This window comes from Candidatus Dormiibacter sp., from assembly GCF_050999135.1.
Lineage (GTDB): Bacteria > Chloroflexota > Dormibacteria > Dormibacterales > Dormibacteraceae > Dormiibacter > Dormiibacter spiritus.
The window spans coordinates 1-54,948 of the sequence record NZ_JBPCPN010000005.1 but is presented as its reverse complement, the minus strand read 5'-3'; the positions used below and the strand labels follow the sequence as shown (position 1 = coordinate 54,948).

Annotated in this window: 61 protein-coding genes, 1 tRNA gene and 1 pseudogene; 42 read left to right on the top strand and 21 right to left on the bottom strand. The window is 65.7% G+C overall.

The features are described from left to right. The first annotated feature begins 200 nt into the window (after nt 1-200). The 11 genes from ACR2MZ_RS01535 (at nt 201) to ACR2MZ_RS01485 (ending at nt 14,260) form a co-directional block, all read left to right on the top strand. The gene (locus ACR2MZ_RS01535; RefSeq protein ID WP_434003315.1) at nt 201-887 is read left to right on the top strand and encodes a sigma-70 family RNA polymerase sigma factor; all 687 of its coding nucleotides are present in this window, start codon (nt 201-203) and stop codon (nt 885-887) included. A 2-nt stretch (nt 888-889) separates the two neighbouring features. Continuing rightward, complete coding sequence (gene gcvT, locus ACR2MZ_RS01530; protein WP_434003314.1) at nt 890-2,020, top strand: glycine cleavage system aminomethyltransferase GcvT; 1,131 nt, start codon at nt 890-892, stop codon at nt 2,018-2,020. Nucleotides 2,021-2,033: 13 nt separating this feature from the next. After that, nucleotides 2,034-2,408 carry a glycine cleavage system protein GcvH gene (gene gcvH, locus ACR2MZ_RS01525; RefSeq protein ID WP_434003313.1) on the top strand — a complete coding sequence of 125 codons (375 nt, stop codon included), beginning with the start codon at nt 2,034-2,036 and terminating at the stop codon, nt 2,406-2,408. After that, nucleotides 2,408-3,709: an aminomethyl-transferring glycine dehydrogenase subunit GcvPA gene (gene gcvPA / locus ACR2MZ_RS01520; protein WP_434003312.1), complete on the top strand. Its 1,302-nt coding sequence runs from the start codon at nt 2,408-2,410 to the stop codon at nt 3,707-3,709. The genes gcvH and gcvPA overlap by 1 nt, the downstream gene beginning before the upstream one ends. Next, entirely contained in the window at nt 3,706-5,241 is a 1,536-nt protein-coding gene (gcvPB, locus tag ACR2MZ_RS01515) for an aminomethyl-transferring glycine dehydrogenase subunit GcvPB (protein ID WP_434003311.1), read from the top strand. Before gcvPA ends, gcvPB begins: the two co-directional genes overlap by 4 nt. 270 nt (nt 5,242-5,511) lie before the next feature. Next, nucleotides 5,512-7,626: a DNA topoisomerase (ATP-hydrolyzing) subunit B gene (gyrB, locus tag ACR2MZ_RS01510; RefSeq protein ID WP_434003310.1), complete on the top strand. Its 2,115-nt coding sequence runs from the start codon at nt 5,512-5,514 to the stop codon at nt 7,624-7,626. Nucleotides 7,627-7,725: 99 nt separating this feature from the next. Further along, the gene (gene plsX / locus ACR2MZ_RS01505; RefSeq protein WP_434003309.1) at nt 7,726-8,727 is read left to right on the top strand and encodes a phosphate acyltransferase PlsX; all 1,002 of its coding nucleotides are present in this window, start codon (nt 7,726-7,728) and stop codon (nt 8,725-8,727) included. Continuing rightward, nucleotides 8,720-9,970 carry a beta-ketoacyl-ACP synthase II gene (fabF, locus tag ACR2MZ_RS01500; RefSeq protein WP_434003308.1) on the top strand — a complete coding sequence of 417 codons (1,251 nt, stop codon included), beginning with the start codon at nt 8,720-8,722 and terminating at the stop codon, nt 9,968-9,970. The genes plsX and fabF overlap by 8 nt, the downstream gene beginning before the upstream one ends. Before the next feature lie 4 nt (nt 9,971-9,974). After that, entirely contained in the window at nt 9,975-12,512 is a 2,538-nt protein-coding gene (gene gyrA / locus ACR2MZ_RS01495; RefSeq protein ID WP_434003307.1) for a DNA gyrase subunit A, read from the top strand. A 17-nt stretch (nt 12,513-12,529) separates the two neighbouring features. Further along, a complete protein-coding gene (locus tag ACR2MZ_RS01490) occupies nt 12,530-12,838 on the top strand; it encodes a hypothetical protein (protein ID WP_434003306.1) in 309 nt (102 codons plus the stop codon). 813 nt (nt 12,839-13,651) lie between these two features. Further along, a complete protein-coding gene (locus ACR2MZ_RS01485; RefSeq protein ID WP_434003305.1) occupies nt 13,652-14,260 on the top strand; it encodes a DedA family protein in 609 nt (202 codons plus the stop codon). Nucleotides 14,261-14,295: 35 nt separating this feature from the next. Here ACR2MZ_RS01485 and ACR2MZ_RS01480 read toward each other — a convergent pair whose 3' ends face one another. Further along, nucleotides 14,296-14,760 carry a universal stress protein gene (locus tag ACR2MZ_RS01480; RefSeq protein WP_434003304.1) on the bottom strand — a complete coding sequence of 155 codons (465 nt, stop codon included), beginning with the start codon at nt 14,758-14,760 and terminating at the stop codon, nt 14,296-14,298. Then, entirely contained in the window at nt 14,750-14,956 is a 207-nt protein-coding gene (locus ACR2MZ_RS01475) for a hypothetical protein (RefSeq protein WP_434003303.1), read from the bottom strand. The genes ACR2MZ_RS01480 and ACR2MZ_RS01475 overlap by 11 nt, the downstream gene beginning before the upstream one ends. A 213-nt stretch (nt 14,957-15,169) precedes the next feature. Between ACR2MZ_RS01475 and ACR2MZ_RS01470 the strand changes: the two genes are divergently transcribed. Both ACR2MZ_RS01470 and ACR2MZ_RS01465 read left to right on the top strand, forming a co-directional pair. After that, nucleotides 15,170-15,595 carry a potassium channel family protein gene (locus tag ACR2MZ_RS01470; RefSeq protein WP_434003302.1) on the top strand — a complete coding sequence of 142 codons (426 nt, stop codon included), beginning with the start codon at nt 15,170-15,172 and terminating at the stop codon, nt 15,593-15,595. 73 nt (nt 15,596-15,668) lie between these two features. Beyond that, a complete protein-coding gene (locus tag ACR2MZ_RS01465) occupies nt 15,669-16,109 on the top strand; it encodes a potassium channel family protein (protein WP_434003301.1) in 441 nt (146 codons plus the stop codon). A gap of 74 nt (nt 16,110-16,183) precedes the next feature. Here ACR2MZ_RS01465 and ACR2MZ_RS01460 read toward each other — a convergent pair whose 3' ends face one another. The 4 genes from ACR2MZ_RS01460 to ACR2MZ_RS01445 all read right to left on the bottom strand — a co-directional run bounded on the left by ACR2MZ_RS01460 (nt 16,184) and on the right by ACR2MZ_RS01445 (nt 18,340). Further along, nucleotides 16,184-16,327 carry a DUF5679 domain-containing protein gene (locus ACR2MZ_RS01460; RefSeq protein WP_338177423.1) on the bottom strand — a complete coding sequence of 48 codons (144 nt, stop codon included), beginning with the start codon at nt 16,325-16,327 and terminating at the stop codon, nt 16,184-16,186. 200 nt (nt 16,328-16,527) lie between these two features. Continuing rightward, nucleotides 16,528-17,322 (bottom strand): carbohydrate kinase family protein, encoded by a 795-nt coding sequence (locus tag ACR2MZ_RS01455; protein WP_434003300.1) that lies wholly within the window; start codon nt 17,320-17,322, stop codon nt 16,528-16,530. Between the two features lie 50 nt (nt 17,323-17,372). Next, nucleotides 17,373-17,960, bottom strand: coding sequence for a PHP-associated domain-containing protein (locus tag ACR2MZ_RS01450; protein ID WP_434003322.1), 588 nt, complete (start codon nt 17,958-17,960; stop codon nt 17,373-17,375). A gap of 44 nt (nt 17,961-18,004) precedes the next feature. Next, entirely contained in the window at nt 18,005-18,340 is a 336-nt protein-coding gene (locus ACR2MZ_RS01445; protein WP_434003299.1) for a hypothetical protein, read from the bottom strand. Nucleotides 18,341-18,966: 626 nt separating this feature from the next. Between ACR2MZ_RS01445 and ACR2MZ_RS01440 the strand changes: the two genes are divergently transcribed. Genes ACR2MZ_RS01440 through ACR2MZ_RS01430 form a run of 3 tightly spaced genes read left to right on the top strand, consistent with a single transcriptional unit; the run spans nt 18,967 to nt 20,786 of the window. Further along, nucleotides 18,967-19,191, top strand: a complete 225-nt coding sequence (locus tag ACR2MZ_RS01440) for a hypothetical protein (RefSeq protein ID WP_434003298.1) — start codon at nt 18,967-18,969, stop codon at nt 19,189-19,191. A 37-nt stretch (nt 19,192-19,228) separates the two neighbouring features. Beyond that, nucleotides 19,229-19,600 carry an HTH domain-containing protein gene (locus ACR2MZ_RS01435; protein ID WP_434003297.1) on the top strand — a complete coding sequence of 124 codons (372 nt, stop codon included), beginning with the start codon at nt 19,229-19,231 and terminating at the stop codon, nt 19,598-19,600. Between the two features lie 4 nt (nt 19,601-19,604). Then, entirely contained in the window at nt 19,605-20,786 is a 1,182-nt protein-coding gene (locus tag ACR2MZ_RS01430; RefSeq protein ID WP_434003296.1) for a M24 family metallopeptidase, read from the top strand. Between the two features lie 40 nt (nt 20,787-20,826). On the opposite strand, the gene ACR2MZ_RS01425 is transcribed toward ACR2MZ_RS01430, so the two are convergent. Beyond that, complete coding sequence (locus ACR2MZ_RS01425) at nt 20,827-21,477, bottom strand: hypothetical protein (RefSeq protein WP_434003295.1); 651 nt, start codon at nt 21,475-21,477, stop codon at nt 20,827-20,829. A gap of 125 nt (nt 21,478-21,602) precedes the next feature. Between ACR2MZ_RS01425 and rpsF the strand changes: the two genes are divergently transcribed. From rpsF to trxA, 8 genes are all read left to right on the top strand, one after another. After that, entirely contained in the window at nt 21,603-22,082 is a 480-nt protein-coding gene (gene rpsF / locus ACR2MZ_RS01420) for a 30S ribosomal protein S6 (RefSeq protein ID WP_434003294.1), read from the top strand. 4 nt (nt 22,083-22,086) lie between these two features. Beyond that, a complete protein-coding gene (locus ACR2MZ_RS01415) occupies nt 22,087-22,533 on the top strand; it encodes a single-stranded DNA-binding protein (protein ID WP_434003293.1) in 447 nt (148 codons plus the stop codon). Next, the gene (rpsR, locus tag ACR2MZ_RS01410; protein ID WP_434003292.1) at nt 22,533-22,781 is read left to right on the top strand and encodes a 30S ribosomal protein S18; all 249 of its coding nucleotides are present in this window, start codon (nt 22,533-22,535) and stop codon (nt 22,779-22,781) included. Before ACR2MZ_RS01415 ends, rpsR begins: the two co-directional genes overlap by 1 nt. 31 nt (nt 22,782-22,812) lie before the next feature. Next, the gene (locus tag ACR2MZ_RS01405) at nt 22,813-23,976 is read left to right on the top strand and encodes a pyridoxal-phosphate-dependent aminotransferase family protein (protein WP_434003291.1); all 1,164 of its coding nucleotides are present in this window, start codon (nt 22,813-22,815) and stop codon (nt 23,974-23,976) included. A gap of 248 nt (nt 23,977-24,224) precedes the next feature. Continuing rightward, nucleotides 24,225-25,811 (top strand): phosphoglycerate dehydrogenase, encoded by a 1,587-nt coding sequence (gene serA / locus ACR2MZ_RS01400; RefSeq protein ID WP_434003290.1) that lies wholly within the window; start codon nt 24,225-24,227, stop codon nt 25,809-25,811. Further along, nucleotides 25,804-26,925, top strand: coding sequence for a DUF1015 family protein (locus tag ACR2MZ_RS01395; protein WP_434003289.1), 1,122 nt, complete (start codon nt 25,804-25,806; stop codon nt 26,923-26,925). Before serA ends, ACR2MZ_RS01395 begins: the two co-directional genes overlap by 8 nt. A 16-nt stretch (nt 26,926-26,941) precedes the next feature. Further along, nucleotides 26,942-27,301, top strand: a complete 360-nt coding sequence (locus ACR2MZ_RS01390) for an FmdB family zinc ribbon protein (RefSeq protein ID WP_434003288.1) — start codon at nt 26,942-26,944, stop codon at nt 27,299-27,301. 1 nt (nt 27,302) lies between these two features. Next, entirely contained in the window at nt 27,303-27,629 is a 327-nt protein-coding gene (gene trxA, locus ACR2MZ_RS01385) for a thioredoxin (protein ID WP_434003287.1), read from the top strand. 32 nt (nt 27,630-27,661) lie between these two features. Here the strand turns inward: trxA and ACR2MZ_RS01380 are convergent, their stop codons facing one another. Next, nucleotides 27,662-28,669: an AfsR/SARP family transcriptional regulator gene (locus tag ACR2MZ_RS01380; RefSeq protein ID WP_434003286.1), complete on the bottom strand. Its 1,008-nt coding sequence runs from the start codon at nt 28,667-28,669 to the stop codon at nt 27,662-27,664. A 139-nt stretch (nt 28,670-28,808) separates the two neighbouring features. Here ACR2MZ_RS01380 and ACR2MZ_RS01375 point away from each other — a divergent pair, with 139 nt between their 5' ends. The 4 genes from ACR2MZ_RS01375 (at nt 28,809) to ACR2MZ_RS01360 (ending at nt 30,698) form a co-directional block, all read left to right on the top strand. Beyond that, nucleotides 28,809-29,501, top strand: coding sequence for a ferritin-like domain-containing protein (locus ACR2MZ_RS01375; protein WP_434003285.1), 693 nt, complete (start codon nt 28,809-28,811; stop codon nt 29,499-29,501). Nucleotides 29,502-29,598: 97 nt separating this feature from the next. Continuing rightward, complete coding sequence (locus ACR2MZ_RS01370; RefSeq protein WP_434003284.1) at nt 29,599-30,132, top strand: ferritin-like domain-containing protein; 534 nt, start codon at nt 29,599-29,601, stop codon at nt 30,130-30,132. A gap of 185 nt (nt 30,133-30,317) precedes the next feature. Then, nucleotides 30,318-30,593: a DUF6457 domain-containing protein gene (locus ACR2MZ_RS01365; RefSeq protein ID WP_434003283.1), complete on the top strand. Its 276-nt coding sequence runs from the start codon at nt 30,318-30,320 to the stop codon at nt 30,591-30,593. Between the two features lie 6 nt (nt 30,594-30,599). Beyond that, nucleotides 30,600-30,698: transfer RNA gene (locus ACR2MZ_RS01360), tRNA-Sec, on the top strand. Between the two features lie 306 nt (nt 30,699-31,004). On the opposite strand, the gene ACR2MZ_RS01355 is transcribed toward ACR2MZ_RS01360, so the two are convergent. Further along, nucleotides 31,005-31,217, bottom strand: a complete 213-nt coding sequence (locus tag ACR2MZ_RS01355; protein WP_434003282.1) for a hypothetical protein — start codon at nt 31,215-31,217, stop codon at nt 31,005-31,007. A 254-nt stretch (nt 31,218-31,471) separates the two neighbouring features. On the opposite strand from ACR2MZ_RS01355, the gene ACR2MZ_RS01350 reads away from it, so the two are divergent. From ACR2MZ_RS01350 to ACR2MZ_RS01330, 5 genes and pseudogenes are all read left to right on the top strand, one after another. After that, entirely contained in the window at nt 31,472-32,128 is a 657-nt protein-coding gene (locus ACR2MZ_RS01350) for a GYD domain-containing protein (protein ID WP_434003281.1), read from the top strand. A gap of 42 nt (nt 32,129-32,170) precedes the next feature. After that, on the top strand, nt 32,171-33,388 hold the full coding sequence (fdhA, locus tag ACR2MZ_RS01345; RefSeq protein ID WP_434003280.1) for a formaldehyde dehydrogenase, glutathione-independent: 1,218 nt from the start codon (nt 32,171-32,173) through the stop codon (nt 33,386-33,388). Between the two features lie 117 nt (nt 33,389-33,505). Then, complete coding sequence (locus tag ACR2MZ_RS01340) at nt 33,506-33,796, top strand: hypothetical protein (RefSeq protein ID WP_434003279.1); 291 nt, start codon at nt 33,506-33,508, stop codon at nt 33,794-33,796. 1,196 nt (nt 33,797-34,992) lie between these two features. After that, nucleotides 34,993-35,328 (top strand): YggT family protein, encoded by a 336-nt coding sequence (locus tag ACR2MZ_RS01335; protein ID WP_434003278.1) that lies wholly within the window; start codon nt 34,993-34,995, stop codon nt 35,326-35,328. Nucleotides 35,329-35,570: 242 nt separating this feature from the next. Further along, nucleotides 35,571-36,295: pseudogene (locus ACR2MZ_RS01330) on the top strand (haloacid dehalogenase type II). Nucleotides 36,296-36,757: 462 nt separating this feature from the next. Here ACR2MZ_RS01330 and ACR2MZ_RS01325 read toward each other — a convergent pair. The 10 genes from ACR2MZ_RS01325 to ACR2MZ_RS01280 all read right to left on the bottom strand — a co-directional run bounded on the left by ACR2MZ_RS01325 (nt 36,758) and on the right by ACR2MZ_RS01280 (nt 46,518). Continuing rightward, nucleotides 36,758-36,889, bottom strand: coding sequence for a hypothetical protein (locus tag ACR2MZ_RS01325; RefSeq protein ID WP_434003277.1), 132 nt, complete (start codon nt 36,887-36,889; stop codon nt 36,758-36,760). A gap of 837 nt (nt 36,890-37,726) precedes the next feature. Beyond that, nucleotides 37,727-38,242, bottom strand: a complete 516-nt coding sequence (locus ACR2MZ_RS01320; RefSeq protein ID WP_434003276.1) for a transposase — start codon at nt 38,240-38,242, stop codon at nt 37,727-37,729. Between the two features lies 1 nt (nt 38,243). Then, entirely contained in the window at nt 38,244-38,561 is a 318-nt protein-coding gene (locus ACR2MZ_RS01315; protein WP_434003275.1) for a hypothetical protein, read from the bottom strand. 169 nt (nt 38,562-38,730) lie between these two features. Then, nucleotides 38,731-41,802 (bottom strand): ABC transporter permease, encoded by a 3,072-nt coding sequence (locus ACR2MZ_RS01310; RefSeq protein WP_434003274.1) that lies wholly within the window; start codon nt 41,800-41,802, stop codon nt 38,731-38,733. Next, nucleotides 41,795-42,508, bottom strand: a complete 714-nt coding sequence (locus tag ACR2MZ_RS01305; RefSeq protein ID WP_434003273.1) for an ABC transporter ATP-binding protein — start codon at nt 42,506-42,508, stop codon at nt 41,795-41,797. Before ACR2MZ_RS01305 ends, ACR2MZ_RS01310 begins: the two co-directional genes overlap by 8 nt. After that, nucleotides 42,505-43,218, bottom strand: coding sequence for an ABC transporter ATP-binding protein (locus ACR2MZ_RS01300; protein WP_434003272.1), 714 nt, complete (start codon nt 43,216-43,218; stop codon nt 42,505-42,507). The genes ACR2MZ_RS01305 and ACR2MZ_RS01300 overlap by 4 nt, the downstream gene beginning before the upstream one ends. Beyond that, entirely contained in the window at nt 43,209-43,634 is a 426-nt protein-coding gene (locus ACR2MZ_RS01295) for a hypothetical protein (protein WP_434003271.1), read from the bottom strand. Before ACR2MZ_RS01295 ends, ACR2MZ_RS01300 begins: the two co-directional genes overlap by 10 nt. Nucleotides 43,635-44,046: 412 nt before the next feature. Beyond that, nucleotides 44,047-45,531: an ATP-binding protein gene (locus tag ACR2MZ_RS01290; protein WP_434003270.1), complete on the bottom strand. Its 1,485-nt coding sequence runs from the start codon at nt 45,529-45,531 to the stop codon at nt 44,047-44,049. Then, the gene (locus ACR2MZ_RS01285) at nt 45,528-46,190 is read right to left on the bottom strand and encodes a response regulator transcription factor (protein ID WP_434003321.1); all 663 of its coding nucleotides are present in this window, start codon (nt 46,188-46,190) and stop codon (nt 45,528-45,530) included. Before ACR2MZ_RS01285 ends, ACR2MZ_RS01290 begins: the two co-directional genes overlap by 4 nt. Nucleotides 46,191-46,239: 49 nt before the next feature. After that, nucleotides 46,240-46,518: a hypothetical protein gene (locus ACR2MZ_RS01280; RefSeq protein ID WP_434003269.1), complete on the bottom strand. Its 279-nt coding sequence runs from the start codon at nt 46,516-46,518 to the stop codon at nt 46,240-46,242. A 507-nt stretch (nt 46,519-47,025) separates the two neighbouring features. On the opposite strand from ACR2MZ_RS01280, the gene ACR2MZ_RS01275 reads away from it, so the two are divergent. Further along, nucleotides 47,026-47,478 carry a hypothetical protein gene (locus ACR2MZ_RS01275; protein ID WP_434003268.1) on the top strand — a complete coding sequence of 151 codons (453 nt, stop codon included), beginning with the start codon at nt 47,026-47,028 and terminating at the stop codon, nt 47,476-47,478. A gap of 219 nt (nt 47,479-47,697) precedes the next feature. Here the strand turns inward: ACR2MZ_RS01275 and ACR2MZ_RS01270 are convergent, their stop codons facing one another. Beyond that, entirely contained in the window at nt 47,698-48,033 is a 336-nt protein-coding gene (locus ACR2MZ_RS01270) for an ArsR/SmtB family transcription factor (RefSeq protein ID WP_434003267.1), read from the bottom strand. A 195-nt stretch (nt 48,034-48,228) separates the two neighbouring features. On the opposite strand from ACR2MZ_RS01270, the gene ACR2MZ_RS01265 reads away from it, so the two are divergent. From ACR2MZ_RS01265 to ACR2MZ_RS01250, 4 genes are all read left to right on the top strand, one after another. Continuing rightward, on the top strand, nt 48,229-48,612 hold the full coding sequence (locus ACR2MZ_RS01265) for a DUF7712 family protein (RefSeq protein ID WP_434003266.1): 384 nt from the start codon (nt 48,229-48,231) through the stop codon (nt 48,610-48,612). Between the two features lie 12 nt (nt 48,613-48,624). After that, on the top strand, nt 48,625-49,020 hold the full coding sequence (locus ACR2MZ_RS01260) for a DUF302 domain-containing protein (protein ID WP_434003265.1): 396 nt from the start codon (nt 48,625-48,627) through the stop codon (nt 49,018-49,020). A gap of 264 nt (nt 49,021-49,284) precedes the next feature. Beyond that, a complete protein-coding gene (locus ACR2MZ_RS01255) occupies nt 49,285-49,890 on the top strand; it encodes a phosphatase PAP2 family protein (RefSeq protein ID WP_434003264.1) in 606 nt (201 codons plus the stop codon). Between the two features lie 67 nt (nt 49,891-49,957). After that, nucleotides 49,958-50,293 (top strand): YidH family protein, encoded by a 336-nt coding sequence (locus tag ACR2MZ_RS01250; RefSeq protein WP_434003263.1) that lies wholly within the window; start codon nt 49,958-49,960, stop codon nt 50,291-50,293. Between the two features lie 924 nt (nt 50,294-51,217). Here the strand turns inward: ACR2MZ_RS01250 and ACR2MZ_RS01245 are convergent. Further along, nucleotides 51,218-51,868: a winged helix-turn-helix transcriptional regulator gene (locus ACR2MZ_RS01245; RefSeq protein ID WP_434003262.1), complete on the bottom strand. Its 651-nt coding sequence runs from the start codon at nt 51,866-51,868 to the stop codon at nt 51,218-51,220. A gap of 122 nt (nt 51,869-51,990) precedes the next feature. Here ACR2MZ_RS01245 and ACR2MZ_RS01240 point away from each other — a divergent pair, with 122 nt between their 5' ends. The 4 genes from ACR2MZ_RS01240 to ACR2MZ_RS01225 form a co-directional block, all read left to right on the top strand. Further along, complete coding sequence (locus tag ACR2MZ_RS01240) at nt 51,991-52,359, top strand: VOC family protein (protein ID WP_434003261.1); 369 nt, start codon at nt 51,991-51,993, stop codon at nt 52,357-52,359. 1,037 nt (nt 52,360-53,396) lie between these two features. Next, nucleotides 53,397-54,029, top strand: coding sequence for a TetR/AcrR family transcriptional regulator (locus ACR2MZ_RS01235; RefSeq protein ID WP_434003260.1), 633 nt, complete (start codon nt 53,397-53,399; stop codon nt 54,027-54,029). Between the two features lie 302 nt (nt 54,030-54,331). Further along, nucleotides 54,332-54,547 carry a hypothetical protein gene (locus tag ACR2MZ_RS01230; protein ID WP_434003259.1) on the top strand — a complete coding sequence of 72 codons (216 nt, stop codon included), beginning with the start codon at nt 54,332-54,334 and terminating at the stop codon, nt 54,545-54,547. 4 nt (nt 54,548-54,551) lie between these two features. Next, the coding region (locus ACR2MZ_RS01225; RefSeq protein WP_434003258.1) for an anthrone oxygenase family protein at nt 54,552-54,948 on the top strand (397 nt) is incomplete at its 3' end.

Sequence of the window (54,948 nt, the reverse complement as noted above, 5' to 3'; positions counted from 1 at the left end):
AGACGGCGCCTTCGCAGTCTCGCCTGCGATCATCGGCGGGTAGGCAGCGTTCCACGTTTTACATGGCTCATCGCCGTCGGCCGGCGGCGACACCCCTGACATGACCGACCGCTCCCCCAGTTCCCACACCTGCTGAGCGTCGTCCCAAGGGACGGCCTGGCAGAGTGGGGAGCTGAGCTTAGCTGCCTAGAATCAGTCAGATGGAACGCCCCCAAGAGTCGACGCGCGCGACTTTGAATGTCGTTGCGTTCGGCCGGCCCAGGGTCAGCGGACCGGGCAAGAGTTCGGCGGTCTCGCAGTCCCCACACTCTCCGAACGCCCCCGCGTTCGCGTCGCTGAGCCCAACCGAACAAGCCGAGATCATCGCCGCGGCGGCCGAAGGCAATCCGAATGCACGCAGTCGGCTGGTTACCGCCCACCTGAGTTGGGTCAGCGCCGCGGTCGGCGAGCAGCCCGAGGACACCCTGGCTCCTGATGATCTCTACCAGGAGGGCCTGCTCGGTCTGGTGGAGGCGATCGCCGCCTTTCCAGGGGGTACCGCCCAGGAGCTGGAAGCCTTCTGCCGCCTCCATATCGCCGCCAGCATCGACCGGGCGCGGAACGCTGAAGCCGCTGCTCGTCAGGAGGCCCGGGAGGCGGTCGAGTCCGCTGAGCAGTACGAGCGAGCAGAGATTTTCTTGGCCCGCGAGCTGGGCCGCATGCCCACGGACCGAGAGCTGGCCGCCAAGTTGGAGTGGACCGAGCACCGCACAGGCGAGATGAGGCAGATGGTGCATGAAGCCCGGCGCCGTCACGACGAGGAGATGGTCGAGCTCTTGGAGGTTGACTACCCCGAAGGCGACGCCGGCCCGGGTCGGGCAACCGCTGCCGACCTGGAGCTGAGCTGAGCTTGGCGCCACGCCGGACAGCGCTCTTCGAGCAGCACGGCGCCGCCGGCGGCCGGTTGGTCGACTTTGCCGGCTGGGAGATGCCGCAGCAGTACTCCAGCGTCAAAGCTGAGCAGCGGGCGGTGCGGGAGGGAGCCGGTCTCTTCGACGTGAGCCACATGGGTCGCTTCGAGGTGGCGGGAGAAGGCGCCGCGAGTTTTCTGCAGACAGTCGTCACCAACGATGTGAGTCGGCTCGAGCCGAACCGAAGCCAGTACAACCTGCTTTGCCAAGAGGACGGCGGCATCCTGGACGACCTGGTCGTCTACCGGACGCAGCGGCGCTGGCTGGTAGTCGTCAACGCCTCCAACCGAGAGCAGGACGCCAACTGGTTGAAGGAGCGCGCGCCAGCAGCCGTGCACTTGGTTGACAGGAGTGAGGAGCTGGCACTGCTGGCACTTCAGGGTCCGCTGGCCCAGGAGAAGCTTCCGGCGGAAGGGGTCGATCTGGACGCCATCCCCTATTTCGGCTCGGCTGAGGGCATGGTGGCAGGAATCAGGATGCTCATCTCTCGCACCGGCTACACAGGTGAGGACGGCTTCGAGCTGTTCGCGCCGGCGGAATCGGTGGCAGAGGTCTGGAATGCCCTTCTTGAGCGTGGTGCTCAGCCCTGTGGCCTGGCCTGTCGCGACGTCTGCCGGCTCGAAGCCGGCCTGCGCCTCTACGGCAACGACATGGATCGCACTGTGAACCCCTACGAGGCGGGCTTGGGCTGGACAGTCAAGCTGGAGAAGGGCGAGTTCATAGGGCGCTCGGCACTGGCTGCGGTGAAGACGCGGGGTCCCAAGCGGCGGACTGTCGGCCTCCGCGCTGGGCCCCGCACGATCCCCCGCCACGGCGCCCAACTAACCCGCGCCCAAGAACCCATCGGCGAGGTGACGAGTGGCACCCACAGCTTCTGGCTTGACGCCGGCATCGGGCTCGGGCTCGTCCGCCCCGACTGCGCACAGCCGGGCAGCCGGCTGAATTTCCAGAGCCGCGGCGCAGAGGCGTCGGCAGAGGTCACCCCCCTGCCCTTCTATCGCGGCTCGGCGGGCAAACCGCCCCGCAACCGCGCGGCCGAGACCGTCACGAGCGACTCCACAAGCAAGTAAGGGAGGAACCAGCTTGGCCCAGCGCTACTACACCGAAACGCATGAGTGGATCGACCTGGAGGGTGACATCGCGACCATCGGCATCACCGACTTTGCCCAGGCTCAGCTCGGGGATGTGGTCTTCCTGGAGCTGCCGCCGACCGGAAAGGCACTGGCCAAGGGCGATGCCTTCGGCGTGGTGGAGTCGGTGAAGGCGGCGTCCGACCTTTACGCTCCTGTGGCCGGCACTGTGGTCGAGGTCAATGAGGCATTGACAGACTCTCCGGAAAGCGTGAACCAGGATCCTTACGGCGCCGGCTGGCTGATGAGGGTCCGGGTCGAGGGCGATGTGGGCTCGGGTCTCCTGGACGAGGCCGGCTACAAAGCGGTGAGCGAGCAGGCCCGCTGATGCCCTACCTCGTCCACTCGGAGGCCGAGAGGCAGGAGATGCTGGCCGCCGTGGGGGCTAACTCGATGGCCGAGCTCCTGGCCGATGTCCCGACCGAGCTGCGACTGTCCGAACTTGAGCTGCCAGCAGGTCTCTCTGAGCTGGACACCATGGCGGAGATCCGCCGGCTCGCTGCCAAGAACCAGGTGTTCTCCGACCGTCTCTGCTTTCGCGGCGGGGGCGTCTACCAGCGCTTCATCCCCGCGGCGGTGGCTGCGGTTCTCGCCAAGCCGGAGTTCTACACGGCTTACACGCCCTACCAGCCCGAGGCCAGCCAGGGCACGCTACAGGCCACCTTCGAGTTTCAGACGCTGATCGCCGAGCTGACGGGACTGGCGGTGGCCAACGCCTCCCTCTACGACGGAGCCACGGCAGTAGCTGAGGCGGCGGTGATGGCGGTGGTGCAGACGGGCAGGCACGAGGTGGTGGTGGCGCCCTTCCTGCATCCGGAATACCTCGAGGTGCTGCGCTGCAACGCGCGTGGGCGAGGTTTCAGAGTCGTTCAAGATCTGAACGCCGTCGGCGACGCGACGGCAGCAGTCATCTTCCAGCAGCCTGACTTCCTCGGCCTGCTGGTGGAGGCGCCGGATCTGACCAAGCTGGCTCACCAGCACGGCGCTCTCGCAATCGCCTGCGTCGACCCCATCAGCCTCGCACTCCTGGCCCCACCGGGGGAGTACGGGGCGGACATCGCAGTCGGCGAAGGCCAGCAGCTGGGCCTGGCAGCCAGCCTTGGCGGCCCCCATCTGGGCTTCATCGCCTGCCGCCAGCAGCTGACCCGGCGGTTGCCAGGGCGTTTGGTGGGGCAGGCGCAGGATGGCAGCGGCAGGCGCGGCTTCGTGCTCACTCTCACCGCGCGCGAGCAGCACATCCGACGAGAGAAGGCGACTTCCAACATCTGCACCAACCACGCGCTCTGCGCCCTGGCGGCCAGCGTCTACCTCACCTATCTGGGACCCGACGGCCTTCGCCAGGTGGCCGAGGTCAGCTGCCAGCGAGCGCACTTCCTGGCGCAGCGGCTAAGTGAACTGCCGGGAGTCCGGCTGGCCTATCCTGAGCGGCCCTTCCTGAACGAGTTTCCAGTGCGCATGTCGCAGCTCGAGCGGCGGCTGGCGGGGCTCTCCCAGGCTGGCATCCTGGGCGGCCTGCAGCTGGGACGCTGGTGCCCCGACCTGGCTGACGCCGCCACCTTCTGCTGCACCGAAGTGAACGATCCTGACGCAATCGAGCAGCTGATCACGGCGCTGGCAGCGGCGGCATGAAGCACGCCCCAGAGCCGCTCAGCTTCGAGAAGAGCCGCGCTGGGCTGGCACCGCCCCGCCTCCCCAAAGCGGGAGTGCCCTCCTCAGCCGCGCTCCCCGACCACCTCCGCCGGCAGCGGGCCCCGGAGCTCCCCAGGCTAAGCGAGCCGGAGCTCCTCCGGCACTACAGCCGCTTGGCCTCGCTCAACTTCTCGATCAGCGAGCACTTCTATCCGCTGGGTAGCTGCACCATGAAATACAACCCCGTGGCCAATGAGGAGGCCGCCCGGCTCCCGGGCTTCGCGCAGCTGCACCCATACCAGGAGGAGGCGTCGATCCAGGGAGCGCTGGAGCTCATGTGGCGGCTGGAGCAGGCGCTCTGCGCCATAGTGGGGGTCGACCGGGTGACGCTGCAGCCCGCGGCCGGCGCCCACGGCGAGTGGACGGCGCTGCGCATGATCCAGGCCTTCTTTGAGTCACTCGGGGAGTCGCGGCCGGAGGTGATTGTCCCCGACTCCGCCCACGGCACCAATCCCGCCAGCGCAGCCATGTGCGGGTTCAAGGTCGTCCAGGTGCGCTCCGGCGCTGACGGCCGGGTGGACGTGGCCGACCTGCACTCGAAGCTCTCGACCAGGACCGCGGCGCTGATGCTCACCAACCCCAATACGCTCGGACTGTTCGAGAAGGAGATCCTGGCCATGGCGGCGGCAGTGCATGCCGTCGGCGCCAAGCTCTACTACGACGGTGCCAATCTGAATGCGCTGATGGGCATCTGCCGTCCTGGCGACATGGGCTTTGATGCTGTGCATCTGAACCTGCACAAGACCTTCACGACTCCCCACGGTGGCGGCGGCCCGGGCGCGGGCCCGGTCGGCGTCAAGGCCGACCTCGCGCCGTTTCTACCCCGACCCACTGTCGAGGCAGAGGGTGGCTGCTACCGTTTTGACTTTGACCGCCCTCAGTCCATCGGCCGGGTGCGGAGCTTCTATGGCAACTTCGGCATGCTGGTCCGCGCCTACGCCTACATCCTCGCCATGGGCTCAGACGGACTGGCGCAGGCCTCCGAGGACGCCGTGCTGGCTGCGAACTACGTCCGCAAGCGGGTGGAGCACCTTCTGCATCTGCCCTATGCGGGCTTCTGCATGCACGAGTTCGTGGCCTCGGCTGGACGGGTGGCGGACGGGCGCGTCCGGGCTCTCGACATTGCCAAGGGGTTGCTCGAGCGAGGCATCCACGCGCCGACTGTCTATTTCCCGCTCATCGTGCCCGAAGCGCTGATGATCGAGCCCACCGAGACCGAGAGCAAGGCCACCCTCGACGCCTTCGTCGAGGCGCTGGTTGAGATCGTGGAGCTGGCCAACAGCGATCCGGCGGCGCTCAGGGCTGAGCCCAGATCTCTACCGATCGGCCGCCTGGATGAAGTTGCCGCCGCCCGGCAGCCAGTCCTCCGCTGGTCGCGGACGTTGGACAGCGGCGAGAAGGCGCCCGCCGACGGCTCGTCGCCTCAGGGAGACCCGCGCCAACCCGCGGCGGTGCCGGTGCCGACGGCCTGACTCAAGCCAACTGAGCCGGCGGGTGAGCGATGAGTCTCGGTCGGCCGGGTTTGGGCCACCTCTGCTGCGGCCGCCCGAGGGCAGGGACCAATTCGGTGCTGACGCCTTATCCAGGCGTTATCCAAACCAAGCGTCCGCTGTCAAGAGCCTTCAACGAAGGTTCCTCGCGCGTGCGCGCGATCTAATTTCCGATTGCTCTCTCCGGTACAATTGGCTGATCACCTGCCCCAGTAGTCTCGCACTAGTCGCATCGCGCTGGGAGGCCGAAGCATGAACCAAACCCGTTCCTCGGGCGCCGCCGACGAGCCGTCAAAGAACAGCTCAGCGCCCTCCCCCGAAGAGAGCGAACAACTCTCCGTATTCGACGCTTCCGGCTTGCCGCGGCCGGCGACCCAGGGCGTCGAGCCGAACGCGCCCGCCACCGAGGCCAACGGACACAATGGGGTCCCGGAAGCGGCCCCCGGACGCAGAGTAGCGGCCAAGCCGCTGGGCGCAGACGTCGCCTATGGCGCCGATCAGATTCAGGTCCTGGAGGGGTTGGACCCCGTCCGCCGACGGCCGGGCATGTACATCGGATCAACCGATGTCAGGGGCCTTCACCACCTCGTCTGGGAGATCATTGACAACTCGGTCGACGAGGCCCTGGCCGGGCACTGCGACAGGGTGCTGGTCACTCTCCACGAGGACGGCAGCTGTTCGGTGACCGACAACGGCCGCGGCATCCCCACAGCCCTCCATCCCAAGCAGGGCCGCTCCACGCTGGAAGTCGTCCTGACAGTGCTCCACGCCGGCGGGAAGTTTGGCGGTGGCGGCTACAAGGTCTCGGGAGGTCTGCACGGGGTGGGCCTGTCGGTGGTGAACGCGCTGTCCAGCAAGCTCCAAGTCTGGGTCTGCCGCGACGGCAGGGAGCACTTCCAGGAGTACGAGCGCGGTGTGCCGTTGGCGCCAGTCAGGGAGCTCGGTAAGAGCGCCAACCGCGGTACGACCATCCGCTTCTGGCCCGATCCGCAGGTGTTTCCCGACACCGGCTTCGAGCGTGAGGCGATCCTGCACCGCATACGTGAGATGGCGTTCCTCAACAAGCGGCTGATGCTGATCCTGGATGACGAAAAGGTTGGCAGTCCCTACACCTTCTATTTCGAGGGCGGCATTCTCTCCTTCGTCAGGCATCTGAACCATGGCAAGGCGCTGGCCAACCAGGTTCCCTTCTACGTCGACCGGGAGGTGGACTCGACGCAGATCGAGATAGCCCTCCAGTACAACCAGACCTACGTGGAGACAGTGCTGCCCTTTGCCAACAACATCCACACGGCTGAGGGTGGCAGCCACGTGACGGGATTCAGGGCGGCGCTCACCAACGTGCTCAACCGCTACGCTCGCAAGGCGGGCTGGCTGAAGGACGCGGATCCGAACCTGAGCGGCGAGGACGTGCGGGAGGGGCTGGCGGCAGTCATCAGCGTGAAGCTGCTGGAGCCGCAGTTCGAGGGTCAGACCAAGACCAAGCTCGGCAATGCCGAAGTGCAGGGACAGGTCTCCACGGTGCTTATGGACGGCCTGGGCCAGTATCTCGATGAGAATCCGGCCGAGGGGCGCCGCATCATCGAGAAATCGCTGACCGCTGCCCGCGCTCGAGAAGCCGCGCGGAAGGCGCGAGACCTGGTTCAGCGCAAATCGCTGCTGGAGAGCTCCACCCTGCCGGGCAAGCTGGCGGACTGCTCCGAACGGGATCCCGCCAAGTGTGAGCTGTACATCGTTGAGGGAGACAGCGCCGGAGGCACCGCCAAGTCCGGCCGCGACCGCCGCACTCAGGCGATCCTGCCGCTGCGAGGCAAGATCCTCAACGTCGAGAAGGCACGCTTGGACAAGGTGCTGACCAGCGAGGAGATCCGGAACCTGATCACCGCGCTGGGCACCGGAATCGGTGAGCGGTTCGAATACGGCAAGCTGCGCTACCACCGCATCATCACCATGACCGACGCCGACGTCGACGGCAGCCACATCCGCACGCTGCTGCTCACCTTCTTCTACCGCTACTTTCCCGAGCTGATCACCAACGGCCACGTCTACATGGCCCAGCCGCCGCTTTACAAGGTCACGAAGGGTAAGCAGACGGTCTGGGTCTACAGCGATGTGGAGCGCGATCAGACTGTGAAGAAGATGGGCGGGAAGCCCGAGGTCAGCCGCTTCAAGGGGTTGGGCGAGATGAACGCCGATCAGCTCTGGGATACGACGATGAATCCTGAAAGTCGGACTCTGCTCAAGGTCGAGGTGGAGGATGCGGCCGCCGTCAACGACATCTTCGAACGGTTGATGGGCTCCGACGTGGAACCGCGTAAGAAGTTCATCCAGGCCCACGCCGCCAGCGTCCGCAACCTGGACATCTAGTGGACAGTAGAAACTGCCGGCTGCCCTCACTCCCGACGGCCCTCAGACCCTCACACAGCTCGCCGGTCCGGCGCTGCACCAACTAGGCCGGGAGCGGGAGTGCGCATAGCGCTGGATGGCATGGGCGGCGACCTGGCCCCGCAGGAGGCGGTGCTGGGAGGTGCGAACGCCGCTCGGGATCTGGGTGTCGAGGTAGTCCTGGTCGGTCTGCCCGAGCGCGTGCAGCCGCTGTTGGAAACCCATCCCGAGCTGCACTTCGTGCCGGCGAGCCAGGTGATCGAGATGGACGAGCATCCGGCCCAGGCCGTCCGACGCAAGCCCGACTCCTCAATGAGCGTCTGCGCCCGGCTGGCCAAGCAGGGCAAGGTCGACGGCTGGGTCTCGGCGGGCAACTCGGGCGGCATCATGGCCGCCGCGCTCTTCGGCCAGGGCCGTATCCGAGGCGTGGAGCGGCCGGCTCTGGGCACAGTCCTGCCGACCGCCGGCCAGCCGGCGTTTCTGCTCGATGTGGGGGCGAATGTGGATTCTCGGCCTGAGTACCTGGTGCAGTTCGCCCGCATGGGCTGTGCCTACGTCAAGCAGATCCTCGGCCGGCCGGAGCCGCGCGTCGGCCTCCTGAGCAATGGTGAGGAGGCGGGCAAAGGCGATCAGCTGGTGCGCGAAACGCAGCCACGTCTGGCCGCCTCGGGGCTCAACTTCTGCGGCAACGTTGAGCCCAAGGAAGTGCTGGCGGGTCGGGTCGACGTGGTTGTCGCCGACGGCTTTGCGGGCAGCCTGGTCATCAAGACCGCCGAGGCCACAGCTGAGCTGATCTTCCGCAGCCTTCGCGAGGAGATTCCCCGCAGTGTCGCCGGCAAGGCGGGCGGCCTGCTGATCCGGGGCGGCGTTCGGCGCCTCCGTAGGGACCTGGATTGGCGGGAATACGGCGGGGCGCCGCTGCTCGGCATCAATGGCGTAGCAGTCGTCGCCCATGGCCGATCTGACGCGCTGGCCATCAAGAATGCGATAAGAGTCGCCAAGCAGGCGGCCGAAACGGATCTCACAGGCCAGATTCAGAGCGCGGTCGGCGCGCCTGAAAAGGGGAGGCGGGCAAGTGAGTAAGAACGGCGAAAGACGCGTCGTGGTGACGGGTCTGGGCACCATCAACCCGCTGGGTCACAACGTCGCCGAGTACTGGTCGGGATTGATCGCCGGCCGCAGTGGCGTGGCACCCATGCAGGGCATCGACACCACGCGTCTGGCAACCAAGTTCGCGGCTCAAGTCAAGGACTTCGATCCTGTAACTGCGCTCGACCGCAAAGTCGCGCAGCGCACCGCCCGCTTTACGCAGTTCGCTCTGGTGGCCGCCGGCCAGGCCCTAGAAGATGCGGCGCTTCAGGTGCCCGAGGAGGAGAAGTCCTTCCGCACAGGCGTCGAGTTGGGCACCGGGATTGGCGGCTTCGAGGTCATGACTGCCGACGCTCATCGCTTTCTCGGCACAGGCCGCATGAACCCGCTCTACGCGACGATGGTGATCCCTAACATCGCCGCCGCCCAGGTGGCCATGCACTTCAAGCTGCGCGGGCCCAATGCGACAGTCGTGACAGCGTGCGCGGCCGCCACCCACGCGCTAGGCAATGCCTACCGGATCATCCAGCGCGGTGACGCCGATGTGATGGTGGCGGGCGGCACTGAAGCGTCGCTCTGCGAGGTGGGCATCGCCTCGTTCAATGCGATCAGGGCGCTCTCCACCCGCAACGACGATCCGGAGCGGGCGAGCCGTCCGTTCGACCGCGATCGCGACGGCTTCGTGCCCGCCGAAGGTGCAGGCGCACTGGTGCTCGAAGACTGGGAGCACGCTCGCGCCCGGGACGCCCGGATTTACGGCGAGGTCGCCGGCTTCGGGGTCACCAACGACGCCTTTCACCAGGTGGCGCCTGACGAAAGCGGAGCTGCCCCCGCCCACTGCATCAAGAACGCCTTGGCGGACGCCGATATCGCGCTGGAAGACGTGGACTATGTGAACGCACATGGCACCTCGACTTCCCTCAACGACGCTGCCGAAACGCGGGCTCTGAAGATGGCTCTGGGCGACCATGCGCGGCAGGTCCCCATCTCCAGCACCAAGTCCATGATCGGCCACCTCCTGGGAGCCGCCGGCGCAGTAGAGGCGATCGCCGTCCTGAAGACGATCAACGAAGGGGTCATCCACCCCACCATCAACCTGCACCAGCCCGACCCTGAGTGTGATCTCGACTACGTGCCCAACCAGGCCCGGTCCGCAGACGTCCGGATCGCTATTTCCAACAGCTTCGGTTTCGGCGGCCAGAACTGCACTCTGGTGCTGAAGCGGTACGAGGAGTGACTGCATGACTGACGACACGACTGGCACCAGCGGCGGCGTTACGCCGGCTGGGGGCGGCGACGGTGGTGGTGGTGACGGGGCGGGAACCATCGTCGGCAAGCAGCTGCTCGACGAGATGCAGACCTCCTACATGGAATACGCCATGTCGGTCATCATCAGCCGCGCCCTGCCGGATGCCCGCGACGGCCTGAAGCCAGTGCATCGCCGGACGCTCTACGCCATGAACGACGTGGGCGCCGTGCCCGGCTCGCGCTACAAGAAGTGCGCCGCCTTCGTCGGCGAGGTGCTGAAGGAGTATCACCCGCACTCGGACGTCGCGGTCTACGACGCCTTGGTCAGGATGGCCCAGCCCTTCTCGCTGCGCTATCCGCTGGTTGACGGTCAGGGCAACTTCGGCTCCATCGACGGCGATCGACCGGCCGCCATGCGTTACACAGAGGCGCGGCTGGCCCCGATTGCCGCCGAGCTCCTGGCGGACATCGAGAAGGACACAGTCGACTTCGTCCCCAACTACAACAACGAGGGCCGGGAGCCTGTCGTCATGCCCTCGCGGATTCCCAACCTGCTTCTGAACGGCGCCTCCGGCATAGCTGTCGGGATGACCACCAACATCCCGCCGCACAACCTCCGCGAGCTGGCGGCTGCAGTCTCGCACCTGCTCGAGCAGCCGGAGGCGACGACCGAGGATCTGCTCCAGTTCGTCAAGGGCCCTGACTTCCCGACGGGCGGCAAGATCATGGGCACCGCGGGCATCAAGGAGGCCTACGGCAAGGGCAGGGGGCGGCTGGTGGTGCTGGCTCGGCACACCTTCGAAGAAGCGCCCAACGGGCGCGAACGCATCATCATCGACGAGCTTCCCTACGGCGTGAACAAGGCCAACCTGGTGGCCAAGATCGCCGAGCTGGTGGGCGATCGGGAGCTGGAGGGCATCGCCGACCTGCGCGATGAATCCGACCGCTCGGGCATGCGGATAGTGATCGAGCTGAAGCGCGACGCGCGGCCCTATACGGTGTTGAACAATCTTTACAAGCGCACAGCGCTGCGTCAGACGTTCGGCGCCATCATGCTGGCGATCGTCGACCAGCGGCCTGTGGTCCTGAGCCTGAAGCAGGCGCTGGAGGTGTTCATCGAGCACCGGCGGGAGGTCATCCTTCGCCGAACCCGCTTTGAGCTGGCCAGAGCCCAGGATCGCGCCCACATCCTGGAAGGGCTCAAGATCTGCCTGGACCAACTGGATGATGTGATTCAGACGATCCGCGCGGCGGCCGACACCGACAGCGCCAGGAGCAGCCTGCAGGAGAGATTCGGCCTCAGCGAGCGGCAGGCGCAGGCAATCCTGGAGCTCACGCTGCGCCGGCTCACGGCGCTGGAGCGGCAGAGGATCGACGACGAGTACGAGGCGACCATCAAGGCGATCGCCTACCTGGAGTCAATCCTCGCCTCCGACCAGAAGGTGCGCAGCCTCATCGCCCAGGACATGGCCGAGCTGAGCAAGAAGTACGGCGACGAGCGCCGCACGGAAATCTCGCCTGACGAGTTCACCGAGCTCTCCGCCGAGGACCTGATCCCCAAGGAGGAGGTGGTGGTGACGCTGACCCACCGCGGCTATGCCAAGCGGCAGGTCTCCCGCACCTTTCGCGCTCAGCAGCGCGGCGGCGTCGGTCTGCGCGGAGCCAAGCCCACCTCCGGCCAGGACGCCCCGAGTGGCGTGCGGGAGGATGACTACGCCGAACATCTGGTCAGCACGCACACCCATGCGTCGCTGCTCTTCTTCACCCAGTGGGGTCGGGTTTTCCAGCTTCGTGTCCACGAGCTGCCCGAGCGAGATCGCACAGCCCGGGGGATCCCTATAAACAACCTGATCGAGATCAGCAAGGATGAGCGCATCACTGCTGTCTTCGTGCGGCCGGAGAGCGTCGACGGGACCGCTCGCTACATGCTGATGGTGACACGCAAAGGCGCGATCAAGAAGACGAGGACCCAGGAGTATGCGAGCGTGCGGCGCAACGGCCTGATCGCCATGAATCTGCAGGCGGGCGACGAGCTTCTCTGGGTGGCTCCGACCAGCGGTGAGGACGACATCATCCTCGCCTCTCAGCTGGGCAAGGCGATCCGTTTCCCGGAGAGCGAGGTGCGCAGCATGGGCAGGGACACGCAGGGCGTGAGAGGGATGCGGCTGGGCAAAGGCGACAACATCGCCGGCATGGCGGTGGCGCGTCCCGGAGCTGATTTGCTCGTCCTGACCGAGCGCGGTTTCGGCAAGCGCACGCCGGTGTCCGACTATCCCGTGCATCACCGGGGCGGTCAGGGTGTGTTCACGCTGAAGGTGACCGAGCGAGTTGGCAGGCTGGCCACCTTGCGCGTCACCGCCGATCCAGAGGAGGAGATACTGCTCATCTCCAGTCAGGGCATGGCGCTGCGAACCAAAACAGGCAGCATCTCGCTCATCGGTCGGCAGACGCAGGGCGTGATAGTCATGCGGATGGCAGCCGACGACCAGATAGCGGCGGTGGCCCCAGTCGGTGTGGACCTGGTCGACTAGCGAATCGGTATTTGCAATTGCTCGAACAGGCTGGCCTGGCGCTGGTCCTGCTCTCCGCCGGGCTTGTGCTGCTGGTCGGGCTGCTGACCTTGCGGCGGCTCCTGCGAGTGCGCCGCCGCTGGCAGCTTCTGGCGGCCCACGGCCGGGCGGCGGCCCAAGATCTGGAGCGGCTCAGGGGATTGCAGAGCCGGTTGAACTTGGACAATCAGCGGCAGCTGGCACCCTTACGAGCATGGCTCCGTTTTGCCCGCCGCCCCCTGGTTGTAGCGCTCTGGCAGTCGTATCGGCGCCGATCCGCCCGCCGCCGACAGGTCGGCGCAGACTAAGTGCGCGGTGGGAAAGCTCCACGCGGCGGAGCCGATCTGGCAGGTCAGGGCTGGGAGGCTCCTCAAGCCAGTCGGCGAGGAGGGTGGCTGCTCGACTTGGCGCCCGCCCCGCGAGCAGTTCGTGCAAGGCCGATTGAGAGCCGGCGGCGGAGGCTACCCAGCGGAGCAATCCATGCGCCAACAACGACACGTAGCGGACGTCGCAGGTGCCGTACGTGTGCGGCCGCAGATTGGCGAGGATCAGCAAACCCTCGGCTCGTTGTCCGGGAAGCCCCACCGGCGCGTAGAGAATCGCCGGCGAGTCGAGCTCCCACTCCCGGGGACCGGCCGAAGCCCCAGCTGACACACCGCACCTCGTGACGCAAGTCGCCTGGGCCGAGAGCAGGCAGCGCCAGGCCGGCGGCTGCAGCTCTCGCAGCTGCCGGTAAGGATTGTCTGGGTCGGGCTGCGACTGGGCCACCGTCCGCAGCCTCCGGTCACGTAGCGCGGCCACCAGCCAGCGGTCGTGCCGGATCGGACGAAGTGCCCAGCTGAGCAGACTCACGAGGTCGGTTCCCGAGCCCGGCGACGCCTGGGAAGTGACCTTGGTTTGCATGTTGTCAGTCTGCCCCTCGGGGACGGACAGGAGACGGATAAGGCGAGGGCTGACGCGATTGGTACACTGCTCCTCGGCCAGGTGAGGCCGGTCAGTGGCTTCCGCCCTCGCCTTTCGTCTGCCCATGCCACCGCGCGCCAGGCTCGGCTGCGCTGGGCGAACCGAACCATGAGCAGCACCTGTTCGCCCAGTCCTTCGCTTCACGCCGGAGCCGACGCATGACCGACTTTCTAACTCAGCTGATCTCCAAGGGTGGCCTCCTGGCCATCCTCATCACCATGTCGGCTGAGAGCGGCGGCATTCCACTTTCCAGCGAGATAGTGGTGCCGCTTGGCGGCTATCTGGCCGGCAAGGGCGTGCTCTCGTTCGCCGGGGTGGTGGTCGCCGCCACCTTGGGCAATCTCATCGGCTCGCTGGTCGCTTTCGGGCTGACCCGGCGCTATGGCACGATCGCCGTGCTGCGCTATGGTCGCCGCCTGGGTCTGCACCAAGGCCACCTCGAGGTGGCCGAGCGGTTCTTTGCCCGCTTCGGCCTGGCAGCCGTCTTCCTGGGCCGGCTGCTGCCTGTGGTCCGAACCTACATCTCGTTTCCGGCTGGCCTTTCCCGCATGGGCGTGGGTCCCTTCTCGCTGATGACGGTGCTGGGTGCCCTGCCCTGGAACCTTGCGCTAGCCTATGCCGGTCTCAAGCTGGGCCAGCACTATCAGTTGGTCGAGCAGTATCTGCGCCCGTTCGTCGTCCCGCTAGCGATCTTGGCATTAGCCCTGCTCGTCGGCTTTTACCTCTACGGGCGCCGGCGTGAGACACGCGCAGGGCCTCGACAGTAAGGCTCTAACTCAAGCCTTGAGCGACACCCCTGGGCCTAGCCGTCGTCGAGCCTCTCCCGATACAGGATGACTCGGCAGCGAGCGTTCTTCAGCACGTAGGGTGCCGTCTTCCCGAGATTGAACTCCCCGAACCGGCGCTTATAGGGCAGGCCCAAGACTATAAGGTCGGCGTTCCACTCGGTCGCCTCACCGACGATTGCGGGCCCGGTTTCCCGAGCCTGGACCATCTCCGTCTCGATCTCCACCTGCCACTCAGCCGCCAGGCGCTCGACCTGCTCCAGCACCTCCTCACCTCGCTGAACCGCGTTGTGGACGGGGGCCGAGAGCGGCAGGGAGCGGTTCACCTCGATGACATGGACTGCGTAGAGGAGGGCTGACTCCCTACCCTCGCTTCGACTGCGAGTGCCGAAGCGGCAGGCGAGCCTAACAGTTTCCTCATCCACCCGGTGCCCAGCCACCGCGACCAGGATCCGGATGCCACGCGGCTGATTAGCCGCCATCTGGACCGCCGCCGCTGCGCCGCGCCATGAATCGCTGCCAGACGACGTAGGAGCCAAAGGCCACCATCACGAAGGCCATTGGTAGCTCGATACCGCCGCTGACCGGCCCGTCAGGTCCGCGGAGGATGAAGAACAGGAAGGTGAAGACGCCGAGCGCCAGACACATCAGGCCGATGGCGAAGAAAGGAAATCGCACCGCAACTGATCCTATCGTCTAGGGCCACAACAGCCGGGGCAGCTGAGATTAGGCAGGAGACACCACCCTGCAGCTCATGCTGCACATGGAGGACATGAGAACCCCGCAGCGTTCGTAGCGGTAATCTCAACGACCTCCGATCCCCGGAGCGCGCTAGCACGGAGCCACCGACCCGCCGAGCATCCGACCATCTGAGACACCTAGAATCGAAGCGTGCGAGTGCTGATAGTGGGCTGCGGCCGGGTCGGCTCACGGTTGGCCAGCGAGCTGGACGGCGTCAGTAATGAGGTGACCATAGTCGACCGCGAGCCCAGTTCCTTCAACAAGTTCGCGGAGCGTGGGTTGTTCGGCGAGAATTCCGGGGTTCGCTTCGTGGTGGGTGACGGCACCGACGCCGAGCTCCTGCGCCGAGCCGGGATCGAGGAGGCCGATTGCCTGATCGCAGTCACCGAAGGCGACAACCGGAACATCATGGCAGCTCAGATCGCCAAGCACGTCTTCGGCGTGAAGCGCGTGGTGGCCCGGATCTACGATCCGATCCGCGAGGAAACCTATCGCGAGATGGGCCTGGACTCCTTCTGCCCCACCATCGAAGGCGCCAACCTCGTGCGCCAGATGATCTCGGAGGACTCCAGGTAGTGGGGAGTATCACCGCGACCGCTAGCGGCGGGCCCACCAGACGGCACAGCGCACTTCGTTCGCTGGTCCGCTGATGTATGCAATAGTGATCGGGGGCGGCCGGGTCGGCTACTACCTCTCCCGCGACCTGCTGGAAAGGGGGGACGAGGTCACCCTGGTGGAGAAGGACTCGGCTCGGGCCGAATGGCTGGAGAGTCAGCTGGGCAGCATAGTGATGCGCGGCGACGGCGACGAGATGGCGTTTCTCAGCGAGACGGGCGTCGAGCGCGCTGACGCAGTGGTGGCCGCCACAGGTGATGACGAGGACAACCTGGTGGCGCTGCAACTTGCCAAGCAGCGCTTCAACGTCCCGCTGACGATCGCTCGGGTGAACAACCCAGCCAACGTCGAGATCTTCAAGAAGCTAGGCGTTGACATGGCGATCTCGGCGACCGAGATCCTGCTCAACGCGCTGGAGCCCCAGGAACCGGCTCCTGTCGCCGAGAGCCCCCCGACTGCGAAAGCTTCCCAGTAGAGGGAGGCCGCGCCCGTGGGCGCGGCCACACCGCCTTCGTCGGGCCGATCGGTGGGGACTGTCTCGGCCGAGCTCTACTTGGCCTTGCCGATCTTGTAGATCTTGGTGCCACACTCGGGGCAGACGCCCACCGTGGCAGGCTTGCCGTTCTTCATGGTGATCGGCTCGGGGTTCTTCATCTCGACCTTCTTCTTGTCCTTCAGGCAATAACCTTCCACTCGCGCGTACCTCTCTTGACTTGATTGTTTGCGTGCCGGCCAAGCTGGCCGGATGAACGCGCCCCATTCTATGCAGGCGTCCGGCTCAATTCAACCCCATCTTGGCGCGCAGGGTGGGCTGGCGCCCGTCAAGGCATGCCCCAGGTCTGCCCATCCTGGACGTCCTGGAGCTGTCCGGACGCGGATCATCCTGCCCAACCTCAAGCGGCTGCGAGCGTCTCCAGGTCAGAGCGGCGGGCGCTGAGCAGACCGCGCTGACCGAGACCGGAGCTGGCGAGCGTAGCCGCGGCCACGCCGTAACGCAGTGCCTCAGGCAGGCCCTGCGGATCGCCCCTCAACTGCAGCCAGCGCGCCAGCAGCCCGCCGGCCAGGGCGTCACCGGCTCCTGTCGTATCCGCGACGGGGGTTTGGAACCGAGCGGGTTCATGGTGCTGGCCCAGCTCGGTGTAGACGGTCGCTCCCAGGGCTCCCCGCTTGACGACGAGTCCTCCCAACTCATGCGCCCGGCGGAACTGCTCGGGTCCGCGGCCACCCAACGCGGCCAGCTCCTCCTCGTTGGCGAAGTACCAGTGGCAGTGGCTGAGCAGGGCTCGGACAGAGGAGGGATCCGATGCCACGTATGAGCGCATGGCGTCTGCGGCGAGAAGTGCCGCGCCGCTGAGAGCGCGGGCAGCCTGGTTCTGACGATCGGGTCGCATCGAGCCGATGAACGCCCAGCCCCGATACCGCCTGGGCAGACGAGGCGACCAGCTGTCGTAGATGGCATCCGCGCTGCCCAGGTCGATGTTCCGCCCGCCCTCCTCTCGGGCTGACCAGCGGTAAGTCGGCGCGTCCAGCACGTCAAGGCCGCTGGCGTCGATGCCCGGCCGAAGCCGAAGGCGCTGGAGGACCCTCTCCTCGGCGTCACGCCCCACCGGCGCCACGAGTCTGACCGGCTGGAGAAGAGAAGCCGCCAGCGCGAAGTAGAGTGCCGAGCCGCCCAGCTCGTCTCGCACCAGACCCCCCTGCAGGGAATCGAGCGCTATCGAGCCGGTGACCAGGAGCGTCAGTAGCGGCCTCCCCTGCCGCTGCCGGGCGACACCACATGGCCCGCATGTCGCAGGCTGGCCAGGAAGCTTGCCGGATCGGCGTAGGGCTCGATCTCCATCCAACTCTTTCCCAGTTCCCGCAGACCGTGGCTGTCGCTGCCAGAGGCGGCGACCAGCCCCAGCTCCCGGCAGAGCTCGGCCGCGGCCCGGTTGGCGGCCGGATCCGCCCAAGGGTTGTAGGTCTCGATGATGTCGAGCCGATCTCTCAGCTGGAGCAGCCGCTCTGATGAGAAGCTGGCTCGCCGGCGATCAAGGGGATGGCAGGCGTAGGTGAGGCCACCCATCGAGCGGATCTCATCGCAGACTTCCTCGGGGGTTCCACCTCTGGCCAAGCTGCGCGTCAGGAAGAGACCGATGATCTCGCCTTCGCTGGTCTTCACCTCCTCTCCGACGATCGCCAGCTCCGGTTCCAGAGCCTTCAGTTCCAGAGCGCCCTCGGCGGTGTTGTGGTCGGTCAGGGCGATTCGGTGGAGGCCGACCTGGCGAGCAGTCGTCGCGAGTTGTGTCAACGTGGTCGAGCTGTCGGGCGACCAGCACGAGTGCATGTGCAGGTCCACCCGCAGGCGATGACCGGGGCTGGAGGCTGCTATTAGCGGAACAGGGGAATGATCCGCGCAGGTTCTCGCGCGCGCAGCGACTCGTTCATGAGTCGCTCCTGAGCTGTGTATACGAACTGCATCAACCGGTCAGGCCGTCGCTCGCCGCCGAGCTGCCGCGGCAACGTGGAGTCGGCGTGGCTCAATATCGCCACCAGCCGCGGCATCACCCAGCCGGGCGCAAAACGCAGGTCATGGAGCAGACACTCCTCCAGCCAGGCAAGTATCTCGTCGGACTCATGCAGCAGGTGACGGAGATTCTGGCGCTCCTGACTCCGCCGGTGCCAGAGAAGCGCACGTTGCTGCTCGAGAACTGTCTGCTCGATCAAATCCTCAAAACCTGCCCGCCACTATACAAGCGGGCTTGCGGGCCAGACGCCTCGGGCAGCGCGGTCAGGCGCCGGCCGCCCCACACGGCGTTTCTAGGATCATTCCTGACGGCTCTTCCAACTCAGCCAGCGGCTGGTAACGAATGGATCTTGGACCCAGGTCGGCCCGATCAGCAGATAGTCCTTCAAATCTTTCAGAGAACTGGGGGACGCAACATGTGGGGCTTATCCACAACGATTGCACAGCATGTGGATATATACTGGGCTTCACGTGAAGGCAGCCAGCAAATTCAGCGGCCCTGCCCCCCGCTTCCGAACGCCGCTCACTGGGACGGAGGATCGGCTGTGCGCCTTCTCCTGACCCGGCTCTCATTCAGTCGGCGTCCGCAGCCTCCACGTACGCTGTCCGCAGCGCTTCCGGCCGTCCCGTTGGTCTGTGCCTGGCCGCCGGCGCTGCCCGCGGCACGCGTGGCAACCGCTGAGCCCGACTGGGTGTTTGTCGGTCAGATGTCCGGGCTGGAAGCGAGCGGCTCGCCGGCGCATGACGGGGCGCTGTTCGGCGCTCTCTGAACTCGTCTCCGCCTGGTGCGGGACGCGGCCGGGGCCGGATGTATCATTGCGCGCCAATGGCGACGGCGAAGCGGACGGCCACCATGGAAGAGGTGCTGGCCGCCATCGAAGCCGGCCGGGAGAAGGTGATGGCTGACGACATCAGGTCGCTTAGCAAGCTGGGCATCCCCAAGTCAATGGCAGTGCAGATAGTCGCCAGTCGCTTCCGGCAGAAGGGAGCAGTTCCCGAAGAGGTCGAGGTGGACCCCTTCGAGAGCACCGGCCCCGGCTGGGACGACTAGCAGTCCCAGAGACCAGGAACCGCAGCCGCCTTCAGCCATGACCCGGGCGGCCAGGCTCGCGCGGCAGATGCGCATAGTGGCGGCTGTCACCCGCCAGCCGGGGGTTCACCCAGCCGAGCTCGCTCAGATCGCGTCGATCTCCGAACGTACTCTGCGGCGCGATCTGAGCAGCCTGCGGCGGGACGGCTACCCTATCCGGTTCAGCGATGGTTACCAGATCCAGGAGCTGCTACCGCTCGGTGCTGCGCAGGCCGCGAACGGTCTCGGCAGCGCTTACGACCGCCAGCTGCGGCTGGTGCGCAGCCGTCTCCCAGAACGTCTCGCGGAGCAGATCGAGCGAGAGCTGGAGGCGGAAGCGCCCGCCGCGCTGGCCAGTCTGGTCGCGCATCTGCTGGAGCGACATCGCTGACAGGGTGGCTGCAACACCCGCCAAGATGAAGACCATGACCACGGTCCGACCCGCGCTGCTCCTCGGCCCCGCCCAACCCGACGATCCCGACTTCCGCTACGCCACCGGGATGGCTATCGAGACGGCCGTCTATCTCCGGCCCCAGAACGGCGGCGATCTTCTCGTGGTTCCCCGGCTGGAACTCGAGCGCGCGCGGCAGGAGGCGAGCGCCGCCGCCATCCTGGAGCGCGGCGAGCTGGGCTGGACGGAGCAGAGGGACGCCTTTGCCAGCTGGACCGACACCGCACTGCGCCTCCTGCGCCGAGAGGGCGTGACGAGCGTGCGAGTGTCACCCCGGCTCGCCGCGGCGTGTTACGAAGGCCTTCGCGCGGCCGGCATCGAGCTCAGCATCGAAGCCCAGCTCTTCCAACGCGAGCGCCGGCGCAAGTCTCCGGCTGAAGCGGTAGCGATCAGGTCGGCTCAGGAGGCGGCCGAGATTGCCTGCGTCGAGGTGATCAGGCACCTGGGTCGGGCGAGCACCGGTGCCGGCGGCGTACTCGAACTGAGCGGCCGGCCCGTCACCTCGGAGCGGCTGATGGCTGTCGCCCAGGCCGCCCTGAACGAGCGCGGCCACGCCACGCCCGAGATGATAGTCGCGGGAGCTCCGGGGTGCGCGGTGCCGCACCATCGCGGCTCGGGACCCATTCAAAGCGGCGGCCCGGTGATCATCGACATATTTCCGCGCGGCCTCGCCAGCGGCTATCACGGTGATCTCACCAGGACTGTGGTGCCGGGCGAGATCGCGCCCACCGTTCAGCGGATGCACGAAGCATGCGTCGAGGCGCTGCGGGCAGCCTGCGCCGGACTGCGGGCGGGCGCCAACGGCAGGGATCTGCATCGGGAAGCCTGTCGACTGCTGGTGGACAGGGGCTACGGCACCACCACACCCGACTTTGAGGGAAGGCAGGAGGGCCCGGTTCTGACGCACTCGCTTGGCCACGGCGTCGGCCTGGAAGTCCACGAGGAGCCACAGCTGCGCAACCTCGACTACGAACTCGCGGCCGGTGACGTCGTGACTGTGGAGCCCGGTCTCTACCGCCCCGGTCTGGGCGGGGTCCGCGTCGAGGACACCGGCATGGTCACCGAAGCTGGTTTCGAGAACTTCACAAGCCTGCCCTACTCACTCCGCCCCGAGGACTACCTCTGACAGGCAACGGAGCCGCCCGATCGCCACGTTCAAAACGCCGCTACCTGGGTAGGTCGGCACCCCAGGTGAAAGTCGGCGGCGGATCCTGGAAGTCAGGGCCGATCTGGAGAACTATCTGCGAGTGGGATCTGAGAGGGATCTGGTTGGGATCGCCCTTATAGGGCTTTCCGTCAACCCAAATCTTCAGCTGCTCGCCCTTGCCGACATCGAGGCTGGCGACCCGCTTTGAGTTGAGCGGCTGCCGCCAGATCTGGAAGAACTCGCCCAGCGTGAAAGTGCGCTTGGCTGACGAGCTAGGCGCCTCCACGTGGATGACGCCCGTCGTGTCGTGGGTGTGAAGCCAGTACAGGCACTGCCCCTGGTTGGGTATGCCCACCAGGGCCGGGATGGGCACTGGCGTGCCGTGATAGAGGATGTCAAGATGGGCGTGATAGTGGACGGCGGTCTGCTCGCCCTGGTCGCACTTGATGTTGGCGACCGGCTGGCCCAGCACGGGCTGGGCGTTGCGCTGCTCGCGCTGGAGCAGCAGCACCAGGCTCGCGAAGACGGCCAGGAAGATGATCGCGACTGCGATAGGCAGCGGCTGGCTGACGATGAACGAGCGCAGCCTGGCCCAGGTCGATCGCTGGGGGCGACCTCGGGTTGGCGTGCGACCGCGAGTGCTGGAGGTGGGGTGTTGGCGCTTGGACAAAGGTGGTCTTTTCCGGGCGTCCTGGAGGACGGTTCCCTACAATACAGCTTGTCCTTTCTGGTCCCCGCCGCCGCTCCCGCGTGCTTGAGAGGGGATCAAAATTCCCATAGGAAGGTGTGCCCTAAGTGCTTAGAGACTACGAAATCCTCTATATCGTCAGGCCCGAGCTGGACGAGGAACAGCTCCAGTCAGCCATCGGCTCTGTGGACCGGCTGATCCAGAGCGTAGGCGGCCAAGGCCAGAAGACTGATGTGTGGGGCCGCCGGCGACTGGCTTACGAGGTAGATCGGCTCCGCGAGGGCCACTACGTGCTGACCGACTTCCAGCTCGACCCGCAGCGGGTGCCCGAGATGGAGGCAACCCTGAAGATTTCGGACACTGTCTTCCGGCACCTCATAGTCCGCAAGCCTGACGCCGTCAAGACGAAAGGAGGCAGGCCTGGGACGCAGATCCCCGAGCCGGCGGAAGTCGCCGAATCGGTTCCGAGCGCGGACGAACCGGCCGGCGAGTCCCAAGCGGCCGGCGAGTCTGAAGCGGGCGGCGTTGACGAAGCGGCCAGCGAGTCCGAGCTGTCACCAGCGACCGCCACCACGTCGGAGGCATAGCGAAGTGCCAAGCCTCAACAAAGTGATGCTGATCGGGCGCCTAACTCGTGATCCCGAGGTGCGCTTCCTGCCCAGCGGCCAGCAGGCCACCAACTTCAGCATCGCCACCAATCGGTACGCAACCACCGAAGGCGAGCGGCGTGAGTTCACCGACTACCACAACTGCGTCGCCTGGAACCAGGGCAACCGGAAGCTGGCGGAGATCATTGGTGACCGTCTGCGCAAGGGCTCGCTGGTCTATCTGGAGGGCCGGCTGCAGACGCGTTCCTGGGAGAGTCAGACCGGCGAGAAGCGGAAGGCGACCGAGGTGGTTGTGACGGACTTCGAGTTCCTCGACACCCGGGGCGGCCCAGGAGGCCCTGGTGGCACGGACGCCGGAGTCGCGGCGGCCGGGCAGCAGCCCCAAGAGCCCGGGGTGCGCGACGTCGACCCCGAAGAGATCCCCTTCTGATGTCTGAGAGAAGAGAGACGCGACACCGCCGGCCGCATCGCAAGGTCTGTGCCTTCTGCGCCGAGCGGATCGATTACATCGACTACAAGGAGGTGAGCCGTCTGCGCCGCTTCCTGTCCGAGCGAGGCAAGATCCTACCCCGGCGAGTGACAGGCACCTGTGCCAAGCATCAGCGACCGCTGACGGTGGCGCTGGAGCGGGCGCGGATGATCGCCCTGCTGCCTTTCACCACCGACGGCGGGCGCTGAACGCGGTTTCACCGGCCACCAGGAGCTCTGAATGACCTTCCAGCAGCAGCTGCGAATCCCCGGCCCCTCCCCCTTGCCGGAGCGCGTCATCCGCGCCGCGGCCAAGCCGATGATCGACCACCGGGGACCGGAGTTTGCACAGCTCCTGGCCGACGTGACGGCGGGTCTGAAGCGCGTCTTCGAGACGGAGAACGATCTCGTTCTGCTCACCTCGTCGGGCTCAGGCGGTCTGGAATCGGCGGTCGCCAACCTCGTCTCGCCTGGGGACAAGGTGGTTTGCTGCGTCTGCGGCAACTTTGGCGAGCGGTTTGCCGCCCTGGCCGACGCCTTTGGCTGCCAAGTCGTGCGATTGGAGGCCGAGTGGGGCCAGCCGATCGACCCGGACGACCTCTCCCACGTCCTCTCGGCCAACCCGGACGCGGCGGTGGTCTTCATCACCCACAACGAGACCTCGACAGCCCTCACTAACAACCTGCCAGCGCTGAGCAGGGTGGTGCGCGAGCACGGGCGCCTCTCAGTGGTGGATGGCGTTTCCTCCATCGCTTCGATGCCCATCGAGGTGGACGCGCTGGGGCTCGACGTGGCTGTGAGCGCGAGCCAGAAGGGCTGGATGGCGCCCCCTGGAGTCGCTTTCGTGAGCATCAGTCAGCGGGCCTGGGAGTTCCAGGCCCGGGCCCGATCGCCCCGCTACTACTTCGATTGGGCGGAGGCGGTAAAGCAGCTTGCGGCCGGCTCGACGCCCTTCACGCCTGCCATCTCAGTCATCTACGGCCTCCAGGAGGGAATCCTCATGCTGGAGGAGGAGGGGCTGGCGAACGTGTATGCGCGGCACCGCCGGCTCGCCACCGCCACGGCGGCGGGGCTGGCCGAGCTGGGCTTCGGCCTCTTTGCGGCGGAGGGCTATCGCTCCGCCACGGTGACCGGCGCGGTGGCCATGGCCGGCCTCGATGTGGCGGCCTTCCGGACCCTGCTGCGGGAGAGGTATGGCCTTGTCATCGCCGGCGGGCAGGGCAAGATGACAGGCAAGATGGTGCGCGTCGGCCACCTGGGGTTCGTGAACGACGGAGACGTGGTTCAGGGTCTCTGGGCGATGGAGAACGCACTGGAGGAGCTCGACATAGCGCCGGCCGACGGCCGGGCGCTGGCGGCGGCCGCCCGCCACCTGGCCGGCGAGCCGGCGGGCGCGGCGGTCTAGGCCCAGACTTGGTGACCGGGTGTCTGGCGTTGGCTGATGCGCGCCGTCGGAGGAGACCGACCAGCCGCGGCGTGCGGCTGAACTGCCAGCGGCCGACCACCAGCTCAGAAAGCACCTCCCCCCAGAAGAGGTTTCAATCGAAAACGCCCGTCCACCCAAACCCCCCACCCAAGGGGGTTGTAGGTTCCGAAGAATACGGTCGCCCGCAGGGCCTGTCAACGCTGGTTGTGAAGACAGCAGGCGCTTAGTTGGAGCGCCTCCGGGTCCTCGTCGGCGACAAGCTGGCAGAGGACGGCCTCGCCCGCCTGCGCCAGGCAGTCGAGGTGGAGGTCCGCCTCAAGCTGCAGGAAGCCGAACTGGTGGCTGCCATCGGCGACTTCGATGCCCTCGTGGTGCGCAGTGAGACCAAGGTGACCGGCCCCGTCCTGGAGGCCGGCAGCAGGCTCAAGGTCGTCGGGCGGGCGGGCGTAGGCGTCGACAACATAGACGTCGAGGCGGCCACTCGACAGGGCATCATGGTGGTCAACGCGCCCCGGGGCAACATAGTCGCAGCAGCCGAGCACACAATCGGCCTGCTCTTCGCAACAGCTCGCAACATCCCCCAAGCCGACGCCTCTGTGCGGCGGGGCGAGTGGGAGCGCTCCCGCTACACAGGCACCGAGATTCGGGGCAAGGTGCTCGGCATCGTGGGCCTTGGCAACATCGGCTCCGAGGTCGCCAAGCGGGCGCAGGGCCTGGAGATGGACGTCCTCGCCTTTGATCCGGCGGTCCCCAAAGAGCGAGCGGAGCAGTTCAACGTGGAGCTGGTCAGCCTCGACGACCTCTTCCGCCGAGCCGATTTCATCACGGTTCACGCGCCGCTGGTCGAGGGCACGCGCAACCTCATCAATGAGCGCGCACTGGGCCTGGCCAAGCCGACCGCTCGCTTGGTGAACGCCGCCCGCGGCGGCATAGTCGACGAAACGGCTCTCCACGCCGCCTTGAAGGAGGGCCGTCTGGCAGGAGCCGCGGCTGACGTCTTTCTCAATGAGCCGCTGGGCGACAGTCCACTGCTGGAGCTCGACAACTTTGTGGTCACCCCGCATATAGCCGCCTCCACCTCCGAAGCGCAGACGTCAGTCGCCTTCGATGTGGCCGAGGAGGTCCTGGCCGTATTGCGCGGGGAGCTGCCCCGTTACGCAGTCAACGCGCCCGCCCTGCCACCTGAGGAGCTGGCCTACCTACGGCCCTTCGTCCAGCTGGCTGAGCGGCTGGCCGCCCTTCACCTGCAGCTTCAGGGAGGCCGCACAGCCCGGCTCGAGGTCGAGTGCCAGGGTGAGCTGGCCGAGCGCGAGACAGGCCTCATCACGGCCGCCGCCATCAAAGGGCTTCTGCAGCCATTCACTGAGGGCCGCATCAATCCAGTCAACGCCCGGCTGGTCGCGGCGAACCGCGGTCTCGAGCTGAGCGAGCGTCGAAAGCCGAAAACCGGGGAGGGCTATCCCAACGCCGTCAGCCTCAGGGTCGACGGTCACGAGCTGCGAGGCACGGTGCTGATGGGGGAGCCGCGCGTGGTGGCAGTGGGCGCATTTCGGGTTGACCTCATCCCCGAGGGCCGCTTCCTAGTCTCCCGGCACGAGGATCAGCCAGGCGTGGTGGGTCGGATCGGCACCATCCTGGGTCAGAGCGACATCAATATCGCCTCGCTTCAACTGGGCAGGGACGCGCCCCGCGGTCAGGCGATGATGCTGCTCCAGGTGGACGAGCCAGTCGGCGAGCCGGTGCTGGAGCAGCTGCGCCACGTCTCCGGCATCGAAGACCTTCGCTATGTGGAGTTGGGCAGCCTGGATGGCTGACGTCAGGCCTTTCCGAGCGCTGCGCTTCAGTGAGCCGCTGGGGGACGTGGTGGCTCCGCCTTATGACGTGCTCAACGAAGAGCAGGTGCGGCTGTGGCAGGCGCGCTCGCCCCATAACGTCACTCATCTCACTCGGCCGGGGAGTGACTACGAAGCAGCCGGCCGGCGCCTGCGGCAGTGGCTCGCCGAGGGTGTGCTGCAGTCTGAGGCCGAGCCGGCGCTCTACATCCACGAGACTCACTTTGGAGACTGCCGGCGCACCGACCTGATTGGCGCGCTGCGCCTGGAGGCCTTTGAATCGGGCGTGGTGCTTCCCCACGAACTGACGCACGCCGGGCCGAAGGAGGACCGCCTCCGGCTCTTCGAGGCCACCGAGATCAGCTTGGAACCGCTCTGGTTCCTGACTGAAGGCCTGATGCGGTTGCTGGCGGCGGCGCCGGAGGGCGCAGTGACCGAGTTCGACTACGCCGATGAGCATCACATCCTCCGCCGAATAGCTAAGGCCAGCTGGCTGGCCGAGGCGAGCTGCTACCTGGCCGGCCGGCAGCTGCTGATCGCAGACGGCCATCACCGCTATGAGACAGCCCTTCTCCGTTCGCGCGAGTTGGGCGACGACCCGGACGCCTCCAGCCGGTTCACCCTGGCGCTGCTCAGCGATCTCGAAGATCCGGGCCTCGTCGTGCTGCCCACGCACAGGCTGCTCAAAGCGGGCGTGGCAGTGATAGGCGGGGAGCCGGTCGCTGACCTCGAACAAACACTGGAACTGCTGAGGGGACGGGTGGCCGCCGGCACGTACAGGAGTGGCCAGTTCCAGCTGCTACCCCTGGAAGGGGAGGTGGCTGTGGTCGAGCTGCACCGCCAGGTCATCGACAACGTCTTGGGCAAGCGCAACCCGGAAGACTTCCTCGCCTACACGAGGGATGCGGAGGAGGCGGTCCGCTGGGTGGATGGGGGCGAGGGCGTCGCAGCCTTCTTCCTCGACACGCCGGATGTGCAGGCAATCCTGCGTCTCGCCCGGCGGGCGGAGATGATGCCGCAGAAAGCCACCTACTTCTTTCCCAAGCCGCCCTCAGGCATGCTGCTGATGAAGTCGAGCCCCGAGCGAAATCTATAGTGGAGAACGGTTAGCAATGCCCATTTACGGTTATCACTGCGATTCCTGCGCCCACGAGTTCGAGATTCTGCAAAGAATGTCGGCGGATCCTCTGCGGGAGTGCCCGGAGTGCGGCGGCCGGCTGCGCAAGCTGCTCTACCCGGTGGGCGTGCAGTTCAAGGGCAGCGGCTTTTACACCACTGACTACAGAGATGGCGGCAACGGCAAGCCGGATGCCAAGGCCAACGAGAAAGCGGAGGCCAAGCCGGAGTCAAAGACGGAGGCCAAGACCGAGGGCAAGCCGGACAAGAGCACCGACAAGGGGGAGACGAAAGCCGCCAGTCCTTCAACGAAGACCGAGACAAAAGACTCAGGCGCTGCCAAGAAGGAGCGATGAGATGACAGTGAAAGCCGTCACCGACGCCGACTTCGAGGCTCAGGTGCTGAAGGCGGCTGAGCCGGTCCTGGTCGACTTCTGGGCGGAGTGGTGCGGTCCCTGCCGGGCGATCGGGCCCATCGTCGAAGAACTGTCCCGGGAGCTGGCCGGCAAGGTGAAGGTACTCAAGATGGACGTCGACGAGAATCGGCGGACGCCGAGCTCACTCAGCATCATGTCGATCCCGACGTTGATCATGTTCAAGGACGGTCGTCCGGCCGAGCGCACGGTGGGCTACCGTCCCGACCTGAAGCGCGACTTGAGGCAGAAGCTGGAAGCGCTACTGTAGGGACGGCTGCCGGATCCAGCCCGTTGTGACGTTCAGATCGCGTCGGTGGCGCTACTCAGCCTCTCCAGGATCCAGTCAGTGACGGCCGGCGGCGAAAAAGGCTTGCTGACCAGCAGAAACGGGTGCTGGAGTTTATGCTCACGTGGCGCGGGTATCCCGGCCACTATCGCGTCATACGTGAGATGGGGCGCGGGCCCGGTGCTGGGGGAGAAGTCGGAGGCCAGTTCGGCCAGGCAGCCGGCCGCGGCAACACATTGCACCAGCGGCCATCGGTACCTGCTATCAGATTCCACGACGAGGACCCTCTTGGAATTGGCCGCCGGGATGCGAATGACCTCGCCCCGAAGCATCCTGCGATGGAGGTTCCGGGTTTGGGGCAGAGGGTCGAGACCAATACCGCTGGCTATCCGGCGCAGGCGCTCGTAGGTACGCAGAGCACGGCTTCGATCACCCATCAAGTAGCTCGCGAGCATCAGCCGCCGGTAATGCTGCTCCCCCTCGGGGTCCCGCTGAATAGCCTGCTCCAGATGGCTGGCAGCGCTGCTGAACAGTCCTGCCTCCAAGGCGCGCTCTCCGGCCAAACCTGCGATCCGGCCGATGCCGGACCTGTACTCCTCCTGTAGCGACAGGGCCCAGGGGGTAAATGGATCGTGCTGCAAAATCTCCCCCCTGTCAGCCAGCGCCAGCGCTGCTTGCAGGCTGTCGAGGGTTCCCGAGAGGGCCAGGCGGTCGAACTCATCGAGGTCGGAGGAAAGGCGCTGGCTGTCCACGCGGTAGCCCCGCTCAACCGTAGTGATCACCTTGGAGTCCCCGCACGCTTTGCGGAGGATGGACACGTAGGTCTCGATGGTTGCCTCCATGCTCCGCGGCCGCTGGTCGTCCCATATGGATGACGCGAGGGCGCCTTTCGATACGCGCCTTCCTCGCTCAGACAGCAATACCTCCAGCAATCGCCGGGGCTTGGCGCCTCCCAGATCACCGGGACCGAGTCGGCCGCCAGTTGGTGTTTCCAGCTCCAGTGGCCCGAACAATCGCACCATCACCTCACTGGTACGTGTGCGGACACGACTTGTCGCATAAGCGCCGGACGTATTCAATCAAAGGTTTTCCAAAGGTCGCCCTCGCCAGAGTGAGCCATAGCCGTTCAAGGCGGCTGAGGACAGGCACATAGGAGCATTCATGAACACAGACGAGCCATTTGGCGGCGAAGCCGTACTGGAATTCGATTCAGATGCGGGCCGACGCAGCTTCCTCAAATACGCAGCCCTGGTTGGGGTGGGCGCCACCCTGGTGGCCTGCGGAAACAGCGGCACCTCTTCCGGCAGCTCGTCGTCGCCCTCGGGCGCCGGCTCTCCCAGTGCGGCGGGTGACGACACCAGCCAGTTCGGTCAGGGTGATCTTGGCATCCTCAACTACGCGCTGACCCTCGAGTACCTAGAGGCGGATTTCTACGCCAAAGGCGTCGCCGCCGGCAGCTCGCTGCTCGGCGACTCCCTGCCCTTGATTCAGCCCATTGCGATGCACGAGGCGGCCCACGTCCAGGCGCTGACGCAGACCATCACCGGAGCCGGCGGTAAGCCGGCCACCAAGCCGACCACCAAGTACCCGGACGGCACATTCACCGACAAGATGAAGTTCCTGACCACCGCCTCGACGTTCGAGGAAACCGGCGTCAAGGCCTATCACGGCCAGGTCACGCGGATCAAGGACAAGAAGGTGCTCGCGGCTGCCGCCAGCATCGCGGGGGTCGAGTCGCGACACGCGGCAATTCTGGCCGAGATCCTAAATAAGAAGCAGGTTCCCGCACCCGTCGAGGCTCACGCACCATCCGCCGAGGTCGTGGCCGCCGTCAAGCCGTTCTTGGGGAGCTAGTCAGATGTTGAACAATTGCCTATCCCGAAGATCCTTCCTGGGCCGGTCAACGATTGGCGCTGGCGTCGTAATCTCCGGTGAGGCTGCGATCCAACTGTTGAGTACGACCCGAGTCTGGGCCGCCGCCGCCCAGGGCGACCTCGACATCCTCAACTTCGCACTTACGCTCGAATATCTCGAGGCCGACTTCTATGCTCAGGGCAACCAAGCGGGTGCCAAACTCTTCACCGATCAGCATGCGAAGGATCTCTTCCAGTTGATCGCGTCTGACGAGCAGGCGCACGTACAGGCCCTATCGGACACCGTCACGAAGCTCGGTGGCAAGCCGGCGGCCAAGCCGACTGTCAAGTATCCGGACGGAACTTTCACTGATTACAAGGCCTTTCTCAAGACCTCGAAGACCTTTGAAGAGACGGGCGTGGGGGCGTACCTCGGACAGGCGGGTAGCTTGACCGATCCAATGCTGCTCCAGGCGGCGGCAGGAATCTTTGGTGTGGAGTGCCGCCACGCGGCGCTGGTGGGCAAGATCTCGGGGCTCCCGGCCGAGGGTGGGATCTACATGGGCGCCACCGAGACCGCCAAGACCAAGGAGGATGTCCTGGCTGCGGTCAAGCCGTTCATCGGCGGCTGACAACCGATTCTCGTTGAAACCGCAGAGCGGCAGCCTCGTGGCTGCCGCTCTCCCTTCGCCGCCGGACGCTGTAGGACGACGGCGAGCCATCCGCTGCTGACCGACCTATGATCGATGTGAGAGCCGGGCTTGCCAGCTCGGACCTTTCCTGCCGCACCCGCCTTGGGGATGGCTATGGTGAGGCGGTGAATCCCGTGCTGGACGATTTGAGCGATCGGCTGGCGGCGGCCGCCGAGCGGCACGGTGGCAGGCGGCCGGCGCCGCGGCTAACGCCCGACGAAGCGCGGGAACTGCTGGAACTTGCCCGCGTGGTGGCACACTCTTCGGAGCGACGCTTCGCCCCGCTCGCGACCTACCTGGCTGGCTGCGCAGCCGGCCGACTGGCTTCGACGGAGGATGCCGCAGTGTTCATCCGAGAGGTACGGGAAGAGCTCGAGTCCGAACAGCCGGAAACCGTCTGAGGATCGGGGGATGTACGGGGGCTGGTGCCCCCCGCGGTCTTCAAAACCGTTTGTGGGGCGGTGCGAGCCGTCCCAGGTGGGTTCGATTCCCATCCATCCCCGCCACTAGTTATAGTTTGTCTCAGAAGAACGACCACCTCATATGGGGGTTTTTGGGCTTGCATGCCTCTCTCACTGAGCTGGGCACTCGCCCATCTTCAACCTGCCGATGACAGCCAATGTGACAGCCAACGTTGCAGCGATGTGAATGGGAGAGGCGCTCTGGCTCGAAGGGAGTGTTCCGAGATCTGCCCCCTCGTCCGCCACGAAGCCGTCAAGCGTATCCACCCGCCTCTCAAACCTACGGGGCCGCGTCTAAGGGCTGGCGCCGTCGCCGGATGTAGTTAGTCGGCCCCCGTCACTTCGACGGCATTACTGGCCTGCTGATTTCTTGCCGCACTCGTTGAGCCTCACCATCGTCCGCTTCATCTCTCGCTGGACGGCGTCATGCAACACGCGGATTGTGTCCAACTGTTGCATCAGCTCATCTCCATGACCGCGCTCGTCAAACACCTTGGCTGTGTACGCGGCCTGGTTGTGGGCCTTATCTACTAGCTCCAGCAGCGCACTGAACACTTCGTACAACCGTTGACCGTCCGGATCTAGCCTGAAGTCCGCACGAGCTGCCTGGCGGGCGCTCGGTCAACCGGTCTATCACTTCCAGCTCTTCAGCGGAGTGCACCTTGCCGCCCATGAACAACCGGAGAGCGTGCTCGATCTCAAACAGTGCACGCACGAGCATCTTGACGTCTTCGCGGAGGACAGCGTGCCGAGCGTCCCGCAATTGACCTAGCTCTTCTGCCCTTCTGACGGTCAGATCGTGCTCCTGCTTCGCTTGGATGAGGCCGCCGAGCAGGGCGAGCAATTCAACAAGGGCAACAGCGCCCAGGGTCAAGCTACCCTCTGCCTCGGCTCCCGTTTTCATCCGCTCACTGGTGGTCGGCCGCCCCGGCCATTCCTCCTCGAGCAGCAGCTGCCGGATCGTCGACGAAGATCGAGCACGCTCGGCGGCCGAGTCATCAGCTTGGACCAGGTCCCCGCCATCTTCACAAACAGTTGGGCCGCGCGAGAGGCAGCCTCAAAGCCCCGTCCAGGCGGCTCCCAAAGAATCTGCCGGTGCGAGAAGGCGGAGGCGTAGCATGGATTCTAGGAGGTGGGAGCCCATGTCGAAGTACCTTTTGCTTGGTGGCTATAGTCCCGAGGCCTGGACCCGAATGATGGAGACCCCAGGCGATCGGGAGGCTGCTGTCAGGAAATCGTGTCAGGATGCCGGCGGTAGCATGGAAGCCTTCTACTGGGCTTTCGGCGCGGACGACTATGTTCTCATCGCAGACTTTCCGGACGACGTGAGTGCGGGTGCCTTCAGCGTAGGGTTGGCGAGTTCCGGAGCACTGCATGACGTGCGCACGATCAAGCTGATCACTAAAGAGGAGGGCCAGGCTTTGCTCGACAAAGGTAAGGCTGTAGCAGCGGGGTATCAGAAGCCGGGAGCGTAGGCGACGCGCGGATGCGTGGGTATTGGGTAGAGGGGGTGCCTCATGGCGGGTAACAAGGCAGTCGCGTACATCGGTCCAGGCGAGGTCGAGGTCCAGACCATCGACTACCCTGAACTGGTTCTCAAAGACGGTCCAGGCGTCAACCCGAAGAACGTCGGCCGCAAGTGTGAGCACGGCGTCATCCTGAAGATCGTCTCCACCAACATCTGCGGCTCCGACCAGCACATGGTTCGGGGCCGGACCACAGCGCCGAAGGGCTTGATCCTTGGCCACGAGATCACGGGTGAAGTGATCGAGGTCGGTCGGGATGTCGAATTCATCCAGAAGGGCGACCTCTGCTCGGTGCCCTTCAACATCGCCTGCGGACGCTGCCGGAACTGCAAGGAGGGCAAGACCGGCATCTGCCTCAACGTGAACCCTGAGCGCCCTGGTTCCGCCTACGGCTACGTAGACATGGGCGGTTGGGTCGGCGGGCAGGCAGAGTACGTCATGGTTCCATACGCCGATTGGAACCTGCTCAAGTTCCCGGACAAAGAGCAGGCGATGGAGAAGATCCTAGACCTGACCATGCTCTCCGACATCTTTCCGACCGGGTTCCACGGCGCTTACAGTGCGGGCGTCGGTCCCGGCTCTACCGTCTACGTCGCCGGCGGGGGGCCAGTGGGGCTGGCCTGTGCACACTCTGCCCAGTTCCTGGGCGCGGCCGTGGTCATCGTGGGCGATCTCATCCCCGAGCGCCTCGCGCAGGCGCGACGCTTCGGCTGCGAGACAGTGGACATCTCCAAGGGTGAGGTCTCTGACCAGATCGAGCAGATCCTCCGGGTACCAGAGGTCGACGCCGCCGTCGACTGCGTTGGCTTCGAGGCGAAGGGCCACGGCGCAGACTCAGGTCACGAGGCGCCCGCCACCGTCCTCAACTCTGTCATGGAGGTCGCTCGAGCGGGTGCCAACATCGGAATCCCGGGACTCTATGTAACCGGCGACCCGGGCGGCATCGATGAGGAAGCAAAAGTGGGCTCGCTGAAGATCCGGATCGGGTTGGGCTGGGCTAAGTCTCACGTCTTCACTACTGGTCAATGCCCGGTGATGCGCTACCACCGGGGGCTGATGAGCGCTATCCTGCACGACCGGGTGCAGATTGCCAAGGCGGTCAACGCGACGGTCATTTCACTCGACGACGCGTCGCAGGGCTACAAAGACTTCGACAAAGGGGTTTCCAAGAAATTCGTGTTCAACCCGCACGGGCTGGTTAAGCAGTAGCCATTGGCAGAGTCGAATCCGCGGAGACCAAGGACAGGCCGCCCAGGTCTTCACTCGACGCCTCGTCTCCATCCAGAGTTGCTGCAACCGGCACTTGGTTTTGCCGGAGGGTCGCGCGTGGACTTCTCAACCCTGAAAGGGCCTAGCGCGTTGATCCCATTGGCGATGTCGTTGGCAGCCCTCGCCTTGGTGCTTGGTCACATCGCAATGTTCGGCGGGGGCCGCCACGCGGACGAGGGGGCCGCCGCCCATCTCTGGCAGCTATTGATGGCCGGTCAAATGCCGGTCGTCGCATTCTTTGCGATCAAGTGGTTACCGCGGACCCCAAGGCAGGCGCTGTTGGTACTCGTGTTGCAAGCGGGCGCCGGCGTCGCGGCGGCTACACCCGTCTTCCTCCTCAAGCTGTAGCGTTAGCACTCGGGCACGGCAACCTCAAGTGGGCGGTCGATGATCAGCGCGCAGGTGCCTGTACGCATAGCTTGGGTTGCGTCGTGCCCGCACCGGGACTCGAACTCTCCGGACGGATGCCCGATGCTTGTCTACGACCTGGATTCAACATGACAGCCAAGAGGACAGCCAAGCAGCTGGACATCGCTGATTTCGGCGGACAGGAAAGACACCGGCGCACAGGGTTTCGAAGTTCAGCCGGACCTCCGCGGGACTTCCTCAGACGCTGCCCAAGCGAACTTCACAAACCGTTTGTGGGGCGGTGCGAGCCGTCCCAGGTGGGTTCGATTCCCATCCATCCCCGCCACTGTATTTGGGAGCGCTAGTGAGACGGAGCCGCTACATATAGGCGTTAGGGCATGCTCCCCTTCACTTCCTCAGCCGGTACCTTAGCAGGCTCAAGCGTCAGTTGACAGCCAAAATGGCAGCCAGAGTCTTAGCGCAGACGGCGGACTCAAATCCGTGACCGCAAAGCGCATGGGCTCAACACATGCGACAGGCCGTCGTTGGGCAGGATGAGATCAGGTCGGCGCCGGGCGGTAGCTGTCTGAGCACCGGAGGTGGCGCCGCGTAGAGGTGATCCCGCTGATCTGGAAGGTCTGGCGAACAGCCATAGCGTGCGATCTCTCTAGCCATTTGGCCTCTCCTCCTTTCACTCTGTGTCGGTATCTACGTCGGGGTCTCCAACGGCTGCCCTCGTTTCCTATTTGATGCCTGTCATTGGCGGACATCGCCGTCCGGGCCAGGTCGGGATCATGCCGACCCCGGAGGTGGGATGTGCCTCGGGTCGTAGTCGGCTGACGAGATTGCCCCGCAGCGAGACGGAACCATCCCGCGACAGCTCAACGGCAGCCCCACCACCTGTCAGTGCCAAGCGGGTATGCCATAGCTCCGTCCGGCCTCGCCACGTGAACGGATCGGCGCGGTGCTGCCACGCGGCCGTCGAATTACCGCACACGAAGCAGGCTGCCTGGCAGTAGGCCAGTGATCGACTGAGGCGGACCAGGGGATCGCCACCACGGGGCTCCCCGCCGGTCTCGCAGAGCGTCGAACAGCGAGTGAGTCGACAAGTAAGATTTCATGCCCTATCATGGCTTCTGCCTTCAGGGGCAGTCACCATGGACCCCCAACCGCCGCCAGTTTACTCCGAGCCCGCCGTGCCAGTTGTCCCCGTCAGGGCGGGCTACAACTTTCGAGCGGTGGCGGTGGTCTGGTTCCTGGCCGGAGTGATCGACGTCCTGATCGGACTTCGCTTCCTGCTCAAATTGCTTGCCGCCTCCACCCAGTCGGCGTTCGTAGACTTCATCTACGGAATCACCGCCCCTCTCGTGGGCGCCTTCCGCGGTATCTTCGGGGATAGCAGCCAGGGATCTTACGTGTTCGAGCCGTCATCGCTGGTGGCCATCGTGGTCTACGCCTTGATCGCCTGGGGCATCGTGGCGCTGATCCGGATCGTAACCGCACCGCGTGGCAGCCGGCCGCTAGCGCGGTAGGCCTGCCTTCCTAGGCGCGGAGAGCGGTCGGGCAGGTCAACCTATTGGTGGCGTACCGCTGACGCGGCCTGGCCTCGCAGCGACATCGAGCCATTCGAGATGTCGCGTGTAGGATCACTTAAAGCGAGTTGCGCCCCACAGCGTGGCAGGTCATCCCGTTTCCGAGATCCCCAGGCCCTCCAGGGCTTGGAACGGACCTCACACCTTGACCCATTAGTCCAGTGAACGAGCCGGCTGTCTCGTTGTCGCGGTCAACAGCTGACGTCCGGGCCCTGCTGTTCGACACGTTCGGGACGGTGGTGGATTGGCGGTCGGGAATCGCGCGTGATGCGGGCCCGTTTCTGGCCCGACACGGAATCGCGGCAGATCCGCACGAGTTCGCTGACGCCTGGCGAGCCCGCTACCAGCCGGCGATGGAGGAGGTGCGCTCCGGCGGCCGTCCCTTCACCCGGCTCGATCTGCTCCACCGGGAGAACCTCGACGCCGTTCTTCGCGACTTCGGGGCCGACCCCGGCCGCCTGCCTGCCGATTCACTGGACGACCTGAACCGTGCCTGGCACCGCCTTGACCCCTGGCCGGACTGTCTTGTTGGCCTGACGCGCCTGCGCGCGCGGTTCATCATCGCACCGCTATCCAACGGCAACCTGGCGCTGCTCCTCAACATGGCCAAACGGGCCCGCCTTCCCTGGGACGCCATTTTTGGCGCCGACGTCTCCCGCTCCTACAAACCGCAGCGGGAGGCGTACACACGCACCGCGGAGGCGCTCGGCCTAGCGCCGGCCGAATGCATGATGGTCGCCGCGCACAACAGCGACCTGCGAGCCGCTCGAAACGCAGGTCTGGCCACCGCTTTCGTGCTCGACCGCTGGAGCACGGCCCGAATCAGACGAGTGACCTGGTGGCAGAGGAAGCTTGGGACGTCGTGGCGCTGGATTTCAGTGGCCTGGCCGAGCGCCTGGGTGCCTGAAGGCACGGGGCCAACGAGTGCCCGGTCCGGTTTCGCTTCCCCGCCGTGGACTTCTGGTCGATCGCAAGCGCGTGCCAACTGGCGGGCGGAGTCAAGGCCGCTGCCGTAAGGTTCGATGTGCTGAACTGCAGCAGCCGTCGCCGGACGCCGGGTCAGCGTAGCGGCCGCCGCTGCCTTCTCCGCTGAGTGCCCTGATTCGCGAGCAAATCGTCCAACGAGTTGGATAACGGGAAGGACTCGCACGGACAGACGGAGCCCTATCGGGGCGAAACTGGGCAGCATGCCGGCTCAGGGAGATGTGAACGTGTTGCGTCCCTGTCACCTACTTCCCAGGGCGCTGACCCCCACACTCGTGCCAGCGGGCCACGGTCTACAAACGCGTCAACCCATTATCCGGTGACAACAAGTCGCCGACCTCGCCGTGGCTCTAGCAGCCAGTCCGGGAAGATCCTCGTATAGATGTCAAGCAGCCGTGTCGGCGCGCCTGAACGGAGCAGCTTCTGTCTGGTTCCCGGTTGGCGGCATCGTCTTGAGTAGGCGGTAGACCTCCCGCGCCACGTAGCGCTTCACCGCCCGCCAGGCGGCGTCGTCCATCGCCAATAGGGCTCCGCCGACCGCCTCCAGCTCAGTTACCCGATCGCATAGTCGTCGGCGTCCTGGGCGGCCGGGTGCCGGCTTCAGCGCGGCGCCGCCTGATCATGGCGACTGCGCAGGGGTGGCCAGCCCACGAACTTGTTTGTCGTCCGCGTTCGCGGCCGGGGAGTCGACGGGCGTCTGGGGGGTTGAGGGCGAGCAGGGCCCAGCAGTAAGAGAGGGCCGTCCCGCCAGTCATGAACGGACCCGGAAAAGCGCCATAGGCGAGCCATGACAGCCGCGTTGACAGCCAAGCCCGGGGACGCGCGCGGACAACGGCGGACTGAAACGGAGCTGGAGCGGGCGCTCTAGAGATCAGTTGGACTGTGGTGGACGTCAGGGTACGCTGCATCAGCGAACTTCAAAACCGTTTGTGGGGCGATGCGAGCCGTCCCAGGTTGGTTCGATTTCCATCCATCCCCGCCACATATTGTGTGTCTGTGATAGCCCATATACACGATGGAGTACCCGTGGTGAACGGTGCCCCGGAGCCCATGCGTCGTCCACGTGACGCTGACAGCCAGAATGACAGCCAAGCCCGTGGACAGTCAGGGACGGCCACGGACCATGTGCGGCACTGCTGCGGCGACAAACGGCTGTAGGGCGGCAAAACTCCGTCCAATCAAGCCGCCCGCTCATAGACGTGGTGGAGTCCGCCAAGGACAGGAAGGACAGGCCGTGCTGACTCTGGGGCCGTGAAGCCGGCGGCTGGAGTCCGAGGGTGCGATGAGGGCGATCGTAGTTGTAGTAGCGGACGAACTTGGTCAGGATCGCGCAGGTGGCGTTCGTTAAGGGGAATCAGTTGGTCGAGGCACTCGCGGCGGATGGTCCAACCCAGCGCTCCCCGATCGCGTTGGCGCGAGGCGCCCGAATCGGCGTCCGCAGACTCTTGATGCCGAGCCCTAAGGTGCGCCCGCCGAAGTTGGCACCCCAGACGCGGTCGCGGTCGTGGATGAGGTAGTCCGGTTCGCCGTTCCAGGGCGTGGCTTCGATCAGCTGCCGCCAGACCCAGGCCGCGGTGGTGTGGGCGGTCAGCTCAAAGTGGACCAGCTGGCGACGGCCATGGCGAATGAAGAAGAGGACGTAGAGGTTCTGGAAGGTCAGGGTCTGGACGACAAAGAGGTCGGCCGCCCAGATCGTCAGAGCATGGTTGGCTTGGAAGGTCCGCCAGCTCTGGCTGGGTGGTCGGGAGTGACGGTGTCGACGATAGCGGCGGATCGAGCGGGAGCTGACGAGGATGCCGAGCTTGAGGAGCTGGCTCCGGATGCGCTCGGTGCCCCAGAGCGGGTTCTCGCTGGCCATCGTGGCGATCAACTCATGGATCTCGGGACTCAACCGAGGCCGGCCCAGGTGAGGGCCTGAGCGCCAGCGCCAGTAGAGGCGCCAGCCCCGGCGGTGCCAGCGGAGTACGGTCTCCGGTCGGACGAGGACAAGGTGCTGCTTCCAGGCCGGGACGAGCCAGCGAACGAACGGCCAGAAGAATCGATCGCTGGTCTTGAAGTGCGGCCGCGGGCGAGAGCGGAGCGCCGACTTGGAGCTGGTGGCGCAGCAGCAGGTTCTCGACTAGGAGGTCGTGGCGCTCATGGAGCAGGGCGGTCAGGGTGGGGAGCAGGATGCGGAGTGGCTCGAGCATTCCCGGAGCATCGCGGATCGTGCGGGATGGAGTTTTGCCCTCCTACAGCTGCCTCGCTTTCCTGCTGGTCGGCAAGTGCGCGCGGCGCACTGGCCGAACGGCCCATGGTCGTAGCAGAGTCGCCAGCCGCTTACAAGATTGGCGGGCATCGGTTCTCACCGAGGCTTGCTTACTCCTCCCGGAGCAGTTCGACGGGATTGAGTTGGCGCAGGTTGCGAGCCGCGACGAGAACCGACAAGCCCATGCCGCCGAGGACCAGAGTCGCCAGTACAGCGAGCTGGCCAACGGGGACAGTGAGTGACGCCGGCTGGATCGTGAAGAGAGGCGCCAAGATCTGCACGAACATCACCGCCATGGCCGTGCCTACCATCGCGCCAACGATCAGGCTCAGGACAGCGACCACGGCCGCCTCGCCGAACACGAGGCTGCGCAGCTGGCCCATTCGGATGCCCAACGCACGCATGGTCACGTACTCCTTGCGCCGCTGGAGCAAGAGGCCGAAGACAAATATCGCGATCCCGGCGGCACTCATCAGGACGGTGTAGACCGACTCCAGGCCACCTAAGCCGCGCAGGTTGAGGGCCGCTAGCGTGGATGAGTCCCGGTTGATCGCAGTGGCCGTCGTCTCGACCAGGATTGGGGTTGCCCGCCCCGGCCCCGCCTTCATAAGGTCAGCCACCCGGGCGACCCCCGCAGAGCTAGGATCGGTGGCGCGAACAAAGAACAGGCTGACTTGGGGGATCCCGGTGGCGGTTTGGTAGTAGGCGAGGTTGGAGACCAGGTCGATTCCCTGAGGGAAGCCGGGGAAGTTCTGAAAGAGACCGGCCGCGTGGAAGGTGACCGGAACCTGCTTTCCCGAAGCGTCGGTGAGCTGGATCTTGACCTGGTCCCCCGGCTGGACATTGAAGGTCCGTGCCATCTCGGTTGACAACAGGACCGCCGCCGGGTCCTTTTGCAGGGCCGCCATGGCGGCGGCGGAACCCAGATTGGGGAAGAAGGAGTTGGGTAGAGAGGCGACTTGGGGGAATGTGGTCGCATCAATTGCGACCATTGCCCTCTTGTCGGTACCGACCAGTGCATTGGCTGTCAGCGCGACCGGGGTCGTGCCGCTGACCCCGGCGACTCGGAGCTGCGCGCCGAAGGCAGGCGTCTGGGGGGTGAGGGCGCTGGGAGTCACGCGCAGGTCGGACCCGGTGGCATATCGAGCATCGGCCTGTTTTTCCGTGTTGTAGGTTGCGACGAAGAGCGCGACGCTGGAACCGAAGGCCACAGCGAGCGACACGGCGATGACTCCCGATGCGAGCGCGGGGGCTCGGCGCTGCATGCTCCTGCCCAATGTTCCCACGGTGAGGCCTCCAAAGGTGCCGCGCCGACGCCGGCCCAACCGGGCGCCGGCCAGCAGCATCAGCCGGACCGCGAGGAGCGTGGCACCGATCCAGCCCAGAAGCGGCGAGAGCAGAGTGTAGAAGGAAAGCGAGACTGACTGTCCCTCCGCTGGTGTCGGCTTGAAACCACCCGAGACCTGGGTGATGATCCAGACAACTGCCGCCGCCGCCAGGAAGATGAGGTCGAGACGCAGGCGAAGCCAGGCCGGTGGACTACTGATGCTGAGCTCTCGCCGCTCCTCGCCCGTTTCGCTCGACAAAGCACGCCGCCCGGGTAGGTACAGCGCCAGTGCGGTGGTGACGAGGCCGGCCAGGAGCGAGAGGCCAACGGATAACGTGAGGCTCTGGGTAGACGCCGTAGCCAGCGCCGATCTTCCCAGAACTACTTCAACGGTCACCAGGCCGAGCCCAAGGCCGAGCGCAGATCCGAGGATGGCGACGCTCGCGGTCGTGTACGCAAGCCCCCTGAGAAGGTGACTGGGCTGGGCTCCCCGAGCTCTCAGCGTGGCCTGCTCCCGACGCTGGGCCTGGGCGAGGAGCCCGCCCGAATAGCGCGAGAGGTAGGCAGCCAGCAGCACGCCCGGCAGGCCCAGGAAGAGAAACAGGATCTTGGCCAGGATCGTATCGCCTTTGGCGGCATTGAGTGCGTCCGACAGATTGTCTATGACGGAGACCCGGCCCGGCGCCAGGCGCTCGATCGAGCGCTTCAGGCCCTGAGTGTTGATGGCTGCGACGCTGGGATCGGTCGCCAGGCGGACACGATCGATGTGGAGGTCGAGCTCAAGGGCCGGCGGGGCCTTCAACAGTGGGCTGGTCGAGGCAGCGTCCACCCGCAGGGCGGGCAGGATCTCGTTGTTCAGAACAGCCATCGGCACCACGAGCACGTTTGGCACCTGGACGAACTCCCCCTGGTTGTCTGCCGAGCGGCTGGCGAAGAGCGGATCGGCCTTCGAGAAGTCGGCGGTGCCGCCCACTTTGAAGCTCAACGATTGGGCGCGGCCGGGGACCGTCAGTGCAATGCTGCTGCCCGGGCCAGCCCCAAGAGCACGGGCGGCTTCGGGACTGATGAGCACCGTACCTGCGCCATAATCCCCGCTCGTCAACCGCACCATCGGGTAGTGCTGGAGGTAGGCGGGATCGAATGCGAAGACGCGCAAGCTCTGAGCGACCGTGGCTGGTCCCGAGCGCAGGCTACCCGCCGGCAGATCCAAGGAGCCAAGCTGGTCCGCGGTTGTCACGCCAGGCACTCTCGCAACCAGATTCCCGAGTTGGCCCAGACTCAGCGGCTGCGGTGAGTTGGCAGCGGCAGGCGCGGGCTCTTCGTTGCTCGCGACGGTGCCATGCAGGCCCAGTGCCTGCGTCGAAGCGACGGGCTGGACGGCCCGCGCCTGGTAAGCGATGCTGACCTTTCCTCCCGCTCCCAGATCCGCGACTCGGAGGCCTGTCGTGAGCGGGCTTTCACCACCTACATCGGGGATCGGACGGCCATCGACGGTGGCCGACCCGGGCACATAGGTCAGGTGCTGCGGTACTTCATCGCGGAACACGACACCGGTCATCGGGCGCGTCGAGCCGTTGACGGCGGTGAGGGTCACCGTTGTCGTCTGTCCGGTTGCCAGGGAGGCGCCCCCATCAAGCCTCTCGGTGAGGCCAAGGGGCGATGCCAGGGGAGCCGTGAGGCCGGCCTGCATGTCGATGGCCACGGGCGCGATCGCCCGCTCCGTCATGCGCGCCGCCGAACTGTCGACGAAAAAGGTGATCGAGGAGAATAGGGCCACGGCCAGGGCGACGCCGGTAAGTGAAGCCAGCGTTCGGCGCGGGTTGCGGACCAGGTCTCGCAGCGCGTAGCTAAGCACCGACACGGCTCCCGGCGAGTTCTCCGCTGCGGTCTCCGACCACTCGCCCGTCACGCAGGCTGACGATCCTTTCGAGACGGGTGGCAATGTCGAGGTCGTGCGTGACCACGACTAGCGTCGCGCCGATCGCGCTCTGTGCCTCCAGGAGCAGGTCCATGGCGGCCGCCGAGGATTCAGAGTCCAGCTCTCCGGTCGGCTCGTCACCGAGGATCAGGGCCGGCTGATGGACGAGGGCGCGGGCGATTCCGACTCGCTGCCGCTGGCCGCCTGAGAGCTGGTCGGGCAGCTTTTGGGCATGCTCCGTCAGGCCAAGCCGTTCGATCAGTTCACGTGAGCGACCGTCGCCATTGGCCTGGCCCGCCAGGGCCAGCTGGAAGTCAATGTTCTCGCTCGCCGTCAGAAAGGGGAGCAGATCGTAGGACTGGAAGACGAAGCCGATCGAGCCCCGCCGGAGCGCGGCTCGCTTGGCCTCGCGGAGCGCTGAGAGCTCTATTTCACCAAGCCAGACCTGCCCCTGAGTCGGCAGCTCCAGGCCACCCAGCAAGCCGAGCAAGGTCGACTTGCCACAGCCGCTCGGACCGACAATAGCGACGCTGCTACCGGCGGCGATCTCCAGGTCGATGCCATCGACGGCGTGCACGGGAGTGCCGGAGACTCGGAATTCTTTGTGCAGGGTCTCCAGGCGCAGGGTGATTCCTGCGCTCATGCCCTCTGCACCAAGCCGTCTATGAGCCGCAGCTGGTGGTCGGCGCGCGCGGCCAGCTCGACGTTGTGCGTCACGAGGAGGATGGTCAGATGGCGTTGTTGCCAGACCTCGGATAGGACGCCCATCACCATGTCAGCGGTGGCCGAGTCCAGCTCCCCGGTCAGCTCATCAGCGAGCAACAGGTCCGGCTCGCTGGCAAGTGCCACCGCGACGGCAACCCGCTGCACCTCGCCGCCGGAGAGTTGGGGCGGGCGATGGTGCAGCCGCTTCCCGAGCCCGACCTCAACTAGAAGATCACGCGCCAGCTTCTGATTCCGACGCAGCTTTCCGGACAGCGTTTGCGCCAGCTGGACGTTCTCCAGGGCCGAGAGGAACGGGATTAGGTTGCCGCTCTGAAAGATGACCGCGATCCGCTCCCCCCGGATCCGGGCGCGGGCGGCTTCGTCGAGCCGGCTCAGGTCCTGCCCGTCGAGGATCACCTGGCCAGCGCTTGGGAGCGCCAGCCCGGCCATGATCAAGAGCAGGGTTGACTTGCCGCTCCCGGAGGGACCGACCATGCTGGTGAGCATTCCGCGGGGCAGCTCCAGGCTCGCCCCGCGCAGCGCCACAGTTTCGATGCTGCCCTCGCGATAGATCTTGAAGACGTCCTGCAGTCGCGCCAGCGGTTCGGCCACCGGCACCGCCGGGCTGGACCGCTCTTCTACTGCCATTGGAAAGTGCTGGCGAGGTCATCGGCGCCCTGCGGATCGTACTGGTTGGACACGATGCCGTAGGTGATCACAGCGACCGTCTGCGAATCCTTCGGTACGTAGTAGCGGACCGCGACCAGCGTTACTGGCTTGCCGGTGACCGGGCTCGTGCCCGGGGTCCAGTTATAGATGAACTTCTCCATCTTGCGGCCGTTGACGTTGGTCGACGCGGGCCCGGAAATAAGACGGAAACCGGCGATGCTGGAGGAAAGGGTGGCAACATCGTCGCGCCCGAGCGCGGAGACATCCGCAGCCTTTACGCCCTGGACCACGGCCACCTGAAGCCGCTCGGAAGGACCAACGTAGGTCGCCGTTCCGTCCGCGTTGGCGGTCATCTGGCCAGGCGCGTCGATGCGGTAGCGGTATCGCGAATCCACGTAGGCGACGACCGGTGCCTCGCCGTTGTTAGCCTCGCCTCCTGCGGTGGCGCCACCTGCTTCCGGGCCCCGCTGCGCCGCGGTTCCACCGGAGGCGCCACCTGCTTCCGGGCTCCGCTGCGCTGCGGTTCCACCGGAAGTACCGCAGGCCACTAACCCGAAGGTGAGAGCAAGACCAGCCAGAACACCCGTCAGCGCTTTGGTATTGACCACGAATACTAACTCTGGCCCGGCTTACTAACAGGCGCCTAAAGCCAGGGTCAGAACTTGGCCCGTTCAGTCGGGTGGCGCCTGGCGCCCCGGACGGGCCGGTCCGCTGAGCGTCGCTTGCCGTCCGCGACCCCACATGCGCCCCAGAGTTGCTGCGACGCCGACCCGATCGGCCGATTTTTTGAGCCTATGCCGAGCGCCGTCAGAGGAAAGCTCGCGGGGGCAACCAGCTCAAGCTGTTCGCTGTCCCGGAGCGACTCTGACCCTTTCGCGTCAGCAAGCGTCCAGCGCCCGATTCCACGGGCAGGTGGAGGCGAAAGATCGCGCCCGGACCGTCCGACACATAGTCAAGCTCACCGCCGTGAGCGCGAGCGATTGCCGCGCACAGCGCGAGCCCGAGCCCGGCGCCAGCGCCATCTGGTGTACGTGCAGTGTCGAACTTCCCAAACCGCGAGAAGAGCTCGCCCCGGCGTTCCGCCGGGACACCGGGACCCTGGTCAGCCACCTCCATGTTCCATCCACTCTCGACCGGGTAGCCGCGCAGAACGACGGCCGTTCCCCCCGGAGCGTGCTTTATCGCATTGTCCAGCAGGTTGTCTAGAATCCTCCGGATCAATCGAGGATCGGCGCTCACCTGACCTGAGGCTGGCGGGGACACGTGGATGTGCGCCCCACGTTCTTCGGCAACCGTCTCCCAGCGGGCCGCAGACTCGTGAAGGAAATCGGCAACGTCGATCGCTTCCCGTTGAGGCACCAGTGCCCCCGCGTCTGCGCGAGCAAGCATGAGCAGGTGGTCGGCGAGCCGGCTCAGGTGATCCACCTCAGCGTGGAGGGCAGTGAGCACCCTCTTGTACTCTTCCCGGCTCCGATTTCTGTTCAGGGCTCCTTCCAGCTCGCTGCGCATTAGCGTGAGCGGCGCTCGGAGCTCATGGGAAGCGTCGGCAGTGAACCTGCTCAGGCTGTCGAAAGATGACTCAAGACGGCCGAGCATGGAGTTGAAGGTGGCCACCAGCTCGCCGAGCTCGTCCTCCGGCACCTTGACGTCGACCCGGCGGTGGAGGTCATGTTCGCTGATGGACCTGGCCAAGCCGGCGATCGTCCGGACCGGGCGGAGGGCGCGTCCGGCGAGCCAGTGAGCCAGAGTTCCACCGACCAGTAACAGGATTACGGAGCCGATCAGCAAGAAGAGGACGGTCCGGCGCTGCCTACTCTGCATCTCACCAACAGACCGGCTCACCACGAGAACGTCCGTCTGCCCGGAACCCCCGCTCAGAGGCATGGCGTACGCTCGCCGGGGGACGCCTCGGATGTCGACAAGATCCGCCCAGACGGGAGCTCGGGTCGTGCTCGCATGCTGGAGGAGGGTGTCGAGGGAGGCTCTGGACAGCGGCTGCGTGGCTGTCTGAGCCAGCACACCCGTCGGCGATATCACGGTTGCGTCGACAGCGACGCCCGACTGGGTCTCGCCGGGTATATCGGGTGCATTCAGGCTCACATGCCCGTTGGCGTCCTCGAGCGTCGCTGAGATCAAGCGGGCCTGGGAGACCAGAACCGCATCTGACTCGCTGCCCTCGGCCAGTGACAGGGAAGCGAGAACCGTCCCATCGGCTATCAGGAGCGCCAGTGCCAGGATGCCGACCGAGAAGGCCACCAGGCGCCCTCGGGTCGTGGCCAGGAAGCGGGTCATCCGCGTTCGGCGCTGTATCGGTAGCCGGATCCTCTGACTGTCGCAAACGGATCCCCTGCTCCTGCCTGGATGAGCTTGCTGCGTAGACGCCCAACGTAGACCTCGATCAGATTGCGGCCACCGTTAAAGTCGTAGTCCCAGACGTGGTCCAGGATCTGTCCCCGGGTCAGCAGCCGGCCCTGGTTGAGCAGGAAATACTCAAGGATGGCGAACTCCTTGTTGGTCAGCTCCACGTACTCACCGTCGACCCTCATGGTGTGGGCGGCGGTGTCCAGGACCACCTTTCCCGCCCGCAGTTCCGACTTGCGATTGGGGACGTGGCGCCGGGTGAGCGCCCGAAGCCGGGCCACCACTTCTCGCAGGGCGAAGGGCTTGACCAAGTAATCGTCAGCGCCAGCCTCGAGGCCCGCCACTCGATCGTCAACTGAGTCCCGCGCCGTCAGCATGAGGATTGGGCTTTCCACCCTGTGATCACGCAGGCGCCGGGTCACTTGGAAGCCGTCCAGCACCGGCAGCATGATGTCGAGCACGATGGCGTCATAGCTGGTCACAAGGCCGGCGGCTACCGCCTCCTCGCCGTCATGGACGACATCCACGGCCATCCGCGCCTCCATCAGCGACCTCCGCAAGCTGGCCGCGAGCCGATGATCATCCTCCACTATCAGGATTCGCACAACCAGCAGGATGTGCCTTCTGTCTAAAGGATGTCTAAAGCGGTTCGGTGTTCCATTTTAGAAAGGTTTCAGGTTTGGGGGCGAACCTGAGAGAAGTTCCCAGATCGTACAGCTTAAGATTGGAGGTACAGACGTTGAAGAGAGCAAGATGGCGACGCTGGCTGCTTGTGCTGGCTCTTCCAGCCGCCTTGGCGATCGCCGGCGTATCAGTGGCGGCCAGCGCCGCCAGCGCACCGGCGACGCCGACAACGAACCAAGCACAAGCCACAGATGTCCCGGAGGCGGCAGATACCCCTGATACGACCGCTGCCACGGGGACAACGACGGCTGCCGAAACCAGCGCAGCTGGCGAAACCACCAACCCAAATGAACCGGCCGGTAGTGCCGAGGTGGGTCACCAAGACGTCGGCGCTCAGACCGACCACCAGGTCGGCGGCCAAGAGTAGACCATTCTCCCTTTGACCCCGGGGCGGTGCTGCGTCCCGGGGTCCCCTGCTCCATGTTGTCGGTTCGTGATCGGCTGGGCTTTAGCCACTCTTGAGTTTGGCCGTCCACGATCCCTAGCATGTTCGCAGGCCGCTGGATCCGGCTACTAGCGTTGGCGGTAGGCCTCCTGTCAGTGCTGGCGGCTGACGGCCGAGCGATCGGCGGTCCCTCGTCCTCTGGCTCAGATGCGAGCGGCCAGGTTTCGGCGGCTTCACCGCTTCCCGGGATCGGCACGACAACTGAAAGTTGCCGTGCCTCGAGCGCAGGGTCCACACCGACGACCTTGGGTCGCTGCGCTCGCTGGGCCAAGTCCGGGCCGATAAATGTCGTCATCTTGAGCAATGGCGCGGAGACGCCCTTTCAGGACGCGGTGACGGAGACCTCGCCGAGGTGGAAGCCCGCCCTCGGAGGTTGGCTGGTCGCGCGAGTACCAACCCGGGGTTGCGGCGCCAATTGGCAAGGCAGCGAGCAGCAGATCGAACTCCGTATCAATGCCGTCACGCGCCGTCACTTCAAGTTTATCCCGCCCGGCTGCCACTGGAAGGGCCAGTGGCTCACACTGGGAGAGGCACACACCGATGTCTATGACGTCGGGCGCTGCGGTGGTGACCGCATGACCGATCTCGATGCGGCTCGAGACGCGCTCCTGACGAGCTTGGTCGCCGGTGCCGTGGTGAGCCACTTCGAATACCGACGTTGGAGTGCCCCAGGCTCGGCCTTTCCCGACGGATGTGGAGGGCAGACGACGAGCGACGGCCGGGTGGCGTACGTCTGGCTTCAAGGTTGAGGACGAGCGGTCTCCCATTAACTCTGGCGTCGCTATTGGTGACAGTCGCTGCCGCAGGTGAGTTCGAGACGGGCGCCAGCTGGCTTTGGTGCGGCGAGCGCGACTCTTTGACTCGGGCCTCTAGAAACACACTTCACGTCCGCCAGTTTCGCGCTGACTCAAGTCCACGAGCGGGCTGCGGGTTTCCTCCGCGTGGCCAGCTTGGGGCCGAGCTGAAGCTCAGCTACCAGCGAGGGCTGACGCACGGGTTCGCACCCCTCTGCAAATGAGTGCGCAGATCTCCGCCAAGGTCGCGTCGTCCACGCGATAGAAAACCGACGTGCCTCGGCGCCGGCGGGCGATCAGACCAGCTGCGGCCAACCGAGTCAGGTGCTGGGAGGCGTTCTCGCGGCTAATGTCGGTTCGAACCGCGATCTCCCCGACAGCGAGCTCGCCTCTGTCGTGCAAGACGTTGAGGAGGCGCAAGCGGCTTGGATCACCCAGCAGTGCGAACCGTCTCGCCGCCTCCTCCAGCAGCAATTCAGGGACCATGCCGGCGAATGCATCCGGGCTCACTGTATATATGCTAAAGTAATTATGTGCTTATTGAAGTGCTGCCGCTCGGACTCAGCTCCTGAGTGGGACTGTCAGATGCTCCAGGTGGCGAGGCCATTGACTGGCAGGGCGGCTGCCAGCGAGCGCTGCCAGCGAGCGGCTTGATCGCGCGCGCCACACTCACTTTCACAGACAAGCACACGGGAGGAACGCTAGTTGAGCCAAGACGAGACCCAGATCTGGGATCTGTGGATTCCAGACACGGCTTCACAGGGCATCTCATTCGCCCGGGGCCGGATGAATGCCGCTTCAGTCGTCTGGGTCCATGCCGCGCCATCCATGTTGCGGGTTGAGGTTTCCGCAAAGGACGGACGCCGCGTCGGCTTTGGCGACCAGCTGCCTCGAACCGAGGACACACCGATGACGCGGTTGCGATTGGACGACGGCAAGGTGACGCGCCAAGACGAGTGGCCGAGCCAACGGGATGTAGGCGAGCTGGTGATCCTGCCCGGCGGGGAGGTAGGGACCCTCAAGTCCTGGTGGTCCCCCGAGGGCCATCAGGAGTGGCGATGGACAGTGGAGTTTTATAACCACCGCTGAGGAGGCGCTTTGATGGCCGCCAGCTATGAGTTCACCGTTGAGGTGCAGGACTCGATACAAGGGACAGGTGCTCAGGTTCGGGATCTTCTGCAGGCGCAGGGATTTGGCATTTTGACCGAGATCGACGTCCAGGCGACACTGCGCGAGAAGCTGGAGCAGGAGTTCCGCCCGTACCGCATCCTGGGCGCCTGCAACCCGGCCCTTGCCCACAGGGCGCTTGCAGCCGAGCCCGGCATAGGCGTGCTCCTACCCTGCAACGTTGTGCTGGAGCACGTTACGCAAGACATCACCCGCGTTCGGTTCATGGAGCCGATCTCAGTTCTCGGCCAGACTGACAATCCAGTTCTGGATCCGATCGCGCAGGAGGCTTCCACGCGACTCCACGAAGTTGCGAAAGCGCTCGGGTAAGGCGACTTCAACAGGACAACGCCACTCTCGCCAGCACCGATGGGAACGCTTCCCGAGCTTCCGAGCTGGGGGGTCGACAGTAGCCTTATCTGGTGCCACCCGGATTCAGCATCGAACTCCCCCGGCGACAGCCAGCCAACCCTGCTGTTGCGATCCCGATGCACATGTGACTAACTTGATCCGGTTGCTCCCAATGCTCGTCGGGATGTTCAAGACCCAAAACCCAGCCGTTTCAACGGCTCGGCCGGGCACGGGCCCCGTCTGATGGATTATCAGCTCGAACAGCTGATCAACGGCCCGGCCGGACATCTGCCGCTGTTCGACACGGCGATGGTGGCCTTGGCGGCCTGGTCGGAGCCCGTTTTCATCATGGTGGTGGCGGGCTGGTTTCTGATTGGCCTGCTGAGCGGGCGACGCGCTGAACGGGACGCTGCGCTCGTCGCCCTCCTGGCGGCGGCCGTGGCGCTCATCGCCAACCAGATTCTCGGCCATGTCTGGGATCGACCAAGACCCTTCGCGGCTCACCCGGCCCAGGTCCACCTCCTGCTGCCGCACGCGGCGGACAGCTCCTTTCCGAGCGACCATGCAGCCGCCGCCTTCGCCATAGCCATGGTGCTCACGGCCGCCCACAGACGGCTCGGCGTGCTGCTCCTGCTCGTTGCGGCCCTCGTGGCCTTCGCACGTGTCTACGTCGGCGATCACTACCCGACTGATGTCCTGGTGGGCACGGCGGTCGGTGTTGCGGCTGGCATGGCTCTGCTCCGCTTCGCCTGGCCCGGCGCCGTGATGGCTAGAGTCATCGCCGCCATCTTGGTGTTGCTGAGGTTGCAGCCGCGAGCGACGGATGAACGCAGCCGGCCGTCATCATGAGCAGGCATTGACCGACGTGGCAAGTGACCGCCCGGCGGTCGGTGGCGACAGTCGTGCACGTGACCACATGGCCAATACCCGGACCCTACTCGCGTGGATCCGCACATCGGTGGCGGTGATTGGTCTGGGCTTTGTGGTCGCCCGCTTCGGCCTCTTTCTGGAGGCGGTCGACGCCCAGCGGGGGCGCGCAGTCAGCGCGCCCCGCCTGTCAGGCCCGATTGGAGTCGGCCTGGTGCTGGTCGGCGTGCTGCTGACACTGCTGAGCCTGCGTCGGTTTCGACAGATCGAGCGCTCGATCGAAGCCGGACTCTTCCACCTCAACATCTCAGTCGAGCTAATCACGGCCGGAGCGATCATCCTCACCGGGCTCGCTCTCGGCGCCTACCTGGTGTTGACCAGATAGCCTGGCTCGGGGATCGGTCGGTCGTCGCGTGCGCCCTCGTGTCGCGGATGGCCCGGGGCGGCCGCGGGCGGCTGCAGGACCACGGCCTTCCGTAGTCCAACTCAAGGCTGGGATCTCACGGTGGCGGCTGTTCCTCGCGCCATGCGCTGGCGGGCCTGGCCGGGATGCCTTTCTCAACCGAGCGCTCTAGGCATCTTGGCGGCCTTGGCATGCTCGCGGCGTGCCGCGCTGCTAAGACGCGGATGCGAATGCTGGGCCGACAATTAACTAAAACGGCTCGTGCCGACAATTTAGGTCCGCGTCAGCCAACGCCTCCAAAGTTCATGTCAACGGTTGCCGCGGTGCAGCCGACATACAAGGAGACCCGACATGCCGAATTGGAAAACCAAGCTGACGATTGTGGCGGTGCCTGCAGTGCTGGCTGTGGCCGGGACAGCAGTGATCGCGCAAGCAGCGGGACCGCCAAGCGCCACTCCGACAGCGAGTGCAGGGACGGCGACAGGAACCTCAACGGAGGCGCCGGAGACTGCCACCGAACAGGTTGAGGCGAACGAGCCCAATCTCCCCGGCGGTGGTCACACTGATTCAGTAGGTCAGGCGGATCATCAGTTTGAGGGAGTCGAATAGTCGGATCTGGATGGGTCGGGGGCAATCAGAGCCCCCGGCCCAAACACCACGTCCCTGGCGCGGTGCGGATGCCGGTGCCGCCTGGCCGCCACCGTCCCCGGCTGAAGCCCGCCTACGGCGATGCCGAGGCCGGCGACCGGCGCCGCAGCGACCACATCTGGACGCCCTTCTCGGGCAGGACCTCGGCACACAAATAGGCCTGGGCGGGCTGGTGGTGGGGCTGTACCAGCTTGTGGTCGTACGGCCCGCAGCCTGGCCCCAGTTCCGATTCCCTGGGGACGACCCTGGACCTGCTCTCTAGGCCGGTACCGCCTCCGCAGGCTCGCCGCTGATCCGGGCCAGGGCCTGCGCGCTGCCCTCGAACTCCAGCCCCCGGCTGAGTGCTTTTTTGAGAGGCAACCGGCCGCTCAGAACGCCGATCAAAAGCCGCGGCGGCCCCCCGATGATGGCGTCCGGCTTCTCGGCCCGGCCGCGCCTGGCCTCCACCTTGCCGTCGACTGTCTGCAGGACCATGGGCTCGTCGCCGGTCCTGAGCTCGATGGTTACCGCGGGCTCGTCGGGGGCCGTGTCGCGGTAATACAGCTCGAGTGGAAGCGCCATCCAGTAGCTGTGGAAGACGTCGTCGTCGCTCGCCTCGGCGAGGAAGGGCGCGCCCCAGTGCCCTAGCTCGCGCAGGACCGGCACAAGCGCCTCCCCGCGGGGCGTAAGCCGGAAGAGCGTTGTCGCGACAGGCGGTGGTGCCAGCTCGCGGGTTATGACGCCCACCTCTTCCAGGTGGCGTAGACGTGCCGCAAGCAGGTTGGTTGCGATCCCAGGCAGGCCGTGAAGCAGGTCGGTGTAGCGCGCGGGGCCCAGCAGCATCAGCTCCCGGACGATCAGGAGCGACCAGCGATCGCCGATCGCGTCCAGCGCCTTGGCCAGCGCGCAGAACTGTCCGTACGACCGCATGCCAGAAGTCTAGCCCACCCAGTACGTTTGCAAGCGGGCACTTGACTTTTTCTTCGAGTCACTTGATAATGTGCAGAAGGAGCGGCAACCGCAATCAGTGATCAGAAGGAGGAACACGACAAATGCCGAACCCAGTGACCCACTTCGAGATCGTCGGACGCGACGCAGGCGGGCTGCAGCGCTTCTACAGCGAGGCCTTCGCTTGGGAGCTTGAGGGCGCCGGCCCCAGCTACGCGATGGTGTATCCGCGGGCTGAGACCGGGATCGACGGCGGCATCGGCAGCCCTCCCGAAGGCGGAGACGCGAGCCGAGTCACCGTCTACATCGCGGTCGACGACGTGGAGGAGGCGCTGCGCAGGGTCGAGAGCCTCGGAGGCACGCGCGTCCTCGGGCCGGTCGACGTTCCGGGCGGCCCGAACATCGCCCTCTTTTCGGACCCCGAGGGACACGTGATCGGGTTGACCCGGGCGAGCTCGATCCAGGGCCGGTGACCAAGACCCGTCAGGAGGGAGGAGCCGGTTCTCGCCGGCTCCTCGGCTATCACGGGGATTAGATGATGAACAGTGCTCTTCCGCAGTGGCTTCTGGCGATCGCCGCGGCCCTACTCCTGTTGAATGCCGTCATGCACACGCGTGTATTCGCCGAGACGCGCTCCGCCGCGCTCGACTCGAACTTGGCAACCTTCTTCGGCCAATCGTTGCAGGCGCTCTGGCTCATTGACGCCATTAACCTGCTGGCGCTGGCGGTGGTGTTTGGCGTTGTAGCAGCTCGGCCTACGATGGCGTCTGGCGTTGTCGTGGCGCTCCTGGCCTTGGTGTCGGCGGGCACGGCGGGGGATGCTGTACGGCTTTATCGGCCGCAGGTTTCTGCCCGCCCACCTGTTCCTGCTTGCCGCGGCGTTGGCGTTTGTGGCTGGCCTCCTGCGCACGGTCGCCTGAGGCGGCTCGCGACGAGCTGCGGCGGGGCTGGTGCCAATCGCTGTTTTGCGCGCCTGACCCCCACTGCCTCACCGGCGCCCGCGACTCCACCGCCGGCTGCTGTTCAACGGGCTGGCGATGGTGGCGGAGTTCGAGGCTGACCTGGCCCGGATGCGGACCCGGGGGTATGAAGGTCGCCATGGCCAAGGACCGGATGGGGGCAAACAGCCCAAGCTCAGCACCAAGCAGGAAGCCCACCTCGTCGCTCTACACCAGGCGGGAGAACACACCATCGGCGAGCGGGAGGAGCCATTCTCCATTACCCGCTCGACGGTCTACAGGAAAGATCGCCCGCGACCGGGTCCGCATGGCGCCCCCCACCCTCGGTCGGGAGCAGCGATGCCAGCGTCGGCCTAGGGCGCCGGGCAGGATGCCCGTTGACAGCTTCCGGCGGTCGCTCTGTCCAAGTCTCCCCGCAACGCCTTGACCCGATGGCACCTCTGAGCTGCTCATATCGGCTGACGAGAAGGTCCCAGTCGCGACCCGCAAGGTCAGGGTACGGCTGACCGTCACCTATGCCGAGGTGATCTGGGGATGAGGTAACTTACCGGTTGTTAACCTATTTTGAAGGCGTGGCCATGCGGGCCCGCTATCGAAAAGGTGAGGGGGAGCGCCTTCGCATCGAGCTGCTCGAGGCCGCCTCCCAGCTTCTCGCCGAGGCCGGCGACCCCAGGGACGTGAGCGTTCGGGCGGTGGCGGAGGCAGTCGGGGTCACCTCTCCCTCCGTCTACCGCCACTTCCCTAGCAAGCAGGATCTGGTGCGGGAGGTGCTGGCGCTCCGCTTCGGGGAGTTCCGGGAGACGCTGGTAGCTGGGGCCCGGGGGACCAGCGACGCTGGGGAGCGGCTGCTGCGCGCGTGTCGAGCCTATGTCCGGCTCGGCCTGGCCAACCCGGGTCACTACCGGCTGCTTTTCAGCACAGCGGGGATGGGTCCCGCGGGCGCTGGGCTCGGCCAAGGCGCGCCGCACCCAGGCGCCCCCTCGCTGGCTACCCTGATCGAGCTGGTCGCCGACCGAGTGGGTGACGGCGTTCGGTCGAGCCCGCTCGCCCTGGAGCTCTGGGCGTCCCTCCACGGCATCGTCGACCTCCGGATCACCAAGCCGGAGCTGGACTGGCCCCCGGAGGACGACCTGATCCAGCTCGCCGTCCGCGCCAGCGACGAGGCGGCGACGAACCGCGCCTGAGCGGCGCAGCCAGGTAGCCGGAGAGGGGCTTGACGAGCAGCCTGCCAGCCGGTAACGTACCTTCCGATAAGTTATGGGAGGATAGCCGCCGGCCGAAATGCGTTTCCTCAATCACTTCCCGAGTGCGATCCTTCGGTCGCCACTTCACCTGGTCATGAGCCGGCGGTTCCTACTCCTCTCGTTCCAGGGCAGAAAGACCGGGCGGCGGTACCAGCTGCCGCTGGCGTATCTCCGGCGCAACGAGGAGGTGATCATGACCACCGAGAGCGGCTGGTTGGCGCAACCTGCAGGGAGGGAGGCTGGTGCAGCTTCGGCTGGCTGGTCGTACGGTGAGCGGAACCGCCTGGGCGGTGAAGGACGAGGCGGAGGTGGGAGCCGCCCTTCGGGACCTGATCGCATCGCAGTCCTCCCACGCTCGGCTAGCCGGGGTGCACAAGAACGACGACGGGTCGCTGGACTTGGACCGTGCCGCGCGCGAGCGTGTGCTGATCCGGGTCGAGCTGACGCCTGCGTCATGACCCCGTGGACGTCCTCAGCCTCTTCACGCTACTAGTCACCGGGTTCGTGTCCTGCGCGGAGTTCGGGTCCTACGCCTTCGTGCACCCCGTGATCGGGCGGTTGCCTCCGACCTACCACATCAATGTCGAGCAAGGCCTGCTACGGACCTTCGGGCGCGTCATGCCGGTGGGCATGACCCTCTGCCTAGTGCTAGCCGTGCTTCATGCATCGATCCCGGGCGGCCAGGGCGGTCCGCTACTGTGGCGGTGGCTGGCGACAGCGTCGTTCGCGGCGGCGCTCCTCTCCACGATCATCTTCAACGTCCCTATCAACCTCGCAACGGGGCGGTGGGACGCCAGCAACCCACTGGCAGACTGGAAAGCAGACTCGCAACCGTTGGGAGGTGTTCCAGGGCCTGCGG

What these genes read in the sequence shown, in the direction of transcription:
- ACR2MZ_RS01535 (WP_434003315.1), top strand. Translation starts at nt 201, where the DNA reads ATGGAACGCCCCCAAGAGTCGACGCGCGCGACTTTGAATGTCGTTGCG.
- gcvPA (WP_434003312.1), top strand. Translation starts at nt 2,408, where the DNA reads ATGCCCTACCTCGTCCACTCGGAGGCCGAGAGGCAGGAGATGCTGGCC.
- gcvPB (WP_434003311.1), top strand. Translation starts at nt 3,706, where the DNA reads ATGAAGCACGCCCCAGAGCCGCTCAGCTTCGAGAAGAGCCGCGCTGGG.
- gyrB (WP_434003310.1), top strand. Translation starts at nt 5,512, where the DNA reads ATGAACCAAACCCGTTCCTCGGGCGCCGCCGACGAGCCGTCAAAGAAC.
- gyrA (WP_434003307.1), top strand. Translation starts at nt 9,975, where the DNA reads ATGACTGACGACACGACTGGCACCAGCGGCGGCGTTACGCCGGCTGGG.
- ACR2MZ_RS01485 (WP_434003305.1), top strand. Translation starts at nt 13,652, where the DNA reads ATGACCGACTTTCTAACTCAGCTGATCTCCAAGGGTGGCCTCCTGGCC.
- ACR2MZ_RS01480 (WP_434003304.1), bottom strand. Translation starts at nt 14,760, where the DNA reads ATGGCGGCTAATCAGCCGCGTGGCATCCGGATCCTGGTCGCGGTGGCT.
- ACR2MZ_RS01465 (WP_434003301.1), top strand. Translation starts at nt 15,669, where the DNA reads ATGTATGCAATAGTGATCGGGGGCGGCCGGGTCGGCTACTACCTCTCC.
- ACR2MZ_RS01450 (WP_434003322.1), bottom strand. Translation starts at nt 17,960, where the DNA reads ATGCACTCGTGCTGGTCGCCCGACAGCTCGACCACGTTGACACAACTC.
- ACR2MZ_RS01440 (WP_434003298.1), top strand. Translation starts at nt 18,967, where the DNA reads ATGGCGACGGCGAAGCGGACGGCCACCATGGAAGAGGTGCTGGCCGCC.
- ACR2MZ_RS01435 (WP_434003297.1), top strand. Translation starts at nt 19,229, where the DNA reads ATGACCCGGGCGGCCAGGCTCGCGCGGCAGATGCGCATAGTGGCGGCT.
- rpsR (WP_434003292.1), top strand. Translation starts at nt 22,533, where the DNA reads ATGTCTGAGAGAAGAGAGACGCGACACCGCCGGCCGCATCGCAAGGTC.
- ACR2MZ_RS01405 (WP_434003291.1), top strand. Translation starts at nt 22,813, where the DNA reads ATGACCTTCCAGCAGCAGCTGCGAATCCCCGGCCCCTCCCCCTTGCCG.
- ACR2MZ_RS01395 (WP_434003289.1), top strand. Translation starts at nt 25,804, where the DNA reads ATGGCTGACGTCAGGCCTTTCCGAGCGCTGCGCTTCAGTGAGCCGCTG.
- ACR2MZ_RS01390 (WP_434003288.1), top strand. Translation starts at nt 26,942, where the DNA reads ATGCCCATTTACGGTTATCACTGCGATTCCTGCGCCCACGAGTTCGAG.
- trxA (WP_434003287.1), top strand. Translation starts at nt 27,303, where the DNA reads ATGACAGTGAAAGCCGTCACCGACGCCGACTTCGAGGCTCAGGTGCTG.
- ACR2MZ_RS01380 (WP_434003286.1), bottom strand. Translation starts at nt 28,669, where the DNA reads ATGGTGCGATTGTTCGGGCCACTGGAGCTGGAAACACCAACTGGCGGC.
- ACR2MZ_RS01375 (WP_434003285.1), top strand. Translation starts at nt 28,809, where the DNA reads ATGAACACAGACGAGCCATTTGGCGGCGAAGCCGTACTGGAATTCGAT.
- ACR2MZ_RS01350 (WP_434003281.1), top strand. Translation starts at nt 31,472, where the DNA reads ATGAGGCCGCCGAGCAGGGCGAGCAATTCAACAAGGGCAACAGCGCCC.
- fdhA (WP_434003280.1), top strand. Translation starts at nt 32,171, where the DNA reads ATGGCGGGTAACAAGGCAGTCGCGTACATCGGTCCAGGCGAGGTCGAG.
- ACR2MZ_RS01325 (WP_434003277.1), bottom strand. Translation starts at nt 36,889, where the DNA reads ATGGACGACGCCGCCTGGCGGGCGGTGAAGCGCTACGTGGCGCGGGAG.
- ACR2MZ_RS01315 (WP_434003275.1), bottom strand. Translation starts at nt 38,561, where the DNA reads ATGCTCGAGCCACTCCGCATCCTGCTCCCCACCCTGACCGCCCTGCTC.
- ACR2MZ_RS01305 (WP_434003273.1), bottom strand. Translation starts at nt 42,508, where the DNA reads ATGAGCGCAGGAATCACCCTGCGCCTGGAGACCCTGCACAAAGAATTC.
- ACR2MZ_RS01300 (WP_434003272.1), bottom strand. Translation starts at nt 43,218, where the DNA reads ATGGCAGTAGAAGAGCGGTCCAGCCCGGCGGTGCCGGTGGCCGAACCG.
- ACR2MZ_RS01290 (WP_434003270.1), bottom strand. Translation starts at nt 45,531, where the DNA reads ATGACCCGCTTCCTGGCCACGACCCGAGGGCGCCTGGTGGCCTTCTCG.
- ACR2MZ_RS01260 (WP_434003265.1), top strand. Translation starts at nt 48,625, where the DNA reads ATGGCCGCCAGCTATGAGTTCACCGTTGAGGTGCAGGACTCGATACAA.
- ACR2MZ_RS01255 (WP_434003264.1), top strand. Translation starts at nt 49,285, where the DNA reads ATGGATTATCAGCTCGAACAGCTGATCAACGGCCCGGCCGGACATCTG.
- ACR2MZ_RS01250 (WP_434003263.1), top strand. Translation starts at nt 49,958, where the DNA reads ATGGCCAATACCCGGACCCTACTCGCGTGGATCCGCACATCGGTGGCG.
- ACR2MZ_RS01245 (WP_434003262.1), bottom strand. Translation starts at nt 51,868, where the DNA reads ATGCGGTCGTACGGACAGTTCTGCGCGCTGGCCAAGGCGCTGGACGCG.
- ACR2MZ_RS01240 (WP_434003261.1), top strand. Translation starts at nt 51,991, where the DNA reads ATGCCGAACCCAGTGACCCACTTCGAGATCGTCGGACGCGACGCAGGC.